We start from the raw sequence: 57,671 nt of genomic DNA on the forward strand, positions 1-57,671 counted from the left end.
TCCAACCCCAGGAAACCCTGAGGCCGGGGATGTCAACATATCTGGCGTTGACTTTTGGCACGCTGTTGAGTTCTCAAGGAACGGACACTTCCTTCGGGCGGCTTTCACACCGGCCCTCCGGGCGCTTCGTTCTTTCGTGTTTCAAGCTTATCAGATGTTTTCCGCTCCGTTTTCCGGAGTTTCATTCATCGAATCTGCTCTGGCCTTTCGGCGCTCCCGAACTCTATCAGAGTTTCTCGGGCCGTTTTCCCGCTCCGTTCTCGAATTTCATTTCGAGGACTTCGACTGGGGGCCGTCCCGTGGGGCAACCCGGAGAACATTACGCACCGGGTTGCCCCACGTCAAATCACGCCCGGACTCACACCTCGACGACGACCGGCAGGATCATCGGGCGGCGGCGGTAGTTGTCCGCGACCCACTTGCCGAGGGTCCGGCGCACCAGCTGCTGGACCTGACGGATCTCCAGCACGCCGTCGCCCGCCGAGCGGTCGAGCGCCTCCTGGAGCTTGGCCGCCACCGGCACGAATGCGGCGTCGTCGATGCCGGAACCCCGCGCCTGGATGCTCGGGCCACCGACGATCTTGCCGTTGGTGGAGTCCACCACGACGAAGCAGGAGATGAAGCCCTCCTCGCCGAGGATCCGGCGGTCCTTGAGCGAGGCCTCGGTGATGTCGCCGACCGAGGAGCCGTCCACGTAGACGTAGCCGGCCTGCACCTTGCCGACGATGCGGGCGACACCCTTCTCCAGGTCGACGCAGACGCCGTCCTCGGCGATGACCACGCGGTTGCGCGGAACGCCGGTGGCGATGCCGAGATCGGCCGCCGCCCGCAGGTGGCGCCACTCACCGTGGACGGGCATGAGGTTGCGCGGCCTGCAGATGTTGAAGAAGTACAGCAGCTCGCCGGCCGAGGCGTGGCCCGAGACGTGCACCTTGGCGTTGCCCTTGTGGACGACCTTGGCGCCCCAGCGGGTCAGGCCGTTGATCACCCGGTAGATGGCGGTCTCGTTGCCGGGGATCAGCGAGGAGGCGAGGACGACGGTGTCGCCCTCGACGATGCGGATCTGGTGGTCACGGTTGGCCATCCGGGACAGCGCGGCCATCGGCTCGCCCTGCGAACCGGTACAGATCAGCACGACGTCCTTGTCCGGCAGGTCGTCCAGCTGCTTGACGTCGACGATCATGTTGCCGGGGACCTTCAGGTACCCGAGGTCGCGCGCGATGCCCATGTTGCGGACCATCGAGCGGCCGACGAAGGCGACCTTGCGCTTGTGCTCGTGCGCGGCGTCCAGCACCTGCTGGATGCGGTGCACGTGGCTCGCGAAGGAGGCCACGATGATGCGCTTCTCGGCGCTCGCGAAGACATTGCGCAGCGCGGCCGAGATGTCCCGCTCGGACGGGATGAAGCCGGGGACCTCGGCGTTGGTGGAGTCCACCAGCAGCAGGTCCATGCCCTCCTCCGCCAGCTTGGCGAAGGCCGGCAGGTCGGTCAGCCGGCCGTCGAGCGGCAGCTGGTCCATCTTGAAGTCACCGGTGGCGACGACCATGCCGGCGGGCGTGCGCACGGCGACGGCCAGCGCGTCCGGGATGGAGTGGTTGACCGCGATGAACTGGCAGTCGAAGGGGCCGATCCGCTCGCGGTCGCCCTCGGCGACCTCCAGCACGTACGGACGGATGCGGTGCTCGGCGAGCTTGGCCTCGATGAGCGCCAGGGTGAGCTTCGACCCGATCAGCGGGATGTCCGGGTTCTCCCGGAGCAGGAACGGGACGGCGCCGATGTGGTCCTCGTGGCCGTGCGTGAGGACGATGCCGTCGATCTTGTCCAGGCGGTCCCGGATGTAGGTGAAGTCCGGGAGGATCAGGTCGACGCCGGGCTGCTCGTCCTCGGGGAAGAGGACACCGCAGTCGACGATGAGAATGCGGTCCCCGTATTCGAAGACCGTCATGTTGCGGCCGATCTCACCGAGACCGCCGAGCGGGGTGATGCGCAGGGCGCCCGCCTTGAGGGCCGGCGGCGTGCCGAGTTCGGGATGCGGGTGGCTCAAAAGACTCTCCTCACGACGCACGCCATATGTCCGGGGTCCTCCCCCGTGAGACATATGGCGTGCGTTCTCCGTGTCGGTTTTTCCTACCAGGTCTGTGCTCTCGCGCCTTCGGTCCGGTCCAGCGGCGGGCCCGTGAGGGTCCGGCGAGCCGGGGCGCGCACGTCTTCGTCTGTTACAGGTCTACCCCGCCGTCGGCGAGATCCTTCTTCAGTTGCGCGATCTCCTCCGGAGTCGCGCCGATCAGGGGCAGCCGCAGCGGCCCGGCCGGCAGACCCCGGAGGTCCAGCGCGGCCTTGGTGAGAATGACACCCTGGGTGCGGAAGATACCGGTGAACACCGGCAGCAGGCGCTGGTGGACCGCCGTGGCCTTGGCCACATCGCCGGCCAGGTGGGCCTCGACCATGGTCCGCAGCTCTCCGGCGACCACGTGCCCGACCACGCTCACCACACCCACCGCCCCGACCGACAGCAGCGGCAGGTTGAGGATGTCGTCGCCGGAGTACCAGGCGAGGCCGGAGCGGGCGATCGCCCAGGACGCGGCACCCAGGTCGCCCTTGGCGTCCTTGTTGGCCACGATCCGCGGGTGCTCGCCCAGCCGGACCAGCGTCTCGTGGCTCAGCGCGACGCCGCTGCGGCCCGGGATGTCGTACAGCATGACAGGGAGTTCGGTGGCGTCGGCGATCCGCACCGTGTGCCGGTACAGACCCTCCTGCGGGGGCTTGCTGTAGTACGGCGTCACCGACAGCAGGCCGTGCGCGCCGGCGGCCGCGGCCTGCCGGGCCAGCTCGACGCTGTGGTGCGTGTCGTTGGTGCCGACGCCGGCCACCACGTGGGCCCGGTCGCCGACCGCCTCCACCACGGCGCGGACGAGCTGGGCCTTCTCGGCGTCAGTGGTGGTCGGGGACTCGCCGGTGGTGCCGTTGACGACGAGGCCGTCGTTGCCGGAGTCGACGAGGTGCGCGGCGAGGCGCTGGGCGCCGTCGAGGTCGAGGCCGCCGTCGGCGGTGAACGGTGTCACCATCGCGGTCAGGACCCGGCCGAAGGGCGTCTGGGGGGTGGAGGTCGGAGCCATGTGTCCAAAACTACTCGTAGGCGGTGGGGCGACACCCAGGCCGGTCCACGGTTCGGACGGCCGTGCCTGCGGAACGGTCCGGGATCGTCCCGGTACGGCCCCCGCGGAACCGGTTCCAGCAGCGGAAACATGGGATTCCGGTGCTGCGTGCTCGGGGGTTCAAGCAGCACCGGAATCCGTGTTCACGAGCCTAGGGAGAGGTCAGAAATGCCGCAATCCAGACATGCCCGGCACTCCCCCCGGATGCTCGTCGTCGCAGGTCAGGGTGCGACACGGCGGTGCTTCCCGAAGGCCGCACGGGTGAGCGGCACGAGCTCCGCCCACCGCCCGGGGGCCGCCGCGGCGGCGCTCAAGCGTTGCTGCTCGCGGGCTCGTCGGCGGCGGCACCGGTACCGCGGTGCAGCCGGATCGCGTGCTGCATGGTCCTGCGGGCGCGCGGCACGTCGCCGGCGTCGGCGTAGGCCACCGCGAGTCGGAAGAAGACCCGCCAGTCGCCCGGGGCGGCCTCGGCCTCGGCCTTGCGGCGGGCGAACACCGCGTCGGCCGAGCCGCGGTCGATCCGCCCGCCGTCGGTGCGCTCCAGCTCGTCGACCGGCAGACCGCCCTCGGCCTCCAGCTCGCGGGCGAGCCGCTCGCTGTCCCGTCCGAAGCGGACCGTCTGGCGCAGGAACCAGAGGCCGACGACCGGGATGACGAAGGCGCACAGGCCCAGCCCGATGCCCAGCGGCTTGCCGGTGGCGATCAGTTGCACACCCTCGCCGACGCAGATCAGCGCGACCAGGGCCAGGACTCCGGAGAGGACGAAGAAGCCGGTACGGGAGGTCATTCCGGGCTCACAGGTCCAGGAAGTGCTCGAGGCCCAGGGTGAGCCCGGGCGTCTCCACGACCTTGCGCACACCGAGCAGGATGCCCGGCATGAAGCTGCTGTGGTGCAGCGAGTCGTGCCGGATGGTGAGGGTCTCGCCGTCGTCGCCGAACATCACCTGCTGGTGGGCGAGCAGACCGCGCAGCCGCACCGAGTGCACCGGCACCCCGTCGACGTCGGCGCCCCGGGCGCCGGGCAGACCGTGCGTGGTCGGGTCCTGCTGCGGCGCCCGGCCGGCCTCGGCCCGGGCGGCGGCGATCAGCTGGGCGGTGCGGGTGGCGGTGCCGCTGGGGGCGTCCGCCTTGTGGTCGTGGTGCAGCTCGACGACCTCGACCGACTCGAAGTACCTGGCCGCGGCCTGCGCGAACTTCATGCCGAGCACGGCGCCGATGGAGAAGTTCGGCGCGATCAGCAGACCCAGCTCCGGCGCGGCGGCGAGCTGCCCCCGGACGGTGGCGAGGCGCTCCTCGGTCCAGCCGGTGGTGCCGGTGACCACGTGGATGCCGTGCGACAGGCAGTAGTCGAGGTTGCCCATCACCGAGTCGGGGTGGGTCAGTTCGACCGCGACCTGCACCCCGGCGTCGGTCAGCTCGGAGAGTTCCGAGCCCCGGCCGAGGGTGGCCACCAGTTCCAGGTCCGGCGCGGCCCCGACGGCCTTGACGGCCTCGGCGCCGATCCGGCCCCGGGCGCCGATCACAGCGACTCGCAGCGTCATGGTGAGTAGTCCCTTCAGGCCAGCAGGTCGGCCAGCTTGGCGGCCCGCTTGTCGCTGATCGGGCCGATCAGCGCGAGCGAGGGCCGGTACGCCCCCAGCACATCACGGGCGACCTCGTGCACGTCGTCCAGGGTCACCGCGGCTATCCGCGCCAGCATGTCGTCCACCGAGAGGTGGTGGCCGTAGCTCAGCTCGGCCTTGCCGATCCGGTTCATCAGCGAGCCGGTGTCCTCCATGCCGAGCACGGTGGAGCCGGAGATCTGGCCGATCGCCCGCCGCAGCTCCTCCTCGGTGATGCCCTCGGCGACCACCTTGGCGAGCTCCTCGCGGCAGATCCGCAGCACCTCCTCGACCCGCTTGGGCTGGCAGCCGGCGTAGATGCCGAACAGGCCGCTGTCGGCGTACGAGGAGGAGTAGGAGTACACCGAGTACGCCAGGCCGCGCTTCTCCCGCACCTCCTGGAACAGCCGCGAGCTCATCCCGCCGCCGAGGGCCGCGTTGAGCACGCCCATCGCCCAGCGGCGCTCGTCGTGCCGCGGCACCCCGGGCACGCCCAGCACCAGGTGGGCCTGCTCGGTGGAGCGGTTGAGCACCTCGACCCGGCCGGCGGTGCGCACCGCCTTGACGCCGCGGCGGGCCTCGGCGGGGGCGGCCTCGGACTTGGCGAGCAGCGGTGCGAAGGCCCGCTCGACCTGGCGGACGACCTTGCGGTGGTCCAGGTTGCCGGCCGCCGCGATCACGAGGTGCTCGGGCCGGTAGCGGCGGTGGAAGAAGTTCGCGATCTGGTCGCGGGTGAGCGCCCGGACGGTCTCCTGGGTGCCGAGGATCGGGCGGCCGAGCGGGCCGCTGCCGAAGATCACCTTGGCGAAGAGGTCGTGCACGACGTCGCCCGGGTCGTCCTCGGCCATCGCCATCTCCTCGAGGATGACGCCGCGTTCGGCCTCGACGTCCTCGGGGCGGATCAGCGAGCCGGTGAGCATGTCGCAGACCACGTCGATGGCCAGCGGCAGGTCGGTGTCGAGCACCCGCGCGTAGTAGCAGGTGTTCTCCTTGGCGGTGAAGGCGTTCATCTCACCGCCGACCGCGTCCAGGGCGGCCGAGATGTCCAGCGCGCTGCGCCGCTCGGTGCCCTTGAAGAGCAGGTGCTCCAGGTAGTGCGTGGCGCCGTTGAGCTGGGGGGTCTCGTCCCGGGAACCGACTCCGACCCAGATGCCGAAGGTCGCGGAGCGCACCGTCGGCAGGGTCTCGGTGACGACGCGCAGGCCGCCGGGAAGGACGGTGCGGCGCACGGTTCCGGCACCGTCCGCGCCCTTCAGCAGGGTTCGGGTCGTGCCGGGGCGCTGCGTCGCCGCCGAGGCCAGAGCCACGGGGGTACCTCCGTAGAAAGCAATCCGTCGAAGCATGGGGGGACAACAGGGTGCGGCCCGCACGCCGCTGGGGGCGTGCGGGCCGCGGGATCAGCTAGCGGCGCTTCACTCGGAAGCGGCCTCGCCGTTCTCCTCGCCCTCGACGACCGGGATCAGCGAGAGCTTGCCGCGCGGGTCGATCTCGGCGATCTCGACCTGCACCTTGGCGCCGACGCCGAGGATGTCCTCGACGTTCTCCACGCGCTTGCCACCGGCGAGCTTGCGGATCTGCGAGATGTGCAGCAGACCGTCCTTGCCCGGCATGAGCGAGACGAAGGCACCGAAGGTCGTGGTCTTGACCACGGTGCCCAGGTAGCGCTCGCCGACCTCCGGCATGGTCGGGTTGGCGATCTGGTTGATCGTGGTGCGGGCGGCCTCGGCGGCCGGGCCGTCGGCGGCACCGATGTAGATGGTGCCGTCGTCCTCGATCGTGATCTCGGCGCCGGTGTCCTCCTGGATCTGGTTGATCATCTTGCCCTTGGGGCCGATGACCTCACCGATCTTGTCCACCGGGATCTTGATGGTGATGATGCGCGGCGCGTTCGGCGACATCTCGTCCGGGGAGTCGATGGCCTCGTTCATCACGTCGAGGATGTGCAGGCGGGCGTCGCGGGCCTGCTTCAGCGCGGCGGCCAGCACCGACGCCGGGATGCCGTTGAGCTTGGTGTCCAGCTGCAGCGCGGTGATGAAGTTGCGGGTACCGGCGACCTTGAAGTCCATGTCGCCGTACGCGTCCTCGGCACCGAGGATGTCGGTGAGGGTCACGTAGTGGGTCTCGCCGTCGATCTCCTGCGAGATCAGACCCATGGCGATACCGGCGACGGCGGCCTTCAGCGGCACACCGGCGTTCAGCAGCGACATGGTCGAGGCGCAGACCGAGCCCATCGAGGTGGAGCCGTTGGAGCCGAGCGCCTCGGAGACCTGGCGGATGGCGTACGGGAAGTCCTCGCGGGAGGGCAGCACCGGCAGGATCGCCCGCTCGGCGAGCGCGCCGTGGCCGATCTCGCGGCGCTTCGGCGAACCGACGCGGCCGGTCTCGCCGACCGAGTACGGCGGGAAGTTGTAGTTGTGCATGTAGCGGCGACGCGTCTCCGGGGAGAGCGTGTCGAGCTGCTGCTCCATGCGGAGCATGTTCAGCGTGGTGACACCCAGGATCTGGGTCTCGCCGCGCTCGAACAGGGCCGAACCGTGCACCCGCGGGATGGCCTCGACCTCGGCGGCCAGGGTGCGGATGTCGGTGACACCGCGGCCGTCGATGCGGACCTTGTCCTTGATGACGCGCTCGCGGACGGTCTTCTTGGTCAGCGCGTTGTAGGCGGCGCTGATCTCCTTCTCGCGGCCCTCGAACTCGGGCAGCAGCTTCTCGGCGGCCAGCGCCTTGACGCGGTCCAGCTCGTTGTTGCGCTCCTGCTTGCCCGCGATGGTGAGGGCCTGCGCCAGCTCGTCCTTGACGGCGGCGGTCAGCGCGGCGAGCACGTCGTCCTGGTAGTCCAGGAAGACCGGGAACTCGCCGGTCGGCTTCGCGGCCTGGGCGGCCAGCTGGGCCTGGGCGGCGCAGAGGACCTTGATGAACGGCTTGGCGGCGTCCAGACCGGCGGCGACGATCTCCTCGGTCGGCGCGTCGGCGCCGCCCTCGACCAGCTTGATGGTCTTGTCAGTGGCCTCGGCCTCGACCATCATGATCGCGACGTCGCCGTCCGGCAGGACGCGACCGGCGACGACCATGTCGAAGACGGCCGACTCCAGCTCGCTGTGGGTCGGGAAGGCCACCCACTGGCCGTTGATCAGCGCGACGCGGACGCCACCGATCGGGCCGGAGAACGGCAGGCCCGCCAGCTGGGTGGAGGCGGAGGCGGCGTTGATGGCCACCACGTCGTACAGGTGGTCCGGGTTGAGCGCCATCACGGTGACGACGACCTGGATCTCGTTGCGCAGGCCCTTGACGAAGGACGGGCGCAGCGGGCGGTCGATCAGGCGGCAGGTGAGGATCGCGTCCTCGGAGGGCCGGCCCTCGCGACGGAAGAACGAGCCGGGGATCCGGCCCGCGGCGTACATCCGCTCCTCGACGTCCACGGTCAGCGGGAAGAAGTCGAAGTGCTCCTTCGGCTGCTTGGACGCGCTGGTGGCCGACAGCACCATGGTGTCGTCGTCCAGGTAGGCCACGGCGGAGCCGGCGGCCTGACGGGCCAGACGGCCGGTCTCGAAGCGGATGGTACGGGTGCCGAAGGAACCGTTGTCGATCACGGCCTCGGCGTAGAACACGTTCTCTTCCACCTGGAAGATCTCCTCTTTCGTACGTCTCCGGGAGAGCGTCCCCGCGTATTCGCCTGCGTGCTGACCCTGGACGGTCCGGGCCGGTCTTCGATCGAAGCCTCCGGCGGTCCCCGCTTCGGTCTGCGGGGCCTCCGGCGGCCACTACCGAGGACCGGCGCCTCTCGGCCGGCCGGATTCGGACGGGCGGTCCGCGTCTGGACGCTCTCTCGGATGCGGGCGGCTTCCGTTTGAAGCCTTCGTCCCGCGGGGGGTTCGGGTCCTGCTGCCCGGTGGCGCGCTTTCGGCGCCATCACCGGCATGCCCACAACCCTACGGTGCAATCCTCGGCCACCTGGGGAGGTGCGCGCGAGTTGTTATCCCCGGCCGGGGGGCGCGGGCGCCGTGGTGGACGCCCGGCTCACCGGTCGCGGCATACGCGCGAGGGGCGGCTCCCCGGTGTGGGGAGCCGCCCCGAGCGGCGTTCTCAGCGGGCGCCGCCGGCGGCACCGCGGCGGATGCCCAGGCGGTCGACGAGCGTACGGAAACGCTCGATGTCCTTCTTGGCCAGGTACTGCAGCAGACGGCGACGCTGGCCGACCAGGATCAGCAGGCCACGACGCGAGTGGTGGTCGTGCTTGTGGGCCTTGAGGTGCTCGGTCAGGTCCGAGATGCGGCGGGAGAGCATGGCGACCTGGACCTCGGGGGAGCCGGTGTCGCCCTCCTTCTGGCCGAACTCGGCGATGATCTGCTTCTTGATGTCAGAGGCGAGAGCCACTGCAACTCCTTCGAGGTGATACCGAGCGTTCCTGGTCTACGGCACAGGACTCTGCGAGAACTCGGTGTCGTGTACGGGCGCTGCCGACGGGCGTCGTCCCACCCGGGAACGGACACACGGCTGCGCTCGGAGGCCAAGCGTACCAGTGCCGCCGACGCCGACGGCCGGCGGCCCCGGTGCGCGGATCAGCCGGTGGCGCCGCGGACCAGCCGGTAGACGTCGAGCACGGCCAGCACCAGCGGGACCAGCGACATCAGGGTGAGGCTGTCGACCAGGTCCAGGACGCGCCCCCAGAAGGGGGAGACGCCGAGCCGCGGCACCACCAGGGCGATCGCGGTGAGCACGGCGGCGCCGAAGGCGATCGAGGCGGTCAGCCAGACGGTGCGCAGATCGGCGTCGGTGGAGCCGAGGCCGACCCGCAGCACGAACTGCGGGGTGTGCAGGGAGAGTCCGACGATCAGCAGGGACAGGCCGAGCAGGCCGGCGACGGTGAGGGCGAGGACCTGGGCGCTGTAACGGAACAGCCGGGCCCGGAGCATGGCGGCCAGTCCGAGGACGAGGGCCAGCAGCTCGGGGAAGGTCCGGTCGGTGAAGCCGAGCACCGCGCAGGAACCGACGACCACCGCGGCGCAGCCGCCGACCAGGCCGACCAGCACCTCGTGGCCGCGGCGGGCCTGGTGGGCGATCCGCTCGTACTGGACCAGCTCGGCGCGGGCGGCGTCCTCGTCGTGGTCGCGGCCCCGGGCGCGGGTCTGGCCGGGGGCGCTGTAGCCGACCGGCAGCCGGGCGAAGCGGGCGGACAGGCCGGGCAGGAAGCCGATCACGGCGACGGCTGCGACGCCGGTGACGGCGGCGATGTGGTGGGCCGGGGTGCCCGGCAGCAGGACGGCGGCGAAGGTGGCGAGCGCGCCGGCCGCGGCCAGGAAGGCGGCGGCCACGAAGAGGGAGTCCTTCTCCGGGAGCAGGCCGACCAGCAGGACGGCGACGACCAGGACGGTGACGCAGCCGGTCAGGAACTGGAGCCGGCCGGGGCCGTCCAGCGGGCCGCCGGTCGGCGCGAGGATGCCGCTGCCGGCGATCAGGGCGTGCGGCAGGGCGCCGAGGCCGAGCGCGAGGCCGGCCCAGGCGTCCCGGTAGACCCGGGCGCGGACGCCGGCGAGGGCGGTGAGCACCACCGCGACGACGCCGGAGAGCACGCCGGGCAGGCCGTGCATGTCGTGGCGCAGGTCGGCGAACCAGAGCGCGAAGCCGAGCAGGGTGAGCAGCACACCGGCGCCGACGAGGCCGAAGGCGCGCATCAGCTCGGGGCCCCAGAACCGGCGGTCGGTCTCGCCGGCGGTGGCGATCGCGTCGGCGACGTCGTCGTAGACGGCGGGCGGCAGTGATTCGGCGAACGGGCGCAGGTTGAGCAGGTCGCCGTCGCGCACCTGCTGGGCGGCGAGCGAGCGTCCGCCGTCGAGCACGGTGCCGTCGCGGCGGACCAGGTGGAAGCCGGTGGGAACGCCGTCGGGCTGGGTCTGGCCGGACAGTCGCAGCACCTCGGGGTACACGTCCGCGAGCGGGACGTCCTCGGGCAGGGCGACGTCGATCCGGCTGTCCGGCGCGACGACGGTGACCCGGCAGAAGCCGGTGGTCGCGGGCGTCGTCATGCCCGCACCTCGTTCGCTCGACGCACTGGGCGCTCCCCCTTGATGACGGTGTTCGGTGACAGGTGCTCGGCACCGGTGCGCGGTGCCGCCGTCCCACGGTGCCGGCGCGGCACCGGCGGCCGGCCGGTCCGGCCCTCGCGCGGGCGCCCGCCGGGCGGAACCGGCCGGGCGCGGCCACGAGTTGGCGCGGCGTTACCCTACCCGCTCGGTTCGTGCCCGGCCCCGCGGAGGGCGGGCGGGGCCGTGGGAGCGGGCCCCAGTAGGATCGGCCCCTGCGCAGGGCGGCGGGGGCGGCGCGCTCCTCCCCGGATGCCTGCGGTCGGCGGAGCGGGGGCGGCGTCATACGGGGCGTCCTCACCCGTACGGATCCTGTTGCGTGAGGGCTGATGCCGTAGTGATCTTGCGAAGCGTTCGTGGTCGGGGGGTGGGACGCGCATGGGCGTGATCATGGTCAAGCGGCCGCCCCGGGCCTATCCGCCCGCGGTGCCGGACGAGCCGGTGGAGCTGGTGCCCCCGCCCGAACTGCCCCGCTCGGGCGGCGAGGACTGGGTGATGAGCATCCTGCCGATGCTCGGCATGGGCGGTTCGGCGGTGTTCTTCTTCGCCCCCGGAGCCCAGGCCCCGATGAAGATCATGGGCGGTCTGATGATCGTCTCGACGGTCGGCATGGCGCTCGCCCAGATCGTCCGGGCCCGCAAGGGCGGCTCCACGGCCACCGCGGACGAGCGGCGCGACTACCTCAAGTACCTCCAGCAGATGCGCCGCCAGGTCCGCCGGACCGCCGAGCGCCAGCGCGGCGCGCAGCTGTTCCTGAATCCCGAGCCGGACCAGCTCTGGTCGATCGTCGCCGACGGCCGGCGCCTGTGGGAGCGGCGGGCCGGTGACGCCGACTTCGCGCAGATCAGGGTCGGCCGCGGGCCGGTGCAGCTGTCCACCCCGCTGGTCGCACCGCAGACCGCGCCGATGGACGAGCTGGAGCCGCTCTCGGCGGCCGCGATGCGGACCTTCCTGAACGCCCACGGCACCCTGCAGGACCTGCCGCTGGCGATCTCGCTGCGCGCCTTCTACCACATCACGGTCTGCGGCGACCCGGACACCGTGTACGGGAACGTCCGGGCGATGATCGCCCAGCTGACCACCCTGCACTCGCCGGACGACCTGCTGATCACGGTCGCCGCGGCGCCCGGCGCGGTGGACGAGTGGGAGTGGACCAAGTGGCTCCCGCACAACCAGCACCGCAAGGAGAACGACGGCGCCGGCTCCCGCCGGCTGATCGCCACCGGGCTCGGCGACCTGGAGCTGCTGCTCCAGGACGAGCTGGCCGGCCGGCAGCGGTTCGTCCGGGACGCCGCCCCGGCCGCCGACCAGCCGCACATCGTGGTCGTCATGGACGGTGCCTCGGTGCCGCACGACTCGCTGCTGGCCGGCGCCGAGGGCGTGCACGGGGTGACCATCGTCGAGGTGGTCCCGGGTGACCTGGACGAGCCGAGCGGGCACCTGATCGTCACCGTCTCGCCGGACGCGCTGGTGCTGCGCTCCGCCTCGGGTGCCACGTACACCGGCAAGCCGGACAGCCTCGGCGCCTGGCAGTCCGAGGCGCTGGCCCGGCAGCTGGCGCCGTACCGGGCCTCGGCCGGCGGCGACGACGAGCCCCTGCTGTCCAACCTGGACTTCACCGATCTGATGAACTCCGGCGACCCGGGCTCCTTCGACGTGACCCGCAGCTGGCGGCAGCGGGCGCAGCACGAGCGGCTGCGGGTGCCGATCGGCGTCGGAGCCGGCGGCGAGCACGTGTACCTGGACCTCAAGGAGGCCGCACTGGAGGGCATGGGCCCGCACGGCCTGTGCGTCGGCGCGACCGGCTCCGGCAAGTCCGAGCTGCTGCGCACCCTGGTCCTGGCGCTGGCGATGACGCACTCCTCGGAGACGCTGAACTTCGTGCTCGCCGACTTCAAGGGCGGCGCCACCTTCGCGGGCATGGCGGACATGCCGCACACCTCGGCGGTGATCACCAACCTGGAGGGCCAGCTCACCCTGGTCGACCGGATGCGGGACGCCATCGAGGGCGAGCTCAACCGGCGCCAGGAGCTGCTGCACCGGGCGGGCAACTACGCGAACATCCACGAGTACGAGCGGGCCCGGGCGGCCGGCGCGGCGCTGGACCCGCTGCCCTCGCTGGTGCTGATCATCGACGAGTTCTCCGAACTCCTCACCGCCAAGCCCGACTTCATCGACATGTTCATCCAGATCGGCCGGATCGGCCGGTCCCTCGGGGTGCATCTGCTGCTGGCCTCGCAGCGTCTCGAGGAGGGCAAGCTGCGCGGCCTGGACACCTATCTCTCCTACCGGATCGGTCTGCGCACCTTCTCGGCGGCCGAGTCGCGGGCGGCGATCGGTGTCCCGGACGCCTACCACCTGCCGCCGGTACCGGGTGTCGGCTACCTGAAGTTCGGCACCGACGTGATGGAGCGGTTCAAGGCCGCCTACGTCTCCGGCGCCTACCGGGCACCGGGGCAGCAGCGGTCGACCGGCGGCCGGCTGGTGTCCGCGCGGCCGGTGCGGTTCACCGCGGCCGAGGTGCCGGTGACCGAGCCGCTGGTGCAGGAGGAGGTCGAGCCGCTGGTCGAGGAGCAGGACGACGCCCTGGCGGACACCGTGCTGGACGTGTTCGTGCAGCGGATGGCGGGCCAGGGCCCGGCCGCGCACCAGGTGTGGCTGCCGCCGCTGGACGCGCCGCCGAGCGTGGACCAGCTGCTGCCGCCGCTGCAGGCGACCGGCGAGCGCGGGCTGACCGCACCGCAGTCGGGCACGCTGGGCCGGCTGCGGGTGCCGGTCGGGATCGTCGACAAGCCGCGCGACCAGAAGCGCGACATCCTCGACCAGGACTACGCGGGCGCGGCCGGCCACGGACTGGTGGTCGGCGGCCCGCGCTCCGGCAAGTCGACCATGATCCGCACCACGGTGGCCTCGTTCGCGCTCACCCACACGCCGCTGGAGGTGCAGTTCTACCTGCTGGACTTCGGCGGTGGCGGCTTCCAGTCGCTCCAGGACCTGCCGCACGTCGGCGGGGTGGCCGGGCGGCTGGACGCGGAGAAGGTCCGCCGCACGGTCTCCGAGGTGCACGGGGTGCTCAACCGGCGCGAGGAGCTCTTCCGCAGCACCGGGATCGACTCCATCGGCACCTACCGGGCCCGTCGGGCCGCCGGCGCGCTGCCCGACGAGCGGTTCGGCGACGTCTTCCTGGTGGTCGACGGCTGGAACACCTTCAAGCAGGAGTTCGAGGCGCTGGAGCCGGTCATCGGCGACATCGCCCAGCGGGGCCTCGGCTACGGCGTCCACCTGATCGTCACCGCGACCCGGTACGCCGAGGTCCGCCCGGCACTCAAGGACCTGCTGCAGAACCGGAGCGAGCTGAAGCTCGGCGACGCGATGGAGTCCGAGGTGGACCGCCGGGTGGCCCAGGCCGTACCGGCCGTACCGGGCCGGGGCGTCACCGCGGACCGGCTGCACTTCCTCACCGGTCTGCCCCGGCTGGACGGCTCCGGTTCGGTGGAGGACCTGCAGGACGGTGTGGCCGGGCTGGTCCGGGCGGTCGCCGGGGCCTGGACCGGTCCGCGCGCGCCGCAGGTGCGGATGCTGCCGACGGTGCTGGACGGGCAGTCGCTGCCGAAGGGCTTCGAGCACCCGGAGCGGGGTGTCGCCTTCGGCGTCGACGAGGCGGAACTGGCACCGGCCTTCGTCAACTTCGAGACCGACCCGCTGTTCATCGTGTTCGGCGACACCGAGTCCGGGAAGTCCGCGCTGCTGCGGATGCTGGTCAAGCAGATCACCGAGCGGTACACCCCGGACCAGGCGGGGATCGTGGTCGGCGACTACCGGCGCGCGCTGCTCGGCGTGGTCCCGCCGGAGTACCTGGTCGAGTACGCCGCCGCGCAGCCGGCCATGAGTTCCGTGGTGGAGATGCTGCGCGGGGCCTGCGCGCGCCGGCTGCCCGGTCCCGACGTGACCGCGGAGCAGCTGCGCAACCGCAGCTGGTACAGCGGCAAGGACATGTTCGTGGTGGTGGACGACTACGAGCTGGTGGCGACCTCCTCGGGCAATCCGCTGGCCGCGCTGGCCGAGTTCCTGCCGTTCGCGCGCGACATCGGGCTGCGGGTGGTCGTCGCGCGCAGCGCCGGCGGTGCCGGGCGCTCGCTGTACGAGCCGTTCATGCAGCGGATGCGGGAGCTGGGCGGGCAGGGCGTGCTGCTGTCCGGCAACCGGGACGAGGGCCCGCTGCTGGGCAACGTCAAGCCGCAGGCGCTGCCGCCGGGCCGGGGCGTGTTCGTCTCGCGCCGGGTGACCAGCGGGCAGATGGTGCAGACGGGCTGGCTGCCGGCGCCGTAGCGGCTGGGGACGGTGGTCACGGAGCGTGTCGGAAGGGGTCGGATCCTCGGGGGTCCGACCCCTTCCGACGTCCAGGTTCCGAAACGTTACCTAGATCTTTCCGCCGGAGGGCTGCGGTTCCCGTACCCGGCCGGCGGTGGGCCCGGCGACCCGGCGGCTTCCGGTCGACCTGCCTCCGCATCTGGTCAAGACCTTTGATTGGGGCGCGCAACACCACGTTCACCTTGGATTCAAGTGTGTTGTGGCGAAAGTAACAAGTCGGACATGCATAGTGATGACGATAAGTGATCATCAGATCGCATGTTTATGCGCACAGTGACAACGGATTCCGAAGCGATTCCGGCATTGACGCGATCGATACGGCCAAGGTTCCATGGCGGCCCGGGAGCGACAGGACCAGAACCGAGCAGACCAGCCAGCGGAGGCGATACCGCTCCCTCCCCAGGACCGCACAGAGCCGATCGGATGCCCCGATGACCGACACGCTTCGCCCACCGACCGCCGCGGCCACCGCCCCGGCCGGCACGGGCACCCCCGCCGCCCCGCAGACGCTCAAGCGTTCGATCGGCGTCGTGGGCGGCACACTGCTCACGCTGTCCTGCGTCACCCCGGCCTCCACCCTCTTCGTGATCGTCCCGGAGCTGTTCTCCAGCATCGGCAGCGCCACCGCGCTGGCCATCGCGATCGGCTCGGTGCTCTGCATCGCGGTCGCCTTCTGCTACTCCGAGCTCGGCACCCTGATCCCCAGCGCCGGCGGCGAGTACGCCATGGTCGGCACCCTGGCCGGACGGCTGGCCGGCTGGCTGGTGTTCGTGCTCTCGCTGATCGTGGTGATGATCGTCCCCTCGGTCATCGCCCTCGGCACCGCCGACTACCTGGCGCCCGTCCTGCACGTCGACAAGCCGCTGGCCGGTGCCGCGGTGATGCTCGCCGCCACCCTGGCCGGCCTGCTGGACCTGCGCGCCAACGCCTGGATCACCGGCGTCTTCCTGGTGCTGGAGGTCATCGCGGCCGGCGTCGTCTCCGTGCTCGGCTTCGCCCACGCCAACAGCGGCGCCCCCAGCATGCTGCACGGCGTGGTCACCGGCGAGGACGGCGTCACCACCACGGTGAGCATCGGCGCGATCATCGGCGCCCTCGGCATCGCGCTCTTCATCACCCAGGGCTTCTCCACCGCCGTCTACCTCTCCGAGGAGCTGGAGAACCCGCGCCGCAACGTCTCCCGCACCGTGCTGTGGACGCTGGCGATCTCCGCCGCCGTCATCCTGGTCCCGGTCGCCGCCATCACCATGGGCGCCCCCGACCTCGCCACCCTGAGCTCCGGCGACATCTCCGGCATGGTCACCGCCTGGAGCAACTCGGCCGTCGGCACCTTCATCAGCCTCTGCGTCGCGCTGGCCATCATCAACGCCGGCATCGTCATGGTCATCCAGAACTCCCGGGTGCTGTTCGCCTCGGCCCGCGACAAGGCGTGGCCCGGCCCGGTCAACAAGGCCTTCGGCACCCTGGGCCGGTTCGGCTCCCCGTGGGTCGCCACCCTGGCCGTCGGCCTCCCGGGCGCCGCGCTCTGCTTCGTCAAGGGCGAGCTGCTGAGCGAGATCACCGGCGTCGCCGTCACCGGGATGTACCTGCTGGTCGCGATCGCCGCCCTGCTCTCCCGCCGCGACCGGCACAAGCACGCCGCCGCCTGGCGGATGCCGCTGTGGCCGGCCGTCCCGGTGGCGCTGATCGCGGTGCTGGTCTACGTGATCACCCAGCTGGACACCGTGCCGCTGCTGTGGACCGGCGGCATCACCGCCGTCGCCACCCTCTACTGGCTGCTCTACCTGCGCCCGCGGCAGGACACCCGCTGGGTGATCACCGTCCCCGAGGACCAGCAGGCCTGACCCACCGGACCCCCACCCCTCCCCCACACGGCAGTGCCCCGGGCTCCCCCTGGCCCGGGGCACTGCCGCGTCCGCTCGCCGCCCGGCGGTCCGGGCACGGGTCAGGGGCGCCGGCGGTGGTCGCGCAGCACGATGCCGCCGCCGATCAGCAGGGCGACCAGCAGCGCCCCCGCACCCAGGACATAGGTCGCGGTCCGGCCGTCGCGGTCGGCCTGGGTCTCGCCGAGGCCGAGCGGGCGGGGCACGATCGGGGCCGATGCCAGCTGCACCGGCGGGTCCTCGGCCGGCTTGTCCGGCGGCGCCGCGGGCGCGGTGGTGACGGCCTTCACCGGGTCGACCACGCCCCAGCCGATGTACTCGTTCGCCTTGTGGTCGGTGCGCTGCGCGGTCTGCTCGATCCAGGCGCGCACCTGGCTCGGCCGCCAGTCCTTGTGCGCGCCGACCAGCAGCGCCGCCAGCCCGGCCACGTACGGCGCGGCGAAGCTGGTGCCGTTGTCCACGCACTGCCCGCCGCGCGGGACGGTGGAGAGCATGTCGACGCCCGGGGCCGCGACGTCCACGAAATCGCCGTACTGGGAGAAGTAGGTGCGCTCGTTGTTGCGGTCGGAGGCGCCGACGGCGAGCACCGTACGGAAGGCCGCCGGGAAGGTGTCGCCCTTCTTGCCGTCGTTGCCGGAGGAGGCGACCACCACCACGCCCCGGTTCTCCGCGTTGTCGACCGCCGCCTTCAGCTCCTCGTAGCCGACGAAGCGGGTGTCGGCCGCGCCGCGCACGTCCTGCGAGATGTTGATGACCTTGGCCCCCTGGGCGACGGCCGAGTTGACGGCGTCCACCAGCGAGTGCACGTCGCCGTTGCCCTCGGCGTCGTTCTGCCGGATGGACAGCACGGTGGCGCCCGGGGCGATGCCGACGAAACCGGTCCGGTCGCTGCGGGAGGCCGCGATGATGCCGGCCACCTTGGTGCCGTGGCCGACCAGGTCGTCCTTGCCACCGCCCTCGACCCGCTTGCCCTCCTTGTCCTTCAGCAGCGAACCGCCGTCGAGGACCTTGTCGGCCAGCTGCGGGTTCTGGTCGTCCACCCCGGTGTCGATGACCGCGACCAGGACGCCCGCGCCGGTGGTCGCGCCGCCCTGCCAGAGCTCGTCCAGCACCATCCGCTGGAGCGACCAGGGCACGGCCTGCACGTTCTGGGCGTTCTTGCCGCACTCCCCCGACGCCGAGACGCCCGGCCCCTCGGCCGCCGCCGGCACCGCCAGCGGGCCGCCGAGCAGTGCGAGCGCGGCCGCCGCCGCGGCCGCCGTCCGGTACCTGGCCACCGGCACCCTGCCACCCCTCATCTCGTCCACCTGGTCGTGCGGTCGTGCCAAAGGCGGGTGCCCGCGCGGGGCACCCGCCCTTCGGCGCGTGAAACGGGGCCGTGGACCGTCAGCCGGTCCAGAGGGTGGCGTTGCGGTTCTCGGTGTTCTGGTAGCTCTGGGCCGCGCTGTCCAGGGACTTGGCGATCTTCTCCAGGACCTCCTGGAGGTGCTCGGCGCGCTGGTCCCACTTGGTCTGGTGGGCCCGGTAGCCCTGCTGGGCGGCGCCCTCCCAGCTGCCGGAGATCTTGGTGACCCCGGCCTTCAGCTCCTCGAGCTGGGCCTTGATGGTCCCCGCGGTCCGACGGACCTCGGAGCTGGCGTTCTTGATGGTCTCGAAGTTGACCAGAATGTGTTCGGCCACGATGTCTCCTAGTCGAGGCTGCGAGGCACCCCGTCAGCCGAGGGGTGCGCCGCCGGGTGAACGGACAGAGCTGAGGATCAGGACGTGGCCGCGGCGCCGAAGACCGCCTGCTGGTCGGCGTCCGCCTGCGAGTACTTCTGGGTCGTGAGCTCGATCGCGTCCTTGATGGCGCGCAGCGACTTGTTCAGCTCCTGGGCGTCCGTGTTGAACTGACCCTGGAGGTTGGTGTACGCCTGCGCGGCCTGGCCCTGCCAACCACCGGTGATCGAACCCACCAGGTTGTTGAGACCGTTGATCTCGGTGTTGATCTGGTTGATGACCTCGTCCATGTGCTTGGCGAAAGCCAGCATCTCCTGAGCGGTCGTCTTGAACTGACCCATGCTCTACCGTCCCCCATGAGACAGACCTTGAGTCCGAAGGGGTCGTTCCCGGCCCCCCGGGCACCACCGGTGTGATGTCCTGCAGCACTGTAGTCGGCACACGCAGCTCGCCCAACACCGGGCGACGGTCGGTTACCAAGCCATGACATCGTGGCCAATTCCTTTGCGGGCAGCGGGGCGAGGCCCGACCGGGCCGCGCCCCGGTGCTAGGCGTTCTGCTGCTGGGCCGCGCTCCTGGCGTTGAGCGCGGGACCGACCGGCACCAGGTTCGACCACTGCTGCGGCACCGGCGCCGGCTGCAGCCCCTGGTAGCCCAGCCGGGCCTGGTTGCCGCCCAGCTCCTCGGGCTGCGGCGGGCCGGACGGGGTGGCCGACTGGCCGGACGGCGCCTTCGGCGCACCGGGCTGCGCGGGCGCCGGCCCGGACGGCTGGCCGGGCTGGGCCGGCGGCGCGCTCTGGCCGCCCTTGCCACCCTCGCTGCTCGCCGGCACCGCGTACCGCAGACCGGTCTCGGTGATCAGGAAGTCCGTGCCGGAGCCGTCCGCGGCGTTGTCCAGCGCGCGGTAGAAAAGGCCGTGACCCGGCGTCACGTGCGCGGTCGACGTGCCGTTGCCGTACCGCACCGGGTACTCGGTCCCGGCCCAGACGCTGCGCCGCGGCGTCCGGCCGTCCTCCGCGACCCCGTCGAAGGTGCTGCAGACCACCGCCCGGGCGTCCTTCGGCGCCTGCCAGGAGTTGGCCGGCGCACCCGTCCGGGTGGGCCAGTCCGCGGCGCCCTCGGCCATCAGCGGCACACTGCTGTTGACGGTGGCGTGCTCGGCCGGGGTGAGGTCGTCGATCCGCGGGCTCTTGTTGGCGTCCTGGTTGTACAGCGGCTGCAGCAGCGGGTTCTGCCGGATCAGCTCCGCCTGGAACTGGCTGACCAGCAGCAGCTGGCTCTTCCCCACCACGTAGTGCTTCTCGCCGAACCGCACCAGCCGGCCGATCTTGCGGTCCTCCGGGTTCTGCAGCGGCACCGAGGAGTTGGCCGTCCTGGTGTCCGGGACCAGCCCGTCGATCCGGGGGAAGACGATGTCGCTGCCCGGCGCCAGGGTGTCCAGCCAGTCCTTCTTCACCTTCTGAGGGACGGCCATGGACCCGAAGACGGCCCACATCAGCTGCGAGCGGGTGGTGTCGGAGTCCTCCGGTCCGCCGATCGCGTGCCGGCGGCCCTTGCTGTCCACCAGGAAGACCTTCAGCTTCCCCTGGCCCGCGGCCGGACCGGAGGCGGTCACCTGCGGGTCGTCCGCCTGCTGCACCAGCAGCGCCTGGCCGACGTCCAGCATCCGGTCCTTCGCCCCGAGCACGTCCGCGTCGGCGCCGCCCGCCACGAACACCGCCTGGTCGACCGTGCTCCCCTGGTCGTCGCCCGGCCGGTCGCAGACCGACCACTTCATCGGCCGGCTCGCGTTCTCCTTGCTGGGCAGCTTGTCCGGCGCGTACGGGATGCCGATCGTCGGGCCGTGGTTGGGATAGCGGTCCAGCACGCCGTCGTCGACCACCACCACCTTGCTGTCCACCGGCAGCACCAGCCGCGCCGAGGCCATGTTCAGCACCTGGTGCAGCCGCTTGGTCTTCCCGTCCGGGTCGACCAGCACCACGTAGCGGGTGGTGCTCTGCTTGCCCTGGACGATGTACTTGCCCTCGTCCCAGCCGACCGGCGCGCTCGGCTTGAACACCCCCCACAGACCGAAACCGCCGATCACCAGTGCCCCCACCAGGACGCTCGGCAGGATCGCCTTCACCGGGCGCGGCGCGTCCTCGTCGCTCCCCCCGCCGCCGGGCAGCAGGAAGGCTCCGACCGTGCGCTTGCGGGCGAAGGTGTAGGCGTTCAGCTCGTCCCGGCGCGATGCCATGCTCGTCGTCTCCCCTGTCGGACCCTGCTCCCCGTGGCCTGCCACCCACCGGGCGAGAACGGGCTCGAACCCTCTACGATGCGGCAGCAGACGGTGAGTACGGTACGGGTACGGTTCACGCACCGGCCAGCCGGGCCGCGACAACCGACCAGAGAGGGGCACTCGGGGGATGCCGAACCAGACCGCACCGGGGCGCCGGAGCACATCACGGGCCAGTGGTGCGCGCCGCTCCGCCCGGCGCGACGGGACCGACACCGCGGGCTCCCCCGCCCCGGGCCGTGCCGACGGACCCCGGGGGCCGGTCACGGTCCGCGTCCACCCCCGGCCCGGGCTGCTCGGCAGCCGGCTGAGGCTCCAGCAACTCGTGCTGGTCGAGGTCGCGGTGGCCCTGGTCGCGGTCGGCTGGACGATCAGCAGGCCGGTCGCCGCCGGCTTCGGCGCGGTCGCCCTCGCCCTGGTCGCACTGGCACTGGTACCGCTGCGCGGCCGCACCCTGCCCGAAGCGCTGCGGGTGCGCGCCGCGCTCAAGGCCCGCCGCAAGCGGGCCCGCGCCCACCTGCCGCCGCCCGGCACCGACCCGGCGCTCGCGCCCGCCCTGGAACTCGAACCCGCGCTGCGCACCTGCACCCACGCGACCGAGGCCGACCTCGGCGGCCGTCCGGTGCGCCGGGAGACCGGCATGGTCGGCGACGGCACCTTCCTCAGCGCCGTCCTGCTCGTCCAGGCCAAGGACCTGCCGCTGCGTCCGGACCGCACCGCCCGGCCGCTGCCGCTGGACGTGGTCTGCTCGGCGCTGCGGGTCGACGACATCGCCCTGGAGTCGGTCCAGCTCGTCCAGCACACCCAGCCGGCGCCCGCGCCGCACCTGCCCGAGCAGTCGCTGGCCGCCCGCGCCTACCGGGAGCTCGCCGACGGCACCGCCACCCCCGCGCTGCGGCTCACCTGGGTCGCGCTCAAGCTCGACCCGGAGCGGGCCGCCACCGCGGTGCGCGCCCGGGGCGGCGGCGAGGCGGGCGCCCGCAAGGCGCTCCAGCGGGTCACCGACCAGCTGGCCGGGCGGCTGAACAGCGCCGGGTTCGACGTCACCGTGCTCGACGAGCGCGAGCTGATCGCCGCCCTCGCCATCTCCACCTGCGTCAACCCGCTGGCCACGACGGTCCGGCAGGGCACCGGCAGCGGCGGCGGCAGCGGGCGGCGCACCCAGGAGACCAACCGGTTCTGGCGGGTCGACGACCGCTGGCACAGCACCTACTGGATCTCCCGCTGGCCGCAGCTGGGCCGCCCCGGCGGCGCCCCCGGCCGGATCGCCGTCCCTGATCTGGTGAACCTGGTCACCGGCGCGCCCGCACTGGCCAGCACCTTCAGCCTGACCGCCGGTCACGGCACCGGCGGCTCGGTCACCCTCAGCGGCCACGTCCGGGTCACCGAACGCAGCGAGAGCGAGGCCGTCGAACTCGGCCGGCAGCTGGAGGCCCGGGCCCAGAGCGCCGGGCTCGGCCTGGTCCGGCTCGACCTGGAGCAGGCACCCGGCGTGCTCGCCACCCTGCCGCTGGGAGGTGCTTCCTGATGGCGCAGCAGTTCTATCCCGCCCCCGCGCCGAGGGCCGACGCGGAGCCGGCACCCCGGACCGGGCGCCGGCTGCTGCCGGGCTTCGGGCTGCGCGGCCCGCGCCGGGAGAAGCACGTGCTCACCCTCGCCGAGCTCGACGCACTGTCCTTCCCGGTCGGCGACGACGGCGTGCTGATCGGCGAGGACGTGCACCGCTCCCGGCCCGCCGTACTCGGCCTGTTCCGGCCCAGCCCCTACGACCTGGTGCTGGTCGGCGGCCTCTGGACGGCGCAGGTCATCGCGCTGCGGGCGGCCGCCACCGGCGCGCGGATCGCCGTCGAGACGGCCCGCGGCCAGCTCTGGGGGCCGATGGCGCAGGCCGCGGGCGGCGGGCAGCCGTGCGTGACGGTCCACCAACCCGGCCGGCTCGGCCCGCAGGGCGCCTCGGTCACCTCGCCGGTGCTCGTGGTGCGCGACCTCGGCGCCCGCCCGCCGCGCAGCCGGCTCTCCGCCACGCCCTGGCAGACGATCCTCACGGTGGTGCCGCACCTGGGGCCGAACGCCTCCCGGGTGCTCAACGCGGCCGATCTGGTCGGGGTGCAGCGGGTGATGCCGGAGGAGGCCGAGCTGATCGGCCGGGTGCTCTCGCTCGGACCGGCCGAGACCGCCGCCCTGCCGTCGCTCCCGGACGACCTGACGCTGTGGACGACCCGGATGAGCCGTCAGTACGTCCGCGTGGTCACCGGGCCGGCGGAACGGCAGGTCCTGGGCGGCCCGCGCCGCCTCGACTGATCCGCGCGGACCCGGTCGGAGCCTGTGTACGGCCCGTGTGCGGCCCGGTCGGAGATGAGACACCGCCTTCAGCCGGGGGTGGCTCACGGCCTAGGCTGTGGGACGGCAACGGCACCGCGAACTTGCGGCGGCGAACACGAGGGAGCCCTAGGTGAGCAGCGATCGGGACGGCGTCTACGTCGGCGACAACGCGGCGGAGGACGACGACGACTGGTCCGACGCGCCCGATTACACTCCCCCGTCCTGGTACGTGCAGACGGACACCGCGGGCGCTCCGGCGGCCGCGCCGGGCGCCGGGGTGACGCCGGGTCCGGGCGGTGCGGGCGCTCCGGCGGCCGCGCCGGTCCCTGCGGCCGCGCCCGCGGCCGTACCCGTGCCCGCTCCTGCGCCTTCGCCCGCGCCCGTCGGCGTGCCCGCACCGGAGGCCGTGGCGCCGCCGGTCGCGGCCCAGCCGCCGGTGCAGCAGCTCGCGCCGTCGCAGCCCCAGCCTCCGGTGCAGCCTTCGACGTACCCGCAGCCGCAGCCGGGCGAGGCTGCCGCACCGGTGGCGGCTCAGGTGCCGGCACCGGTCGCGGGTGTCCCCGCCGAGCCCTTCGCGGTGCCGCCGACCGCCCCGGCCGCGCCGGCTCCGGCGCCGGCTCCGGCCCCCATGCCCGGTTGGCCGCCGGCCGACCCGTCCGCCGCGCTGTCCGGCCCCGCCCAGCCGCCGGCCGCCCCGGCACCCCAGCCGTACCCGGCCGCACCGCAGCAGCCCTTCGCCGCGGCACCGCCCCAGCCGTTCGCCCAGGAGCCGCAGGCCTTCCCGTCGGCCCCCCAGCCGTTCGTCCAGGACCCCCAGCCCTTCGCACCGAACCCGCAGGCCTTTGCACCGGACCCGCAGGCCGCCGCTTGGGCAGCCGCCCAACAGGCCCAGCAGTCCCAGCCCGGCCAGCCCCAGCAGGCCGTCCCGCCGCAGGCCCAGCCCCAGCAGAGCCAGCCCGAGCAGCCGCAGCCCGGACCGGCCGCGCCGCCCGCCGGGGCCGACCCGCGCGCCGGCGGCTGGCCGCAGCCCGCCGCCTACCAGCAGCCCGGGCAGCCCCAGCCGAACGCCCCGCAGTGGGGCCAGCCGCCGGCCGCGCCCGCCGCGTTCCAGCAGGCCGGCGCCCCGCAGCAGACCGCGCACGGCGCGCCGCTCGGCTACACCGCCGCCGTCGAGCTGTCCTCGGACCGGCTGCTGCGCAGCCAGCCGAAGCAGCAGCGGCAGCAGCCGCGGTTCCAGTTCGGCGGCAAGGCCGCGGCCGCCGAGAAGGCCCGCCGACTGGAGATCATCCGCACACCGGTGCTCAGCTGCTACCGGATCGCGGTGATCAGCCTCAAGGGCGGCGTGGGCAAGACCACGACCACCACCGCCCTGGGGGCCACCCTGGCCAGCGAGCGCCAGGACAAGGTGATCGCGATCGACGCCAACCCGGACGCCGGCACGCTCGGCCGCCGGGTCAAGCGGCAGACCGGCGCGACCATCCGCGACCTGGTGACGGCCATCCCGCACCTGCGCAGCTACATGGACATCCGTCAGTTCACCTCGCAGGACCTCCACTCCGGTCTGGAGATCCTGGCGAACGACGTCGACCCGGCCGTGTCGACCACCTTCAACGACTCGGACTACCGCCAGGTCATCGACGTGCTGGGCCGCCAGTACCCGATCATCCTGACCGACTCCGGGACCGGTCTGCTGTACAGCGCGATGCGCGGGGTGCTGGACCTCGCCGATCAGCTGATCATCGTCTCCACGCCCAGCGTGGACGGCGCCTCGTCCGCCTCCACCACCCTGGACTGGCTCTCCGCGCACGGTTACGCCGATCTGGTGCAGCGGTCGATCACGGTGGTCTCCGGGGTCCGCGAGACCGCGAAGATGATCAAGGTCGAGGACATCGTCGCGCACTTCCAGACCCGCTGCCGCGGCGTGGTCGTGGTGCCGTTCGACGAGAGCCTGGCGGCCGGCGCCGAGGTCAACCTCGACATGATGCGGCCCAAGGTCCGCGAGGCCTACTTCGAGCTGGCCACCCTGGTCGGCGAGGACATCGTCCGCGCCCAGCAGGCCGCCCAGCAGAACGGCTGGCAGCAGCAGGTCCAGCCGCAGCCGCCGGCGCCGGGCTACCCGCAGCCCCAGCCCGGACCCCAGGGCCAGCCCCCGTACGGCCAGCCGTACCCCTACGCCCAGCCGCCGCAGCCCGGCCAGCACGCCCCCCAGCCCGCGCCCGGCACGCCGTGGGCGCCGCAGCCCGGGCAGGTCCCGCCGCCCCCGCCCGGCTACGGCTACCCGCCGCAGCAGAGCGCCCAGCCGCAGCCGCCGGCGCCCGAGTGGCAGCAGCCGCCCGCCCCGCCGGCCGGCGGCGGCTACGGCCACCCCCAGCCCGAGGAGGGCCACCAGCCGCCCCCGCCGCCGCCCGGCTACGGCTACCCGCCGCCGCCCGCACCGCAGCAGTAGCAGTAGCAGCGGCGACGAACGCCGAGAGCCCGCCGACCTCCGTGGTCGGCGGGCTCTCGCGTACGCTCCGCAGGCCGTCCGGCGCGGCGGTACCGGTCACACGTCCGCCGGCCCGAGTCCGTCGGCCGGTGGCCCGTGGCCCGTGGCCCGTGGCCGTCAGCCGGCCTCGGTCAACTCCCGGGCCCGCTTCACGTCGTCGGCCATCCGCTCCAGCAGCGCCTCGACGGAGTCGAACTTCTCCATCCCCCGCAGGTACACCAGGAACTCCACCGCCACGTGCAGCCCGTAGAGGTCCAGGCCGACCCGGTCGATGGCGTACGCCTCCACGGTGCGCGCGGTGTTGTCGAAGGTCGGGTTGGTGCCCACCGAGATCGCGGCCGGCATCCGCCCGCCCTGCCCGCCCTCGGGCAGGAGGGTCCCGTCCTGTCCCGCGATCAGCCAGCCCGCGTACACGCCGTCGGCCGGGATCGCGCTGTGCGGGACGGTGTCCACATTGGCGGTCGGGTAGCCCATCTCACGGCCGCGCTGCGCACCCCGCACCACCTCGCCCTCCACCCGGTGCGGACGGCCCAGCACCTCCGCCGCCCCGGCCACGTCACCGGACGCCACCAGCCGGCGGGTCAGGGTCGACGAGAACGGCTCGCCGTCGCCGACGGTGCCGCGCACCTGGAGGTCGACCACCTCGACGCCGCAGTCCGCCGCCCGGCCCAGTTCGGCCAGCAGGGCGACGTTCCCGGCCGCGCGGTGGCCGAAGCGGAAGTTCGGCCCCTCGACCACCAGGCAGGCGTGCAGCGCGTCCACCAGCACCTGCCGGAAGAACTCCTCCGGCGACTCCTTGGAGAACTCGGTGGTGAACGGCAGCACCAGCACGGCGTCGACGCCCAGCTCCTCGATCAGCTCCGCCCGGCGCGGCTGCGGGGCGAGCAGCGGCGGGTGGGTCCCGGGACGGACCACCTCGCTGGGGTGCGGGTCGAAGGTGACCACCACCGAGCGCACCCCCCGCTCGCGGGCGCGCTCGACCACCCGGTTGATGATCAGCTGGTGTCCGCGGTGCACCCCGTCGAACGAGCCGATGGTGACGACGCTGCGTCCCCAGTCGGCGGGGATCTCCTCCAGGCCACGCCAGCGCTGCACCTGACCGCTCCTTGTTCCCTACGGCGCGTACCTTCTGTACGCTCAAACGCTCAAAACCCGAACCCCTATAGCGTGCCATGCGCCTGTCCGGAGTTCGGCACCGGAAGGCAGGTTGGCCGAACCACCTGGTGCGGGACTCCGCCGCCCGGCGGCCGGGCGGCCCCGGCCCCGCCGGTCCGCTCGGCCTCCGCGGCCGCGTCCCTCGGGTCCCGGCCGGCCGCGACCAGGGCGCGCAACCGGTCCAGCCTCGGCCCCACCGGACGGGCCGGCCGTTCGTCCTCCGGCCAGCGCGCCAGCAGCGCGGCGAACGCCGCCGACCGGCCGGCGCACCGCACCAGCAGCCCGTCCGCGCCCGGCAGCGCCGCCGCCGCCCTGACCACCACCGCCCGGGCCCGGGCCGGCCGCTCCGCCGCGCAGTGCTCGGCCAGCCCCGCCAGGGCGGCGGCCAGCACCTCCGGGTCCCCCTCGGTGGCCAGCAGGGTGTCCAGCAGCTCGCAGCGCAGCGCGTCCGCCACCGGGTCGGGCACCGGACGGGACAGCACCTCGGCGAACGGCCGGCGGACCGCCGCCGCACGGGCCGCCAGGGCCCCGCTCAGCAGCACCCGCAGTTCCAGCCGGGCGACCGCACCCCCGACCGCGCCGCGCGCCAGCCGGCGGCCGAGGTAGTCGACGGCGACCGGCCCGGCCAGCTCCGGCCGTTCCCGCAGCAGCCGGGCGGCGAACTCGGCACCCCGCCGGGCGGCCAGCGGCGCCCGGGCGTCCGCGAGCACCCGCAGCGTTCCGGCCACCGGCGCGTCCGGCCGCGCCGCCGCCCCGGGCCCGCCCAGGCGGTCGGCCAGCGCGGCCAGCACCGGCTCCGGGTCGCTCTCCAGCGCCGGTGCCAGCGCCCGCGGGCCCAGGAAGCGGTCCTCGCCGCCCCGGTACACGGCGAGCGCCGCCGGGAGATGGACGGCCCGGCTCCCCGGCTCCCGCAGCAGCAGGGCCAGCGCGGCACCGTGCAGGGCCGGCTCCTCCTCCCGGGCCAGCAGGGCCAGCGCGGTGAACCGCAGCAGCTCCGGCCCGGCACCGCGGGCGTACGGGGCCGTGTGCAGCGCGTGCACCGCGGCGGCCACATGCCGTTCGGGCCGGGGGTCGTGGCTCCAGCGGTCGACCGCCCGGCAGAGCGCCGAGGGCTCCTCGACGGCCAGGACGGCGAGCAGCGCGTCCGCCCTCGGGTGGGCTGCTCCGGCCAGTACCTCGGTCAACTCGTCCAGGGCCAGGGCCCGGTGCGCGAACAGCAGGTCGTGCACGAGGTCGGCGACGGTGCTCCCGGGGCGGGCCGGCAGACCGCGCGAGTCGTCGAACCACCCGCAGAGCAGCGGCAGCACCCCCTGCGGATCGCCCCGCAGCCGGCCGGTCACCGCGGCCAGGAACGGCCGCTCCGGCCCGTCGGCGGCCACCAATCGCCGGAGCAGACCGAGTTCGAGCTCCGAGGGCAGCCCGAGACCGGCCCAGAAGGACGGCCCGAACCGGCCCAGACCCTCTGCCGGGAGCCGTTCGAACCCACCCGCGGCGGCCGCCCGTTCGACGATCCGTTCGGCCAACTGCTCCAGCAGCGGCCGGTGTTCTGCGAGGTCCGGACCGTCGGCCAGACCGGCGACCAGCAACCGCCCGGCCCACCAGCCGGGTTCGCTGCCCGCCGGGCGCAGATCCACGGCCCGCCAGATCCGGTGCAGCCACGGATCCAGCGCCGGGGCACCCCAGGTGGCGCCGATCCGCCGCAGTGCGGCGACCACCGGGCCGATCCGGTGCCGCGGCACGGTCCGGATCCCGGCGGGCGGGCCCCCACCGGGACCGGGGGGCGTGTCCTCGGCCTCGCCTAGCAGCAGCCGCAGCGCGGCGTCCAGGTCCAGGTGCAGACCCTGCAGCCAGTCGGCGAACTCCCCGTGCGCGAACCGGTAGCCGGGGCCGGCCGGTACGAACAGCCCCTCCGCCAGCACCGCCGTCGCCCAGCCGCCCGCCACCGGGAACAGTTCCTCGAACGCGGCCCTCGGCAGACCGCCCTGCTCGGCGCCCAGCATCCGCCGCGCCGCCTCGTGCACCCGGCCGGCCACCGCCGCCGCCGTCCGGCGCACCCGCCCGGCGGAGACCCCGGCGGGCCGGACGGCGCCCCGGCGGTGGGCTCCCGGCCGCCGGGGGCGACCGTCCTCGGCGAGCCGCTGGGCCACTCGCAGGCAGCGCAGGTCGAGGTGGGCGGCGAACAGCCCGGTGCGGTCCACCGGCTCCCCGCGCAGCCCCTCCGCCCAGAGCTCCCCGGCCAGCCGGACCGCCAGTGGGTGCCCGGCGTCCCCGGCCGCCGGCCAGCCGGGCGGCACCCCGTACCGCCGCCGCACCCGCTCCGCCGCCTCGGCGGGCAGCGGCCCCAGGCGCCGCACCACCACCCGGACGGCGCCCGCACCGGCCCCCCGGCCACCCGCCGGCGCTCCGGCCGGCGGGCCGAGCGGCGCTCCGGCCGGCGGGCCGAGCGGCGCTCCGGCCGGCGGGCCGACAGACGTTCCGGCGAGCGGGCCGACAGACGTTCCGACCGGCACCAGGAACTCGCCCTCGGCCCCGCCCGGTGCCAGTCGCTCCCAGGCCTCCTCCCCGCAGGCGGTCAGCAGCCGGGCCCCGCCCGCCGCCAGCCAGCACGCCGAGGCCCGCAACCAGTCGGCGTCCAGCGGTACCGGCGACTCCTCCGGACCGTCCAGCACCACCAGCAGCGGCCGCCCGGCCGCCGCGCAGAGCGCGGCCACCGCCCCGGGGCCGGCCGGCGCCGGCACCCCCAGCCGCGCCGAGGCCGACCCCAGCGCCCGCTCCACCGCGCCGGCGAGCGAGGCGTCCCCCGGCCGGAGGTCCGCGCCGCGCAGCCACACCGTGGGCCGGGGGCGGTCGCCGTCCCCGCGCCGCACGGCGACGGCCGCCGCCTCGGTGCTGCGGCCGGTACCGGCCGCCCCCACCAGCGCCACCACCCCGACCCCCGGTGCTCCCCCCGGCCCGGAACGGCTGTCGCCGGCGGGAGCGCCGTCCACCAGCAGCTCGGCCCACTCCGCGAGCCCGTCCGGCCGGTCCACCCGGTCGGCCGCCAGCGCCGCGACCCGGTCCGGTCCGGCCCCCGCCGCGGCCAGCTGGGCGGCGGACAGTCGCAGCACCCCGGCCAGGTTGAGCGCGCCCCCGTACGCGGGCACCCGGGCCGCATTGCGCGCCAGCGCCTCGGCGAGTTCCGGCACGTCCACCCGGTCGGCCGTCACCGGAACGGCGGTGGGAGGCCCCGGCCGCCCCGGGGGCCGCAGACCGGGCGCGACCACGGCGACCACCGTGCCGCTCGCGGCGTCCAGCACCGGTGCCCCGGCCGGGACGACCGCCGCGTCGGCCGCCGAGGGCACGTCCAGCAGCAGCACACCGCCGGCCGGACGGACGCGGTCGGCCGGCGGGTGCCCCGCCGCGAGGCCGCAGCGCAGCAGTACCGTCCGCCCGTCCGCGCGCCCCTCGCCCAGGACCGGGACGGGCACCAGCAGCACGGTGCCGTCCCCGGCCGCCGGCGGCGGGGCGACGGGCAGCGGCGGCACCGGCAGCCCACCGACCGTGTCGGTGCGCAGCAGGGCCAGCCCCTGCCCGGGCAGCGGCCGGACGTGGTCCGGGCCGAGGACCCTGGTCTGGCCCCCGAAGAGATGCAGGACGATCCCGTCGAGCCCGGCCACCGTCTCGTGCGCGGTGAGGACGGTGCCCAGCGGGTCGAGCACGAAGCCCAGCCCCCGCGGCCGTCCGTCCCGGTCGTGGATCCGCAGCAGCCGGCGGCCGGGGTCACCCGCCGCCGTGCCGTCGTCCTCCCCCGGCAAGCCCCTGAAGCCCAGTAGTCCCGGCATGCCCGCAGCCCTCCCCGCAGGGCCGGCCGGCCCTGGAGTGGACGCGTCGCGGCGACCTGCGCGCCGCGGGGGAGCCTGCCCGCCGTGGGCGCGGACCGACCGCGCCCACGCCGTTCACGACCGCGGTTCACCTCGCGCGCTCCCCCGCGCGGGTGAACTTCCCCCCGACGACGCCCCCGTGCCGCCCCAGGCCACCCTGATTCAGGCCCGGTTCAGGCCCGGTGCAGGCCCGGTGCCGCGCGGGCACCACGCGGTTCAGCCGACGAAAACGGCGACCGGCCGGGCCTGGCCGGCCTGCTCCTCCACCAGCGCCAGGAAGGTGCCGTCCGGCCCGAACACCGCGATCGGCCCGTCCACGCCCATGCCCGGGGCCTTCAGCCGGGCACCGTGGGACAGCTGCTTCGCCTGGTCGGCGTCGAGGTCCCAGCGCGGGAAGGCGGCCGCCGCCGCGGCGGCGATCGGCAGCACGTCCAGCCCGGTGGCCTCGTCGCCGGTCACCGAGGCCTCCAGCTGTTCCAGGGTGTGCGCCGACTCGACCCCGTACGGCCCGACCCTGGTGCGCCGCAGCGCGGTCAGGTGCCCGCCGACGCCGAGCCCGGCACCGAGGTCCCGGGCCAGCGCCCGGATGTAGGTACCGGAGGAGCACTCCACGGTGACGTCCAGGTCGACCACCGGCGTGCCGTCCTCCGCGACCGCGGCGCGCCGCTCGTGCACGGTGAAGGAGTGGACGGTGGTCGGCCGGGCGGCCAGCTCGAAGTCCTCGCCCTCGCGCACCCGGGCGTAGGAACGCTTGCCGTCGATCTTGATCGCACTGACCTTGGACGGGACCTGCATGATCTCGCCGGTGAGCGCCGCGACGCCGGCGGCGACGGCCTCCTCGGTCACCCCGTCGGCCGGGGTCGAGGCGGTGACCTCGCCCTCCCGGTCGTCGGTGACGGTGGTCTGGCCGAGCCGGACGGTCGCCTCGTAGGTCTTGGCGGTGAGCATCAGATGGCCGAGCAGCCGGGTGGCCCGCTCGACCCCGATCACCAGTACGCCGGTGGCCATCGGGTCGAGGGTGCCGGCGTGGCCGACCTTCCGCGTCCCGGCCAGCCACCGCAGCTTCGCGACCACCCCGTGCGAGGTGATGCCCTCCGGCTTGTCGACGATGACCAGGCCGTCCGGACCGGTGCCTTTGCGCTTCATCGAGTTCTTTCTGTCAAAGCCCTGTACAAAACGATCAACCACAGGCTGCCAACCTACCGACCGCACGCCCCCGCCGACCACGCAGCACGACCGGCGGCCGACGGCGGCCGGCGGGGCGCGGACGGATCAGTCCCGGCGGACCCGCAGCGCGGTGCGGAACCGCCGCACCACCGTGTCCACGTCCTCCCGGGCGGAGAACCCGGCCGCGTAGACGTGACCGCCGCCGCCCAGTTCGGCGCAGGCGGCCGCGACGTCCACCGCCCCCTTGGAACGGGAGGAGCCGCGCAGGGTGCCGTCCGGGTCCTGCTTGAGCACCAGCGCCACCTCGGCCTCGGCCGGGCGGCGCAGGATGTCGATCAGACCCTCGATCTCCTCGACGGTCACGCTGAACAGCACCAGCTCCTGGTACGGCACCCAGGTCCACACCAGGCCGAGGCCCTCCGCCGCGTCCGGCTCGTAGACGGCCCGGTCGAGCGCGCCCGCCAGCACCTTGAGGTAGCCGAAGGAGGAGGTGTCCCACAACTGCCGCGAGATGAGGTCGTGCCGGATGCCGGTGGCCAGCAGCCGCCCGGCCAGCTCGTGGGTCGCGGGCGTGGTCGCCCGGTACCGGAACGAGCCGGTGTCGGTCGCCACACCGGTGTACAGGCAGGTGGCCAGGGACTGGTCCAGCTCGACGCCCAGCCGGCGCAGCAGCTCGTCCACCAGCACGGCGGTGGCCGGGGCCTCCGGGTCGATCAGCTGGTGGGTACCGAACCCGGGATTGGAGGCGTGGTGGTCGAGGACGACCAGCACGGGGGCCGCGAAGGCCTTGTCGTGCAGGAGGCCCAGCCGGCTCTCCGCGGCGACGTCGAAGCAGAGCACCAGCTCGGGGACGTCGGGCACCGCCGAGGCCGGCACGATCAGCTCCTGGCCGGGCAGGAAGGCCAGCGACTCGGGGACGATCTGCGGATCGTCGCCGAACGAGACCCGGACCTCCTTGCCGAGGCCCTTCAGGGCCAGCCCGGCCGCCAGCGCGGAGCCGAGCGCGTCGCCGTCCGGGCAGATGTGGCAGATCAGGTCGATCGAGCGGGCCCGGCCGATCTCGGCGACCACCTGCTGCCACAGCAGCTCGAACCCGCTCTCCTCGGCGCGCGGCCCCGGAAGCACCGCGAGGGCACCCTCCACCGTGTCGGTGGAGGATGCCCCCGTGGTCGAACCGGTACCGGCTGCCGAACCGGCCGCCGCCGGCTCACCCGCCATGACTACTCGTCCTCGTCGTCACGCTCGGACGCCGGAACCTTGTACGGGTCCGCGTCGCCGGCGAAGGTCGCGCCCGCGGCGCTGGTGCGCACCGCGGCGTCGATGGCCCGGGCCCGGTCGAGCAGGTCGTCGATGTTCCTGGCGTTCTCCGGCAGGGCGTCCGCGACGAAGGTCAGCGTCGGGGTGAAGCGAACCCCGGTCTGCTTGCCGACCTCGGAGCGGAGCACGCCCTTGGCGCTCTCCAGCGCGGCGGCCGTGGCCTCGCGCTCGGTGTCGTCGCCGAAGACCGTGTAGAAGACGGTGGCCTCGCGCAGGTCCCCGGTCACCCGGGCGTCCGTGATGGTCACGAACCCGAGTCGCGGGTCCTTGATCCGGCGCTCCAGGGTCTGGGCGACGACCACCTGGATGCGGTCGGCGAGCTTGCGCGCCCTTGCGGTGTCGGTCACGTTGCCTCCTCGTGCAGTGGGCCGGGTACTCGGGCGTTGCTGCTCGCCCATCGGGGCCCCTGCCCCAAAGTACCGGCCCGCGCCCAGCCTTGTGGGCGCTCTCGGTCCTGATCTGTGTGAGAACGGCGACTCGCGCCGTCCGCTTCCACAGTTCTCATTCGTCGTCGTCGTTGTGGTAGCGCCTCCTGGCGGAGAGCAGCTGAACCTCGGGGCGGCCGGCGACCAACCGCTCACAGCTGTCCAGGATCTCGGTGACGTACCCGGCTTCGCCGGACACCACCGCGAGACCGATCTCGGCCCGGCGGTGCAGATCCTGGTTCCCGGTCTCGGCAGCGCACACGCTGTACTTGCGCTGCAGTTCGGCCACGATGGGCCGCACGATCGACCGCTTCTCCTTGAGCGAGTGGACGTCGCCCAGCAGCAGGTCGAAGGTGAGTGTTCCCACGAACATGTGTGACAGGTCAGAGCCGACCTGGAAGGCCTCGGGGAGCGGTTCCCGAACGGGACCGCTCCCCGGACCCTACACAGCAGGACCGGGGCCGGTCGACGGAAATACCACCCGTCGACCGGCCCCGGCAGCCACTCGCTTACGCGCGCGGCTTCTCGCGCATCTCGTAGGTCTCGATGATGTCGTCGACCTTGATGTCGTTGAACGACCCCAGGGTCACACCGGCCTCGAAGCCCTCGCGGACCTCGGTCGCGTCGTCCTTGAAGCGACGCAGACCCTCGATGGTGAGGCTCTCCGCCACGACCTTGCCGTCGCGCAGCAGGCGGGCCTTGGTGTTGCGGCGGATGATGCCGTCGCGGACCAGGACACCGGCGATGTTGCCGAACTTGGAGGAGCGGAAGACCTCGCGGATCTCCGCGGCGCCGAGGCGCACCTCCTCGTACTCCGGCTTGAGCTTGCCCTTGAGGGCGTTCTCGATCTCCTCGATCGCCTGGTAGATGACCGAGTAGTACCGGACGTCCACGCCTTCCTTGTCGGCGGCAGCGCGCGCACGGCCTTCGGCACGCACGTTGAAGCCGATGATGATGGCGTCCGAGCCCATCGCCAGGTCCACGTCGGACTCGGTGATGGCACCCACACCGCGGTGCAGGACCCGGAGCTCGACCTCCTCGCCCACGTCCAGCTTGACGAGGGCGTCCTCGAGGGCTTCCACCGAACCGGAGACGTCACCCTTGATGATGAGGTTGAGCTGCTCGATGGAGCCGGCGGCGATGGCCTTGTCCAGGTCCTCCAGGGACACCCGGACCCGACGCTGCGCGAAGGCGGCGTTGCGGTCGCGGGCCGAGCGCTTCTCGGCGATCTGGCGGGCGGTGCGGTCCTCGTCGACGACGATGAAGCTGTCGCCGGCGCGGGGCACCGAGGTCAGACCGAGCAGCAGCACCGGGCGGGACGGGCCGGCCTCGGCGAGGCTGTTGCCGTTCTCGTCCAGCATCGCGCGGACGCGGCCGTAGGCGTCGCCGACCACGATCGAGTCGCCGACGCGGAGGGTACCGCGCTGCACGAGGACGGTCGCCATGGCACCGCGGCCCTTGTCGAGGTGGGCCTCGATGGCGATACCCTGCGCGTCCTGCTCGGGGTTGGCCCGCAGGTCGAGCGAGGCGTCCGCGGTCAGGACCACGGCCTCCAGCAGCTGCTCGATGTTGAGGCCCTGGCGCGCGGAGATGTCGACGAACATGGTGTCGCCGCCGTACTCCTCGGCCACCAGACCGAACTCGGTCAGCTGACCGCGGACCTTCGTCGGGTCGGCGCCCTCGACGTCGATCTTGTTGACGGCGACCACGATCGGCACACCCGCGGCCTTGGCGTGGTTGAGCGCCTCGACCGTCTGCGGCATGACACCGTCGTTGGCCGCGACCACCAGGATCGCGATGTCGGTGGACTTGGCACCACGGGCACGCATGGCGGAGAACGCCTCGTGACCCGGGGTGTCGAGGAAGGTGATCGGGCGGGACTCGCCGTTCACCTCGGTGACCACCTGGTACGCACCGATGTGCTGGGTGATGCCACCGGCCTCGCCGGCCACCACGTTGGACTTGCGGATGGCGTCCAGCAGGCGGGTCTTACCGTGGTCGACGTGACCCATGACGGTGACGACCGGCGGGCGCGGGGCCAGCTGGTCCTCGTCGCCCTCGTTGGCACCGAAGTCGATGTCGAACGACTCCAGCAGCTCGCGGTCCTCGTCGTCCCGGCTGACGATCTCGAGCTGGAAGCCCATCTCGTCGGCCAGCAGCTGCAGCGTCGCGTCGGAGACCGACTGCGTCGCGGTGACCATCTCACCGAGGTTGAACATCACGGAGACGAGCGCGGCCGGGTTGGCGTTGATCTTCTCCGCGAAGTCCATCAGCGAGGCGCCGCTCGACAGGCGAACGGTCTGGCCGTTGCCGCGAGGCAGCATCACACCGCCGACGGACGGGGCCTGCATGGCCTCGTACTCCTGGCGCTTCGCCCGCTTCGACTTGCGACCACGGGCCGGACGGCCACCGGGGCCGCGGCCGAAGGCACCCTGCGTGCCACCACGGGCACCCGGGCCACCGGGACGGCCGCCGAAGCCACCCGGACGCGGACCGAAGCCACCGCCGCCGCCGGGGGCACCGCCACCGGGACGGGGGCCGCCGAAGCCGCCACCGGCCGGACGCGAGCCCGGACCGGCCGGACGGCCCTGGAAGCCCGGACGGGCGCCACCGGCACCCGGACCACCCGGACGGCCACCGGGGCCACCCGGACCACGGCCACCCGGGCCGGGACGCGGGCCCGGACCGGCCGGACGCTGCGGCATCATGCCCGGGTTCGGACGCGGCATGCCCGACGGGGTCGGACGCGGGCCGGCCGGACGGGGCATGCCGTCGGGACGCGGAGCACCGGCACCGGGGCCACCGGCGCCCGGGGCGCCCTGGCCGCCGGGACGGGGACGGTCGCCACCCGGACGGGGAGCACCGGCACCCGGAGCACCCTGGCCACCCGGACGCGGACGGTCGCCACCGGGACGGGGACGGTCGCCACCCGGACGGGGAGCACCGGCACCCGGAGCACCCTGGCCACCCGGACGCGGACGGTCGCCGCCCGGACGGGGACGGTCGCCACCCTGGCCGGCCGGAGCACCCGGACGCGCGCCCGGCGCGCCGGGACGACGGTCGCCGGGGCGGGCCATGCCGGTGGCGCTGCCCGAGGTGAACGGGTTGTTGCCCGGACGCGGACCGGCCGGACGCGGGCCCGGACGGGCCCCGCTGCCGGCGGCCGGAGCACCGGCGGCGGGGCCGGCGGAACGCGGGGCCTGGGCGGCCGGACGCGCGGCCTCGGCGTCACCGGAGACCGGGGCCGGGGAGGAGAACTCGGCCGCCGGAGCGGCCGGGGCCGCAGCCGCGGGACGCGGCGCCGGGCGCGGGCCCGGTGCCGGAGCACCGGCCGGCCGGGGCGCGGCAGCGGCGGCGGGCGCGGCCGGAGCCGCGGGGGCCGCGGCCGCAGGGGTCGGACGGGGACCGGGGGTCGCGCTGGGGCGCGGACCCGGGGTCGGAGCACCCGGCTTGGGTGCGCCCGCGGCCGGACCGGCCGAGGGCTGGGGCGCCGCGGGCTTCCGCGGGCCCGGCTTGGCAGCAGAGCCACCACCGGTGGGGGCAACGCCAAGCGCGTCAGTCAACTTGCGCACGACCGGCGCCTCGATCGTCGAGGACGCCGAACGGACGAACTCACCCAGCTCGGTGAGCTTGGCCATCACGGCCTTGCTCTCCAAACCGAGCTCCTTGGCGAGCTCGTAAACCCGGACCTTAGCCACTTCACTCCTGTCTATGAGTCCGGGGGTCTCGTCCGCCGGACTGTCGCTACTTCATGGGCGTACCCATCGCGTACTCATCGCGTACTCATCGAGTGCTCATCGCAATCTCGACCTACTTCCACATCGCGAGGTACCTGACTGGTGGCACGACGTACGGCTGCCCGTGCGCCGTGCTTGTTGCGGTGGTTCTCCGCCGCGCTAGCGGCGCGCTGTCACGGGGAGCTGTCGCTCACCCGCTCCTCGATGAACCCGCGGAGCCGCTCGGTGTCGAGCGCGCCCTGGAGCCGGAAGGCCCGGGGGAACGCCCGTCGGCGGACCGCGAGGTCGAGACAGGCCGGTTCGGGGTGCAGATGCGCTCCCCGGCCCGGCAGTGCGCCACGTGGATCGGGGACGCAGACGCCCTCGACCGCCGTGACACGCAACAGCTGGTGCTTGGCCGCGCGCTTGCGGCAGCCCACGCAGGTGCGTTCCGGGCGTGCTCGGACATGCGTCCGGCCAGACGAAGGCAAGTCTACCCCTCCGGAGGGACATGGCGCCGCCCCGCCGATTCCGGGGGGAACGGCGGGGGGCTCCGACGACAACGACTACTCGGCCGGGGCCTGCGGCTCGGCGCCCTCGGTGTCCGGCCGGATGTCGATCCGCCAGCCCGTGAGGCGGGCGGCCAGACGGGCGTTCTGCCCCTCCTTGCCGATCGCCAGCGACAGCTGGTAGTCCGGCACGATCACCCGTGCGGAGCGCTGCGCCAGGTCGACGATCTCCACACTCGTCACCCGGGCGGGGGACAGCGCGGCGGCGACCATCTCACGCGGGTCCTCCGACCAGTCGACGATGTCGATCTTCTCGCCGTGCAGCTCGCCCATCACCGCGCGCACCCGGGCGCCCATCGGGCCGATGCAGGCGCCCTTGGCGTTCAGCCCCTGGCGGCGCGACCAGACCGCGATCTTCGTCCGGTGGCCGGCCTCACGGGCGATCGCGGCGATCTCGACGCTGCCGTCCGCGATCTCCGGGACCTCCAGCGCGAACAGCTTGCGGACCAGGTTGGGGTGGGTGCGCGACAGCGTCACCGACGCCCCGCGGACACCCCGGCGCACGGCCACCACGTAGCACTTCAGCCGGGTGCCGTGCCGGTAGTCCTCGCCCGGGACCTGCTCCTGCGGCGGCAGGATGGCCTCGAGCTTGCCGATGTCGACCAGCACGTTCTTCGGGTCGTTGCCCTGCTGGACGACACCGGTGACGATGTCGCCCTCCTTGCCCGCGTACTCGCCGAAGGTCTGGTCGTCGGCGGCGTCGCGCAGCCGCTGCATCATGACCTGCATGCCGATGCTGGAGGCGATCCGGCCGAAGCCGCTCGGGGTGTCGTCGAACTCCTTCGGCTCGACGCCCTCGTCCAGCTCCGACGCGTCCTCGGTGGCCCAGACCGTCACATGGCCGGACTTGCGGTCCAGCTCGACCCGGGCGCGGCGGCGCGAGCCCTCGGTGCGGTGGTACGCGGTGAGGAGGGCCGACTCGATCGACTCGACCACGAGGCCGAAGGGGATGTTCTTCTCGCTGACCAGCGTGCGCAGGGCACTCATGTCGATGTCCACGGCTACGCCTCCTCGTCTTTCGTCACGTTCTTCACGGTGCGGTCGGTGCGCAGGTCGTCACTCCGCACCGTCGTCACCGTCTTCGAGCAGCTCGTCGAGCTGCTCGTCGTCCTTGCGGTTGAATTCGACCTGGACCCGGGCCCGGGCGACCTCGGCGTACTCCAGCCGGCGCTCCTTGGCCCGGCCGCGGCCCTTGACCGGCTGCACCTCGACCAGTGCGCCGTCCTCGTCGGCCGCGAGCACCCGGGCGACGATCTCCCCGCCGTCGACCAGGTGGACGGCGGCCAGCCGGCCCTCGGCCCGGATCCAGTGCCGGGGCAGCTCCAGCGGACGCTCCGCGCCCGGCGAACCGACCTCCAGCACGTAGGCGCCGGAACCCATCACGTCCGACGCGTCCAGGGCCTCGCCGACCACCCGGCTGAACTCGGCGACGGTGTCCAGGTCCACGCCGCCGTCGGCGTCCACGTCGATCTGCACCTGGCGGCGGCTGCCCGCCTGGGTGACCTTGACGTCCTCCAGGTCCAGGCCCGACTGCGCGGCCAGCGGCTCCAGCAACGCACGCAGCCGGTCGATGTGGGTGGTGCTCATCCGGGTGGACTCCTCGGCCGCGTCTGCTGTTGTCGGAAGGTCGCACCGCACCCACCGGCGCCGTTCCGGCGCGCGGCCGGGTCGCGGCAGCTCGGCCCAAAGCCTAGCCGGTGAACCGCCCAACCACCGATTCCGCCCCCGGCGGCGCCGGGGGCGCCCGGCCCGGTGCGAGCAAGCTCACACGGGCCGCCCGCGCCCGCCGGGAGGGCAATCCGGACCCACGCAGGTGAGGATTCTGTAATCATTCACGCCAGCGAGGGCAGGCCGTCCTCCCGTACCCGCCCCCGGAGTGACACCCATGCAGCCGACCGGCCGACGGACCTTCCTGGCCCTCGGGCTGCTCCTCACCGGCGCAGCGCTGACCGCGTGCACCGACGCACCCCACCGGGACCCCGGCCGCCCGGCGGGCGACCACAGCCGCCCCGACCCCGACGAGCCGGTCCGCCGACGCGCCCTGGACGCCACCGACACCCTGCTGGCGGCCTACGACGCCCTGCTCCCGCAGGCCCCCCAGCTCCAGCCGCTGCGCGAGGACGTCGCCCGCCACCGCGCGGCCCTGGACACCGCCACCACGACGCCGACGTCCTCCACCGGCACCGGCACCCCCGGTGCCGGGACGTCGGGCACCGGGACGTCGGGCACCGGGACGTCGGGCACCGCCGCGCCCGGTGCCACCCCGGCCACGACGGCCGCCACCGTGCCCACCACCGCCGCGCTGGCCTCGCTCGAACGCCAGACCGCCCAGGCCCGGCTGGCCGACCTGGGCGCCGCCTCCCCGGCGCTCGCCCGCCTGCTGGCCTCGGTCTCCGCGGCCGGGGTCCTGCACGCCGTGGCCCTCGGCGACGCCGCCCCGGCCGCCGCCCCGGCGCCGTCCGCCTCCGTCCCGCCGTCCGCGTCCACCACCGCCTCCGCGTCGGCCGACGCCACGGCCGCCCCCTTCCAGGCCGCCCTCGGCGCCGAGCACGCCGCCGTCTACGGCTACGGCGTGGTCGGCGCCCGCCTCACCGACGACGGGCAGCGCACCGCGGCCCGCACCTCCCTGGCCGCCCACCAGGCCCGCCGTGACGCCTGGCAGCGCCTGCTCACCGGCGCCGGTGCCGCTCCCGACCCGGCGGCCGCCGGCTACCAGCTGCCCTTCCCGGTCGCCGACGCGGCCTCCGCCGGCCGCCTCGCAGCCCATCTGGAAACCCGCCTGACCACGGTCTACGCCGATCTGGTCGCCGCCGTTCCCACCCCCCAGCGGCCGCTGGCCGCCGACGCCCTGCGCGAATCCGCGCTCCGCGCCCACCAGTGGGGCGCCGCCGCCACCGCCTTCCCCGGCATCACCGACACCCCCGCCGGAACGAGTACCCCCACCGCCGCCGGAACGGGTACCCCCACCCCGTAGCCGGGGCCCGGCCCGCGCTCCGCCCCAGCGGCCCCCGGCCCTCCCATCACCGACAATGGAGGCGTACCACCACGGGGGAACCGCTACCGAAAGGCCGGCATGTCGGCAGCACCAGGGCAGATCACCGTCCCCGACCGGCTCGCGCGGGGCGTGGCCGCCGTCCGCCCCGGGGAGGCGGACCGCTGGCTGGCCGCCCTCCCGGCCCTGGTCACCGCCGAACTCGCCCGGCTGCGCCTGACCCTGGACCGCGTCCTGGACCCCGGCGGCTCGCTCGCCCTGGTCGCCCTTGTGCACCGCGACGACGACCTCGCTCCGGCCGTCCTCAAGGTCTCCCTCCGCACCCCCGCCACCGCCCACGAGGCCGAGGCCCTCACCGTCTGGGCCGGCCGCGGCGCCGTCCTGCTCCTCGGCACGGCGGCCCCCGACCCCGGGACGACCGTCCTCCTCCTGGAGCGCCTGCACGGCGGGATCCCGCTGCGCTCCCTCGCCGAGCCCAAGGCCATGCTGGAGGCCACCAGCCTGCTCCACCGGCTCTGGACCCCCGTCCCCCCGGAGCACGCCTTCCCCGGCCTCCCCGCCCCGGCGCCCGCCGGCACCGTCCCGGAGCTCCCGGCCGAGGCCGGACCGCTGCTCGCCGAGGCGCAGGAGACGGCCGCCGACCTCGCCGTCTCCGCCGCCGAGGAGTTCCTGCTGCACGGCGACTTCCACCACGGCAACGTGCTCGCCGCCGACCGCGCGCCCTGGCTCGCGATCGACCCCCGGCCGCTGGTCGGCGAACGCGCCTACGACCTGGCCCGCCTCGCCCTGGACCGCGCCGACACCCTGGTCGGCTCCCCCGGCCTGCCGGCCGCCGTCCGGCGTCGGCTGCACCAGCTCGCCGAGGCCCTGGAGGTGGACCGGGACCGGCTCCGCGGCTGGACCCTGGTCCGCGCCGTCGACCTCGCCGGCGCCGCCCTCGCCGAGGGCCGCCGCCCCGACGCCGAGCTCTACCTGGAGTTCGCCGGCGCGCTCTGAACCGCGTCCGCGCCGCCCGTGCCGCGCAACGGCAGCGGAGCCCCCATCACCGCGTAGCGCCGCTCGGTGTTCGGGAAGTGCACGGCCCGCGCGAGGTCCCGGTAGCCCAGCGAGCGGTAGAGCCGCCGGGCCGGTGTCTCGGCGTCGATCGCGGAGAGGATGCTGCGGTCCGCCCCCGAGCGCGCGGTCAGCGTGCGGATCAGCGCCGAGCCGACGCCGCGCCCCTGGAACTCCGGCAGCACGTGCAGTTCGGTGACGGCGAAGACGCCGTCCAGCCAGGCCCCGTGCCCGCGGGCGACGAGGTAGGGCTCGATCACCGTGCTCCACCAGTGGTCGCGCCGGTTCGGCATCCCGTACCCGAAGCCGACCAGCCGGCCGCCGCTCACCGCCCCGAGCGCGATCACCCCGGGCTGCTGGGCGTGCCGTCCGACGATGTGGAGCCGGACCATGACCTCCTCGGGGGTGAGCCCGAAGGCCACCGCCTGGACGTCGAGCGCCTGCGGGGCCCATGCCGCGAGGTCGATCGCCTCGATCCGCACCCCGGCCGGCCCGGTCACTCCGGCCGGCCCAGTCAGCCCGGTCACCCCGCCATCACCCCAGTCACCCGTTCCATGCCCCGGACGTTACCCCCCGCCCACCCGCCACGCGGCCCGCACCGGCAACCCGGCGCCCGGCTGCCGGTCCGGCGTCAGAACAGCACGCTCATGAACGCCCCGACCTCCCGGAACCCCACCCGCCGGTAGGAGGCCCGCGCCCGCAGGTTGTAGTCGTTGACGTACAGCGAGACCACCGGCGCGACCTCGCGCAGCGCGACCTCCAGCACCGCGGCCATCCCGGTCTCGGAGATGCCCTGCCCCCGGTGCCCGGGCGCGACCCAGACCCCCTGGATCTGGCAGGCGCCCTCGGTGACGGCCCCGATCTCGGCCTTGAACACGACCTCGCCGTCCTCGCCGAAGCGGGCGAACGACCTTCCGGTGGTGACGAGTTCGGCGACCCGGGCCTGGTACAGCAGCCCGCCGTCACCGGCCAGCGGGGAGACCCCGACCTCCTCGGTGAACATCGCCACGCAGGCCGGCATCAGGATGTCGACCTCGTCCCGCCGCACCCGCCGCACCCCGGGGTCCGGGGCGATCTCGGCGGACGGCACCGTGGTGGCGAGCAGCGGCTGGTGCGCCCTGACCTCGCGGGCGGGCCCCCAGCTGCGCTCCAGCAGCGCCCACAGGGCCGACGTGGGCCCGGCCGGGCCCACGATGGAGGAGCAGCGGCGCCCCTGTCGGCGGGCGCGTTCGGCGAAGGCCTGGACGGCCTGCGGACCGGCGTCCACCAGGACGAGGTTGGCGCCGGCGTAGCAGAGCGCGTCGAGTTCGCCGTGCTCGTCGTACCAGCCCCACATCTCGCCGCCGAGCCGCCAGGGGTCGAGGCCGACGGCCTCCACCCGGGTGGCCACGAAGGCGTTCGCGACGGGGTCGCGGTGGAGCACGGCGAGGGCGTCGGCGAGGTCCGGCGGTTCCAGCACGCGGGTGGTCGCCAGGGCACGGGCGGCCTGGAACGAGCTGGGGAGCATCACACCTCGATCGAGCATCGAGACAGCACCTTACTGAGACGACGGTGGCCGCACCCTACTCCCTGCCCCCACCCGGGCACGGCCGCGGGGCCGTCCGCGCACGGACGGCCCCGCTTCCGGAAGAACAGCGCGGACCTACCCGACACCGGGGTGGGTCACTCGCCGGCGGTGACGGTCGGCGCGCCGGACTCGACGCCCTCCGACTCCATCTGCTCGGCGATCTTGAACGCCTCCTCGATCAGGGTCTCCACGATCTTGGACTCGGGGACGGTCTTGATGACCTCGCCCTTGACGAAGATCTGACCCTTGCCGTTGCCGGAGGCGACCCCGAGGTCGGCCTCGCGGGCCTCGCCCGGGCCGTTGACGACGCAGCCCATGACCGCGACGCGCAGCGGCACGTTCATGCCCTCCAGGCCGGCCGTGACCTCCTCGGCGAGCTTGTAGACGTCCACCTGGGCGCGGCCGCAGGACGGGCAGGAGACGATCTCCAGACCGCGCTGGCGCAGGCCGAGCGACTCCAGGATCTGGTTGCCGACCTTGATCTCCTCGGCCGGCGGGGCGCTCAGCGAGACCCGGATGGTGTCGCCGATGCCCTCGGCCAGCAGCGCGCCGAAGGCGACCGCGGACTTGATGGTGCCCTGGAAGGCGGGGCCGGCCTCGGTGACGCCGAGGTGCAGCGGGTAGTCGCAGGCGGCGGCGAGCTGGCGGTAGGCGTTGATCATCACGACCGGGTCGTTGTGCTTGACCGAGATCTTGATGTCGCGGAAGTCGTGCTCCTCGAACAGCGAGCACTCCCACAGCGCGGACTCCACCAGCGCCTCGGGGGTGGCCCGGCCGTACTTCTCCAGCAGTCGCTTGTCGAGCGAACCGGCGTTGACGCCGATCCGGATCGGCACCCCGGCGCCCTTGGCGGCCTTGGCGATCTCGCCGACCTTGTCGTCGAACGCCTTGATGTTGCCCGGGTTGACCCGGACCGCGGCGCAGCCGGCGTCGATCGCGGCGAAGACGTACTTCGGCTGGAAGTGGATGTCGGCGATCACCGGGATCTGCGACTTCTTCGCGATGATCGGCAGCGCGTCCGCGTCGTCCTGGGAGGGGACGGCGACCCGCACGATCTGGCAGCCGGAGGCGGTGAGTTCCGCGATCTGCTGCAGGGTGGCGTTGATGTCCGAGGTCAGCGTGGTGGTCATGGACTGCACCGAGACGGGGGCGTCGCCGCCGACCGGCACGTTGCCGACCATGATCTGACGGGAGACCCGGCGCTTGGCGAGCGGCTTGAGCGGCAGGGACGGAATACCGAGCGAGATCGCGGTCATGTGCGCAGGGTTCCCCGGGGTCGATGTGTGGTCGGCCCGGCCGCTGGGACGACCGAACCCGGGCGCGCCGACGATCGCGCGCCCGGGTTCCAACGGTACGGCACGGGAACGGGCGCCCGCGCACCCACCGGCCGGTCGCTCTAACTGATCTTGACCGGGTTGACCAGGTCGGCGACCAGCACCAGCAGGGTGAAGCCGATGAAGACGCTGGCCACCACGTACGCGAGCGGCATCAGCCGGGCCACGTCGAACGGACCGGGGTCGGGGCGGCGGAACAGGCGTGCGAACCGGCGGCGGACCGACTCCCAGACCGCGCCCGCGATGTGGCCGCCGTCCAGCGGCAGCAGCGGCAGCATGTTGAACAGGAACAGCGAGAGGTTGATCCCGGCGAGCAGGTTCACGAAGTAGGCGACCCGCTGGCTGCCGGGGATGTCCAGCGAGAACACCTCGCCGCTCACCCTGGCCGCGCCGACCATGCCGATCGGGGAGTCCATCTCGCGCGGGGTGCCGTCGACCACCGAGTGCCACAGTCCGGGGATCTTGCCGGGCAACGCGGCCAGCGACTCCACGCCGTTCTCCGCCATGTCGTACATCCGGTCGACGGACTGGCCGAGGCCGAGCCGGACCACGCCCGTGGTCGGGGTGAAGCCGAGGAAGCCGGCCCGCACCGTCTCGCCCTTGACCGGCAGGCCCTCGGCGTCGTACTTCTGCACGTCGTTGACGGCGATCGTCGGCTCGAGGGTCACCCGCTGCCCGTCGCGCTCGACCACCAGCTCGACCCGCTTGCCGGCCGACTTCCGGATGTCGCCCTGGAGCTGCTCGTAGCTGCCGATCCGGTCGCCGTCGAAGGACACCACCCGGTCGCCCGGCTTCAGCCCGGCCTGGAAGGCGGGCGCCGCCGGGGCGTCCGCCGGGCAGGTGTCGGTCGCCTGTCCGGCCTTGACCACGCACTCCGAGACGGTGCCGATGGTCGGCACCGCCATCGAGACGCCGAAGCCCATCATCACGGTCAGGAAGAGCCCGAACGAGAGCAGCAGGTTCATGAACGGCCCGGCGAACATGACGATCACGCGCTTCCACGGCTTGCGCGTGTAGAACAGCCGGGACTCGTCGCCCTCCTTCACCTCCTCGTAGGAGGCCTCCCGGGCGTCCTCGATCATGGACCGCCAGGGCGAGGTCGAGCGCTGGGTGATCCGCCCGTCCGCACCGGGCGGGAACATCCCGATCATCCGGATGTACCCGCCCAGGGGGACCGCCTTGAGGCCGTACTCGGTCTCGCCCTTCTTCCGCGACCAGACCGTCGGCCCGAAGCCGACCATGTACTGCGGCACCCGAATGCCGAACAGCTTGGCCGTGGAGAGGTGGCCGAGCTCGTGCCAGGCGATCGAGAAGAGCAGTCCCAGTACGAAGACCAGGATGCCGACCACCGTCATCACCGTTGCCACCGCTGCGCCTCCGTCATTCCGCTCCGATCGTCCTGTCGTCGTACCGGTCCTCCGGGCGGGGCCGTCCGGACGGCCCCGCCCCGGTGGTACCGCCCGTGCGGGCGGACCGTCAGCCCGCCGCCAGCTCGCGGGCCCGGGCGCGCGCCCAGTCCTCCGCGTGCAGGACGTCCTCCACCGTCAGCGAAGTTCCCCCGGCCGGCGCACCGTGCTCGGCGACGACCTTCGCCACAGTGTCCACGATCCCGGTGAAGGCGAGGCGGCCCTTCAGGAAGGCCTCCACGCACTCCTCGTTCGCGGCGTTGAACACGGCCGGGCAGGTTCCGCCCAGGGTGCCGACCTCGCGGGCCAGCTCGACTGCCGGGAAGGCCTCGTCGTCCAGCGGGAAGAACTCCCAGGTCGCGGCCTTCGTCCAGTCGCAGCCCGGAGCCGCGTCCGGGACCCGGTCCGGCCAGCCCAGGCCGAGCGCGATCGGCATCCGCATGTCCGGCGGACTCGCCTGCGCCAGCGTCGAACCGTCCGTGAACTCCACCATCGAGTGCACGACCGACTGCGGATGGACCACGACCTCGATCCGGTCGAACGGCACGTCGTAGAGCAGGTGCGCCTCGATCACCTCCAGGCCCTTGTTCACCAGGGTGGCCGAGTTGATCGTGACGACCGGTCCCATCGCCCAGGTCGGGTGCGCCAGCGCGTCGGCGGGGGTCACCCCGGCCAGCTCCGCCCGGCCGCGGCCGCGGAACGGGCCGCCGCTGGCGGTCACCACCAGCTTGCGGACCTCGGCCCGGGTGCCACCGGCCAGCGCCTGGAACAGCGCGGCGTGCTCGGAGTCCACCGGGACGATCTGCCCCGGCCGCGCCACCGCCTTCACCAGCGGGCCGCCGACGATCAGCGACTCCTTGTTGGCCAGCACCAGCACCCGGCCCGCCCGCAGCGCCGCCAGCGTCGGGCCCAGCCCGATCGACCCGGTGATGCCGTTCAGCACCGAGTGGCACTCCGTCGCCGCCAGCTCGGTCGCCGCGTCCGGACCCGCCAGCACGGTCGGCAGCGGACCGCCCGCGGCCTTCGCCGCCAGCGCCTCGCGCAGCGCCGGCTCGGCCGCCGGATCGGCCACCGCCACGGCGCGCACGCCCAGCCGGACCGCCTGCTCGGCGAGCAGCTCGACCCGGCCGCCGGCGGCCGACAGGGCCACCACCCGGAACCGGTCGGGATTGCGGAGCACCACGTCGACGGCCTGGGTGCCGATCGAACCGGTGGAGCCGAGGATCACCAGCTCCCGGGGGCCGGAGGGGTCGGTCACCTCGGGGGTGAACCGCAGCTGCGGGTGGGCGAGCGAAGTCATGCGCCCATTGTGGCCTGCCCGGCCCCCTCCCCCGCACCACGGGTTCCCCCGATCCACCGCGCCGCTTCCCCGGACCCACCGCACCGCTTCCCCAGGACGGCGCCCCCGCCCCGGGCTACCGTCGGAGCCATGCGCATCGTCATCGCCGGGGGCCACGGACAGATCGCCCTCCGACTGGAACGGCTGCTCGCCGACCGGGGCGACCGGCCCGCCGGAATCGTCCGCCGCCCCGAACACGCCGAGGACCTCGTCGCCGCCGGCGCCGAACCGCTGCTGCTCGACCTGGAGGCCGCCACCGCGCCGGAACTCGCCCGGCTGCTCGCCGGCGCCGACGCCGTGGTGTTCGCCGCCGGCGCCGGACCGGGCAGCGGCGCCGCCCGCAAGCTCACCGTCGACCGGGACGCCGCCGTCCTGCTCGCCGACGCCGCCGAACTCGCCGGTGTCCGCCGCTACCTGATCGTCTCCTCGATGGGCGCCGACGCCCGGGCCGAGTACCCCGCCGACGAGGGCTTCCAGACCTATCTGCGGGCCAAGGGCGCCGCCGACGACGCCGTCCGGGCCCGCCCCGGCCTGGACTGGACGGTGCTGCGCCCCGGCCGCCTCACCGACGGACCCGGCACCGGGCTGGTCCGGCTCGCACCCGGCCTCCCGCGCGGCGCCGTGGACCGGCAGGACGTCGCCGCCGTGCTGGCCGCGCTGCTGCACGAACCCGGCACCGCCGGGAAGACCCTGGACCTGGTCACCGGCGACGCCACCGTCGCCGAGGCCGTCGCGGCCGTCGCCGGGCGCGACTGAGCGCCCCCCGGCACCCCGGGTACGCCGAAGGGCCCGACCGCGCGGCGGCCGGGCCCTTCGTCAGCAGGTGTCTCAGAGGTCCAGGCCGCTGAGGACCATGACCTTCTCGACGGTGTAGTCGTCCATCGCGTACTTGACGCCCTCACGGCCGACGCCGGAGTCCTTGACGCCGCCGTACGGCATCTGGTCGGCGCGGTAGGACGGCGCGTCGCCGATGATCACGCCGCCGACCTCCAGCTCCCGGTGGGCCCGGAAGGCAGTCTGCAGGTCGTGCGTGAACACGCCCGCCTGCAGGCCGAACGGCGAGTCGTTGACGGCGGCGAAGGCCTCGTCCACACCGTCCACCCGGTGCAGCGACAGCACCGGGCCGAACACCTCGCAGGTGGCCAGGATCGCGTCCGCCGGCAGCTCGGCCAGCACGGTCGGGGCGTAGGTCGCGCCCTCGCGGGTGCCGCCGGCGAGCAGCTTCGCGCCCTTGGCGACCGCGTCGTCCACCCAGGCCTCGACCCGCTTCGCCGCGTTCTCGTCGACCAGCGGGCCGACGTCCGTGGCGTCGTCGTTCGGGTCACCGGTGACCTGGTCGCCCACCTTGGCGACGACCTTCTCCAGCAGCGCGTCGTAGACCGAGGCGTCGGCGATCACCCGCTGCACCGAGATGCAGGACTGGCCGCCCTGGTAGTTGGCGAACATCGCGATCCGGGTGGCCGCCCAGTCCAGGTCCGCCTCGGAGGACCAGTCGGCGAGCACCACGGCCGCGGCGTTGCCGCCCAACTCCAGGGTGGTGTGCTTGCGCGGCACCGAGTCCATGATCTGGTAGCCGACCTTGTCCGAACCGGTGAAGGAGATCACCGGCAGCCGCGGGTCCTGCACCAGGGCCGGCATCCGGTCGTTCGGGACCGGCAGGACGCTCCAGGAACCGGCAGGCAGGTCGGTCTCGGCCAGGATCTCGCCCAGCACCATGGCCGACAGCGGGGTCGCCGGAGCCGGCTTGAGGATGATCGGCGCGCCGACCGCGATCGCCGGGGCGACCTTGTGGGCGACCAGGTTCAGCGGGAAGTTGAACGGGGCGATGCCCAGCACCACGCCGCGCGGGAAGCGGCGCACCAGCGCGAAACGGCCCACGCCGCCCGGGTCGGTGTCCAGCCGCATGGTCTCGCCGTTGGTCCGGCGGGCCTCCTCGGCGGCCCAGCGGAACACCGAGACGGCACGGCCGACCTCGCCGCGGGCCCACTTGATCGGCTTGCCGTTCTCCGCGGTGATCAGTCGGGCGATCTCCTCGGTGCGCTCGGCCAGCCGCCGGGCCACGTGGTCCAGGGCGGCGGAACGCACGTGCGCCGGGGTCGCGGCGAACACCGGCAGCGCGGCGACGGCGGCCTCCAGGGCCTCCTCGACCTGCGCCTCGGTGGGGATGCTCACCTTGCCGACCAGGCGGCCGTCCCAGCTGTTGTGCACCTCGAAGTCGGCATCGCCGCTCGCCCGGCGGCCGGCCAGCCAGAAATCGTACGTGGTGGTCACCGTGGTACCGGCCTCTCCTCGTCGTCGTCAGGACCCCACGGAGGTGGAGCCGCAATCGAGGGTAGGGCGGGCGGCGCACCGACCGGGTTGGACACGGAGTAGCGTTCGCCCGCGCGGCCACTCCACCGCGTCCAGCCGGACGAAGGGGCGAAAGGGCGGGACGGAGGGAGAGCGGCAGAGCAGTTGGGCCGAGGGCGGCAGGACGGGAGAGCCGCAGGACGGCAGGGCGGCAGGGCGGCAGGGCGGCAGGGCCGGGCCTACTCCTCGCCCGAGCGCAGCGCGAGCCAGAGCTCCATCCGGACGTCCGTGTCGTCCAGCGACCGCCCCAGCAGCTCCTCGACCCGCCGCATCCGGTACCGCAGGGTATGCCGGTGCACCCCGAGATCGGCCGCCGCCGCGTCCCACTGCCCGTGCCGCGACAGCCACGCCCGCAGCGAGGCCACCAGATCCCCGCGCGCCGTCCGGTCGTGCTCCCGCAACGGTCGCAGCAGCCCCTCGGCGAAGGCCGTCACGGCGTCCTCCCCGAGCAGCGGCAGCAACGAGCCCGCACCGACCTCCTCGTGGTCCACCGAGCGGCGCCCACCGCGCAGCGCCACCGCCAGCGCCCGCTCCGCCTGCGCGTGCGCCGTCCCGGCGTCCTCCAGCGCGGCCGGCGCCGAGATGCCCAGCGAGAGGCCCTCGTGCTCCTCCACCACGCCCAGGCACGCCCGGTGCACCGCGCCGTTGTCCAGCGCCAGCACCATCAGCCGCGGCCCGTGCGTGCCTTCCTCCCGCGCCACCAGCAGCTTCTCGCCGACCCGGGAACCCGCCTGCTCGGCCCGGTCGCCCAGCTCGCCCAGCGACTCCCCGGCGTCCACCCCCTGGCCCGCCCCGGCCACCAGCACCCGGACCGTGCCCTCCGGCAGCCCGCCGAACAGGCCCGCCGCCACCTGCCGCGCCGTCGCCACCTCACCGGCCAGCACCATCCGCAGCAGCGCCGCGCCCATCCGCTCCTCGGCCTGCCGCAGCTCCCGCGACCGCTCCAGGGTCAGCGTCAGCAGCGCCACCGCCGCGTTCAGCACATAGCGCTCGGTCGGCGTGATCCGGTCCTCGGTGCCCACCGCCAGGAACCCGCGCGCCCGCCGGTCCGCCCCCAGCGACTGGACCACCACGTAGTCCTCGTCCGCCGTGTCTATCCCCGGCGCCCGGCCCTGCAGCGCGGCACTCGACGGCGCCGGACGCCGCCGCAGCCGGTCCACCTCCGCCGCCAGCCGCCCCGCCCGCCGCGCCGCCCAGTCCGGCGCCACCACCGAGAGCGCGCCCGAACCGTCGTACAGCGCCGCCCAACCACCCAGCCGGGCCGCCAGCCGGCGCACCACCGCCGTCGTGCCGTCCTTGCCCAGCGCGGCCCGGGTCAGCTCCTCCTGCGCCTCGAAGCTGGTCGTCACCGCCTCGTACTGTTCGGCCGCCAGCGCCGCCGACACCACCTTGCTGATCGCGATGAACGGTGTGGGCTCCGGCACCCGCAGCAACGGCAGCCCGCGCTGCGCCGCCGCGTCCACCAGCGGCTGCGGCACCTCCGTGTGCGACAGCCCCACCCCGAGCCCCAGCCCGACCACCCCCGCGTCGGCCAACCGGTGCACGTAGGCCTGCAGCCGGGCGGCCGTGCGGCCCAGCTTGATACCGGTGGTGAGCAGCAGCTCGCCACCTTCGAGGAAGGGCGTCGGGTCGTCCAGCTCACTGGTGTGCACCCAGCGGACCGGCCGCTCCAAATGGTCCGCACCGGCGAGGACCGTCAGATGGAGCGAGGTGTTGCGGACGACGGAGGCAAGTGTGGGGGGCATGGCACCTTCGGGGGAGCGACGCGACCGCGCCATTGCGGCCGGGCGGGGAGAGAGCCGGGAGTCCAGGGGGAACCCCTACCTCTCATTATGGACGCTCCGGACAACCGGCACTGCCGAATCCACCTCGAAGGCGAGCTTCGGCGGCCCGTCTCAGCCCCGGAGGTCCACCAGCAGCGGCGGCACCTGCTCCCCCGACACCGCCGTCAGCGAGACCACCGCATGCCCCGCCGGCAGGGCGTGCGCCAGGTCCGACGGCGACCAGCGCAGCCGCTCCACCTCCCGGGTGGTCACCGACTCCGTCTGCGCCGTCGTCCCCGACAGCGCCTTGCGCCCCAGCCGCCCGGCCCGCCGCACGATCCCGCCCGAGGTGTCCGGGGCCAGCGTGACCGCCGTCTCCCGGACCAGGTGGGTGCCCCAGGCCTCCGAGAACAGCCGCCCGTCCCACGGCGCGATGCCCGGGAACGCCGCCCGGCAGCCCACCGCCCCGAACAGCGGCGCCCGCAGCGCCTCCGGCAGGTCCACCAGGGTGCGCAGCAGCAGCACCACCCCGGCGTTCGCCCCGCGCAGCCGCTGCAGACCGCGCACGATCCCGGCGTCCAGCGCCGCCGAGGCGTCGTCCACCACCAGGCCCGCGAACAGCGAGCGGTCCCCGCGCGACCCGGCGGCCTGCACGAACTGCCCCACCAGCAGGCGCGAGAGCATCCGCGCCGCCTCCGGGTGACTGCGCTCCGGCAGCTTCACCCGCACCCGCAGCGGATGGTCCAGCACCCGCATCGCGAACGGCGGCCGGCCGGTGCCGTCGGTCGTGAACGCCCCCTCGAAGGCCGGCCGGTCCAGCAGCGCCAGCCGGTCCGCCAGCAGCGCCCCCGGGTCGTCCGCCCGGCCGCGCTGGTGCTCCCGGTGCGCGAGGTCGCGCTCGAAGGAGCCCAGCCGCTCCGCCGCCCGCAGCCCCTTCACCAGGGCCTCCAACGACTCCGGCTCACCGGCGAGCAGCGCCCGCAGCTCGCGCACGCCCGGGTAGCGGCCGAACGCGGCGTGGAACGGGCCGACCATCTGCTGCAGGGCCGTCCGGGCGGTCTCGGCGCGTGCCGTCAGCTCGTCCGGCAGGAGCGCCTCGGCCAGCCGGGCCGCCGCCTCGTCCGGGTCCTGGGCCGCGCCGTACAGGTCGAGCCCGTAGCGGGACGCGGGGTCGCCCGGGGCGATCACCACGTCGTACCAGGCGTCCGGCCCCAGGTCTGCGTCGGCCGCCCCGATCACCACCGCGCACGCCGTCCCGGCCAGCGCCTGCAGGCACAGCGCCTCGGCCACCGGGCGGGCCAGCCGCGCCGTCTTGCCGGTCCCGGCCGGGCCCACCGCCAGCAGCGAGGTGCCCAGCACCACCGGGTCCAGCGCGAAGCCGGCCGCCCGGTGGGACAGCGGGTTCTTGGGCACGTCCTGCGCGGTGCCGAGCCGCACCTGGCCCAGCAGCAGGTCGTGCCGCTCCGCCCGGCCCGGCAGCTCGCGCGCCTCCGAGGGGTGCGCGAACGCGGCGGCGCCGCGCAGCGACACCTGCTGGACGAAGGCCGGCAGGAAGGCCGGATCGGCCTGGGCCGACTCCCAGGCCCGCCGGATCCGCACGTAGTCGACGTCCCCGACCGCCTCGCCGTCCAGCCGCCCGGCCGCGGCGGCGGCCCCGCCCTGCCGGAGCACCGACCACGGATCCCGCTGCCGGGCCGCCTCCGACTGCTCCTCCTCGGTGGCCGGCGCCTCCTCCGTGACCGTCCGCGACAGCAGCGGCAGGGCGTACCTCCGCCACACCTCCGGCCAGCGGCCCATCCGGCCGAAGACCTTGATGACGATGCCGGCGACCAGCACATTGAGGGTCAGGACGACCGAGATCGCGACGAACGCCGAACGTGTGGGCAGTACGCCGATGAGCGTCGTCCCGTACTTGGCCACCTCGACGCCGTAGACGTACGCCAGCCACCCCACCACCGCGTTCAGCCCCGCCCGCAGCAGCAGCGGCCAGGTGGGGACCTTGGCGGCCTCGGCCCGGTCGGGGTCGAGCTGCCGGTGCTCCTGGCGGAACACACCCGGATCCGCCTCGGGACGCGGGGCCGAGGCCCAGGCGGCGAGGTCGAAGGGCACCCGGGCCGGGGGGCGCGGGTTCGGCATCGGAGTGCGGGGGGTGGCGGTGGTCCGCTCGTCGTGGCTGCGTGCCCCGTCCAGTCCCATCTACGGCCCCGTTCCCTCGCCCGCCGGCCCGACCGCCGTCGGTGCCGCCCATACCCATGCCACCGCCCCGGCGACACGCCCGCGCTCAATGTAGTGGAGCGGGGCCTCCCGGTAACGGCTCCGCCCGGGCTGGCCGCCCCGGACAAGTCGGACGGCCCAGTGCTACCGAGTGGCGCATGCCTGCCCGGGGAACGCCCCCGTAGCCTGCGAACTACCGAGCCGAGAAGTCTGGAGAAACCCATGAGCGCCGCAACGCCGCTCCCGCAGGAGCGCCGCCTGGTCACCGCGATCCCCGGTCCGAAGTCGCAGGAGCTGCAGGCCCGCAAGCTGGGTGCGGTGGCGGCCGGCGTCGGCACCACCCTGCCGGTGTACGTGTCCCGCGCCAACGGCGGCGTGCTGGAGGACGTGGACGGCAACTCGCTGATCGACTTCGGCTCCGGCATCGCCGTGACCAACGTCGGCAACAGCGCCGAGGCCGTGGTCTCCAAGGCCTCCGAGCAGCTTGCCGCCTTCACGCACACCTGTTTCATGGTGACCCCGTACGAGGGCTACGTCGCCGTCGCCGAGCAGCTCAACGAGCTGACCCCGGGCGACCACGACAAGCGCACCGCGCTGTTCAACTCGGGCGCCGAGGCGGTCGAGAACGCGGTGAAGATCGCCCGCGCGTACACCAAGCGCACCGCCGTCGTGGTGTTCGACCACGGCTACCACGGCCGCACCAACCTCACCATGGGCATGACGGCGAAGAACATGCCGTACAAGCAGGGCTTCGGTCCGTTCGCCCCCGAGGTCCACCGGGTGCCGGTGGCCTACCCCTACCGCTGGCTGACCGGTGCCGAGAACTGCGCCGCCGAGGCCGCCGCGCAGGCGATCGACAACATCAACAAGCAGATCGGCGCCGAGAACGTCGCCGCGATCGTCATCGAGCCGATCCAGGGCGAGGGCGGCTTCATCGAGCCGGCCAAGGGCTTCCTGCCGGCCATCGTCGAGTACGCGAAGGCCAACGGCATCGTCTTCGTCGCGGACGAGATCCAGACCGGCTTCTGCCGCACCGGCCAGTGGTTCGCCTGTGACGACGAGGGCATCGTCCCGGACCTCATCACCACCGCCAAGGGCATCGCCGGCGGTCTGCCGCTGGCCGCGGTGACCGGCCGCGCCGAGATCATGGACGCCGCGCACGCCGGTGGCCTGGGCGGTACCTACGGCGGCAACCCGGTGGCCTGCGCGGCCGCGCTGGGTTCCATCGAGACCATGAAGGAGCTGGACCTCAACGGCAAGGCGCAGCGGATCGGCGAGATCATGCTGGGCCGCCTGCGGGCGATCCAGGAGAAGTTCGCCGACTCCGACCGGGTCCGCGTCGGCGAGGTCCGCGGCCGCGGCGCGATGATCGCCGTCGAGCTGGTGAAGCCGGGCGGCAAGGAGCCGAACCCGGAGGCCACCGCGGCCATCGCCAAGGCCTGCCACGCCGAGGGCCTGGTCGTGCTGACCGCCGGCACCTACGGCAACGTGCTGCGCTTCCTGCCGCCGCTGGTCATGCCGGAGCACCTGCTGAACGAGGGCCTGGACATCATCGAGGGCGCCTTCGCCACCGTCTGATCCGGCCCGCGGCCCCGGGGCCGCGCCCGAAGACCCGCCGGAGGGATGTCCGGACAGCGCCGAACGGCCCGCGGGGACCTCCGTCCCCGCGGGCCGTTGGGTTTCGAACCCGGTGTGACACCTCCGGCGCGGACGGTGAAGATGGTGTGCGGAATCGCTGAAGCTCCTCGGCCGTGCAAGGACCTTGACGTAGTGTCATCACAGATGGACAGCGAGCCCCAGCCATGGGCGGAGCCGTCCGCGAGGTCGCCCCAGGGGGCGGCCGCGCGCGAGGGCCGCGAGGACAACCAGGCCGTCCCCCCGGGGGCGGTACACACCGAAAGCCGATCGACCGACCGTCCGGCCCACACCCCCCGGGACGCACGGAACGGCGATCATCAGAGCCGCCCCGGAGCTCTCCCCCCTGCTCCGGGGCGGCTGCCTCGCGTCCTGGCCCGGCCGGTGGTGCCGGCGCTCCTGGTCCTGGTGCTCCTGCTGGTGTCCTGGCAGGTCGCCGTGGACGGACCGCTGCTGGAGCTGGACCACTGGGCCCGGCACGCGGTCCGGGAGACCCGGCATGCACTGCACAGCACTCTGCTCAACCACCTCGGCAAGGCGTTCTCCGACCTGGGCGGCGGTTCGGTGGCGGTACCGGTGCTGCTGCTGGGCGGGGCGGTCGCGGCCGGACGGGAGTTCCGGGCGGGATTCGCGCGCTGGTGGCTGCCGGTACCGGTGGCGGTGCTGACGGCCGGGCTGATTCCGCTGCTGGTGGTGCCGGCGAAGGCCTGGTTCGCCCGGCCGGGCCCGTTCGGGCTGCCGCTGGCGGCGGACCAGTGGGGCTGGTACCCGTCCGGCCACACCGCGACCGCCACGCTCGGGTACGGGGTGGCGGCCCTGCTGCTGACGCGGACGGCCGCGCCGCGCGGGCGGCGGGCGCTCGCCGCCGCGGCGACGCTGCTGGCCGTGGGCGTCGGGCTGGGGCTGGTGTGGAGCGACTACCACTGGCTGCTGGACGTGGTGGCCAGCTGGTGCCTGGGCGGCCTGGTCCTGTGGACGCTGGCCCGGTGGCCGCTCACCGGCCGCCCGTCGGCGCGGCAGAGGCGCCCGGAGCACTGAGGCTCCGGGCCCCGGGCCCCGGGCCGTGGACGCCGGGCCGCGCCGCCCGGGGATCAGCCCTCGGCCGGCTCCTCGTCGTTGCGGTGGACGTGGCCGGCCTCGCCGTTGTCGCGGCGCCACTCGACGACCAGTTCGTCGCGGGCGCCGAAGCGGACCAGGTGGCGGCCGACGACGTCCTCCAGTCCGGGCAGGTTCTCGGTCTCGCCCTCGACGGCGAGCAGCAGCGCGTCGGGGGTGGCCTCCAGCGTGGCGGTGCCGGCACCGAAGACGAGGGTGCCGTGGCCGGTCTCCTCGGACCAGTCGGCCTTGATCTTGCGGCCCATGTGGGCGGCGAGCTGCTTGGCGTAGCGGGCGGAACGGTCGGTGGCGACGCGGGCTTCGGAGCGGGGCACGGGCCCTCCAGGATCAGGGGAGGGAACTTAGGGTGCCCTCACTCGTCGCCTACGCTAACCCAGATACTGAGTCTTACTCAACATTTTTCCGGGCGCCCCCGGAGCGGCCGATACCCTTGGTCGAACACCTGCCGAGGAGAGCCGCCCATGACCACCACGCCGACCGACGACGCGGCGGGCTCCTCCCCCGGCAGCGGCACGCCCGGCACCCCCGGCAGCGCCGAACAGGGCAGCGCGGCACCGGCCACCCCCGCACCGGGCGGCACCGAACCCGGCGGCACCGCACCGGGCGGCACCGAACTCGGCGGCACCGAACCGGGCAGCACCGAACAGGACACCGCCGCCGAACTGGCCGACGCGATGACCCGGGCGATCAAACGGATCCGCCGGCTCACCAGCGAGCGGCTGGAGCCCTACGGCATCACCCCCGGCCAGGGCCGCGCCCTGCGCACCCTCGCGCACGCCCCGGGCTGCGAGCTCCCCGACCGC

Annotated in this window: 41 protein-coding genes and 1 pseudogene (1 of these 42 running past the window's edge); 11 read left to right on the forward strand and 31 right to left on the reverse strand. The window is 73.9% G+C overall.

What is annotated here, in order from left to right:
* Positions 1-358 precede the first annotated feature (358 nt).
* The 8 genes from ACIPYS_RS36370 to eccD all read right to left on the reverse strand — a co-directional run bounded on the left by ACIPYS_RS36370 (position 359) and on the right by eccD (position 10,779).
* On the reverse strand, positions 359-2,044 hold the full coding sequence (locus tag ACIPYS_RS36370; RefSeq protein ID WP_400754367.1) for a ribonuclease J: 1,686 nt from the start codon (positions 2,042-2,044) through the stop codon (positions 359-361).
* 172 nt (positions 2,045-2,216) lie between these two features.
* Positions 2,217-3,116, reverse strand: coding sequence for a 4-hydroxy-tetrahydrodipicolinate synthase (gene dapA / locus ACIPYS_RS36375; RefSeq protein ID WP_093860313.1), 900 nt, complete (start codon positions 3,114-3,116; stop codon positions 2,217-2,219).
* A gap of 349 nt (positions 3,117-3,465) precedes the next feature.
* Complete coding sequence (locus tag ACIPYS_RS36380) at positions 3,466-3,942, reverse strand: hypothetical protein (protein ID WP_093860314.1); 477 nt, start codon at positions 3,940-3,942, stop codon at positions 3,466-3,468.
* A gap of 7 nt (positions 3,943-3,949) precedes the next feature.
* Positions 3,950-4,696, reverse strand: coding sequence for a 4-hydroxy-tetrahydrodipicolinate reductase (dapB, locus tag ACIPYS_RS36385; protein ID WP_400754372.1), 747 nt, complete (start codon positions 4,694-4,696; stop codon positions 3,950-3,952).
* A 14-nt stretch (positions 4,697-4,710) separates the two neighbouring features.
* Positions 4,711-6,099: a M16 family metallopeptidase gene (locus tag ACIPYS_RS36390; RefSeq protein ID WP_400754375.1), complete on the reverse strand. Its 1,389-nt coding sequence runs from the start codon at positions 6,097-6,099 to the stop codon at positions 4,711-4,713.
* A 69-nt stretch (positions 6,100-6,168) separates the two neighbouring features.
* Positions 6,169-8,376 carry a polyribonucleotide nucleotidyltransferase gene (locus ACIPYS_RS36395; RefSeq protein WP_093860317.1) on the reverse strand — a complete coding sequence of 736 codons (2,208 nt, stop codon included), beginning with the start codon at positions 8,374-8,376 and terminating at the stop codon, positions 6,169-6,171.
* 463 nt (positions 8,377-8,839) lie between these two features.
* A complete protein-coding gene (gene rpsO / locus ACIPYS_RS36400) occupies positions 8,840-9,130 on the reverse strand; it encodes a 30S ribosomal protein S15 (RefSeq protein ID WP_093860318.1) in 291 nt (96 codons plus the stop codon).
* Between the two features lie 185 nt (positions 9,131-9,315).
* Entirely contained in the window at positions 9,316-10,779 is a 1,464-nt protein-coding gene (eccD, locus tag ACIPYS_RS36405; protein WP_093860319.1) for a type VII secretion integral membrane protein EccD, read from the reverse strand.
* A gap of 435 nt (positions 10,780-11,214) precedes the next feature.
* On the opposite strand from eccD, the gene eccCa reads away from it, so the two are divergent.
* Positions 11,215-15,165, forward strand: coding sequence for a type VII secretion protein EccCa (eccCa, locus tag ACIPYS_RS36410; RefSeq protein WP_400754379.1), 3,951 nt, complete (start codon positions 11,215-11,217; stop codon positions 15,163-15,165).
* Between the two features lie 473 nt (positions 15,166-15,638).
* Complete coding sequence (locus ACIPYS_RS36415; protein ID WP_400754381.1) at positions 15,639-17,051, forward strand: APC family permease; 1,413 nt, start codon at positions 15,639-15,641, stop codon at positions 17,049-17,051.
* Between the two features lie 101 nt (positions 17,052-17,152).
* Here ACIPYS_RS36415 and mycP read toward each other — a convergent pair whose 3' ends face one another.
* The 4 genes from mycP to ACIPYS_RS36435 form a co-directional block, all read right to left on the reverse strand.
* Complete coding sequence (mycP, locus tag ACIPYS_RS36420; protein WP_093860322.1) at positions 17,153-18,388, reverse strand: type VII secretion-associated serine protease mycosin; 1,236 nt, start codon at positions 18,386-18,388, stop codon at positions 17,153-17,155.
* An 88-nt stretch (positions 18,389-18,476) separates the two neighbouring features.
* Positions 18,477-18,770: a WXG100 family type VII secretion target gene (locus tag ACIPYS_RS36425; RefSeq protein ID WP_093860323.1), complete on the reverse strand. Its 294-nt coding sequence runs from the start codon at positions 18,768-18,770 to the stop codon at positions 18,477-18,479.
* A 77-nt stretch (positions 18,771-18,847) separates the two neighbouring features.
* Positions 18,848-19,150: a WXG100 family type VII secretion target gene (locus tag ACIPYS_RS36430; RefSeq protein WP_093860324.1), complete on the reverse strand. Its 303-nt coding sequence runs from the start codon at positions 19,148-19,150 to the stop codon at positions 18,848-18,850.
* 206 nt (positions 19,151-19,356) lie between these two features.
* Positions 19,357-21,045 (reverse strand): type VII secretion protein EccB, encoded by a 1,689-nt coding sequence (locus ACIPYS_RS36435; RefSeq protein WP_093860325.1) that lies wholly within the window; start codon positions 21,043-21,045, stop codon positions 19,357-19,359.
* A 169-nt stretch (positions 21,046-21,214) separates the two neighbouring features.
* Here ACIPYS_RS36435 and eccE point away from each other — a divergent pair, with 169 nt between their 5' ends.
* The 3 genes from eccE to ACIPYS_RS36450 all read left to right on the forward strand — a co-directional run bounded on the left by eccE (position 21,215) and on the right by ACIPYS_RS36450 (position 25,852).
* Entirely contained in the window at positions 21,215-22,612 is a 1,398-nt protein-coding gene (gene eccE / locus ACIPYS_RS36440) for a type VII secretion protein EccE (protein WP_093860326.1), read from the forward strand.
* The gene (locus ACIPYS_RS36445) at positions 22,612-23,385 is read left to right on the forward strand and encodes a hypothetical protein (RefSeq protein ID WP_400754387.1); all 774 of its coding nucleotides are present in this window, start codon (positions 22,612-22,614) and stop codon (positions 23,383-23,385) included. Before eccE ends, ACIPYS_RS36445 begins: the two co-directional genes overlap by 1 nt.
* A gap of 151 nt (positions 23,386-23,536) precedes the next feature.
* The gene (locus ACIPYS_RS36450; protein WP_400754389.1) at positions 23,537-25,852 is read left to right on the forward strand and encodes a MinD/ParA family protein; all 2,316 of its coding nucleotides are present in this window, start codon (positions 23,537-23,539) and stop codon (positions 25,850-25,852) included.
* Between the two features lie 156 nt (positions 25,853-26,008).
* On the opposite strand, the gene ACIPYS_RS36455 is transcribed toward ACIPYS_RS36450, so the two are convergent.
* The 10 genes from ACIPYS_RS36455 to rimP form a co-directional block, all read right to left on the reverse strand.
* Positions 26,009-26,986 (reverse strand): bifunctional riboflavin kinase/FAD synthetase, encoded by a 978-nt coding sequence (locus ACIPYS_RS36455; protein WP_093860328.1) that lies wholly within the window; start codon positions 26,984-26,986, stop codon positions 26,009-26,011.
* 65 nt (positions 26,987-27,051) lie between these two features.
* Entirely contained in the window at positions 27,052-30,867 is a 3,816-nt protein-coding gene (locus tag ACIPYS_RS36460; protein WP_400754392.1) for a serine protease, read from the reverse strand.
* A gap of 255 nt (positions 30,868-31,122) precedes the next feature.
* The gene (gene truB / locus ACIPYS_RS36465) at positions 31,123-32,052 is read right to left on the reverse strand and encodes a tRNA pseudouridine(55) synthase TruB (RefSeq protein ID WP_400754395.1); all 930 of its coding nucleotides are present in this window, start codon (positions 32,050-32,052) and stop codon (positions 31,123-31,125) included.
* Positions 32,053-32,178: 126 nt separating this feature from the next.
* Positions 32,179-33,291 carry a bifunctional oligoribonuclease/PAP phosphatase NrnA gene (locus ACIPYS_RS36470; RefSeq protein ID WP_093860330.1) on the reverse strand — a complete coding sequence of 371 codons (1,113 nt, stop codon included), beginning with the start codon at positions 33,289-33,291 and terminating at the stop codon, positions 32,179-32,181.
* A 2-nt stretch (positions 33,292-33,293) separates the two neighbouring features.
* On the reverse strand, positions 33,294-33,737 hold the full coding sequence (gene rbfA, locus ACIPYS_RS36475) for a 30S ribosome-binding factor RbfA (RefSeq protein ID WP_093860331.1): 444 nt from the start codon (positions 33,735-33,737) through the stop codon (positions 33,294-33,296).
* A 154-nt stretch (positions 33,738-33,891) separates the two neighbouring features.
* Positions 33,892-34,188, reverse strand: coding sequence for a DUF503 domain-containing protein (locus tag ACIPYS_RS36480; RefSeq protein WP_030397729.1), 297 nt, complete (start codon positions 34,186-34,188; stop codon positions 33,892-33,894).
* A gap of 136 nt (positions 34,189-34,324) precedes the next feature.
* On the reverse strand, positions 34,325-37,513 hold the full coding sequence (infB, locus tag ACIPYS_RS36485) for a translation initiation factor IF-2 (protein WP_093860332.1): 3,189 nt from the start codon (positions 37,511-37,513) through the stop codon (positions 34,325-34,327).
* A gap of 212 nt (positions 37,514-37,725) precedes the next feature.
* The gene (locus ACIPYS_RS36490) at positions 37,726-37,971 is read right to left on the reverse strand and encodes a YlxR family protein (protein WP_043471274.1); all 246 of its coding nucleotides are present in this window, start codon (positions 37,969-37,971) and stop codon (positions 37,726-37,728) included.
* Between the two features lie 126 nt (positions 37,972-38,097).
* On the reverse strand, positions 38,098-39,099 hold the full coding sequence (gene nusA / locus ACIPYS_RS36495; RefSeq protein ID WP_093860333.1) for a transcription termination factor NusA: 1,002 nt from the start codon (positions 39,097-39,099) through the stop codon (positions 38,098-38,100).
* A gap of 57 nt (positions 39,100-39,156) precedes the next feature.
* Positions 39,157-39,687 carry a ribosome maturation factor RimP gene (gene rimP / locus ACIPYS_RS36500; protein ID WP_093860334.1) on the reverse strand — a complete coding sequence of 177 codons (531 nt, stop codon included), beginning with the start codon at positions 39,685-39,687 and terminating at the stop codon, positions 39,157-39,159.
* 298 nt (positions 39,688-39,985) lie between these two features.
* Here rimP and ACIPYS_RS36505 point away from each other — a divergent pair, with 298 nt between their 5' ends.
* Both ACIPYS_RS36505 and ACIPYS_RS36510 read left to right on the forward strand, forming a co-directional pair.
* On the forward strand, positions 39,986-41,074 hold the full coding sequence (locus ACIPYS_RS36505) for a ferritin-like domain-containing protein (RefSeq protein WP_400754402.1): 1,089 nt from the start codon (positions 39,986-39,988) through the stop codon (positions 41,072-41,074).
* A gap of 99 nt (positions 41,075-41,173) precedes the next feature.
* Positions 41,174-42,088, forward strand: a complete 915-nt coding sequence (locus tag ACIPYS_RS36510) for an aminoglycoside phosphotransferase family protein (RefSeq protein WP_400754405.1) — start codon at positions 41,174-41,176, stop codon at positions 42,086-42,088.
* Here ACIPYS_RS36510 and ACIPYS_RS36515 read toward each other — a convergent pair.
* The 5 genes from ACIPYS_RS36515 to dxr all read right to left on the reverse strand — a co-directional run bounded on the left by ACIPYS_RS36515 (position 42,061) and on the right by dxr (position 47,752).
* Positions 42,061-42,663 carry a GNAT family N-acetyltransferase gene (locus tag ACIPYS_RS36515; protein ID WP_400754440.1) on the reverse strand — a complete coding sequence of 201 codons (603 nt, stop codon included), beginning with the start codon at positions 42,661-42,663 and terminating at the stop codon, positions 42,061-42,063. The genes ACIPYS_RS36510 and ACIPYS_RS36515 overlap by 28 nt on opposite strands.
* A 113-nt stretch (positions 42,664-42,776) precedes the next feature.
* Positions 42,777-43,652 (reverse strand): GNAT family N-acetyltransferase, encoded by an 876-nt coding sequence (locus ACIPYS_RS36520; RefSeq protein WP_400754443.1) that lies wholly within the window; start codon positions 43,650-43,652, stop codon positions 42,777-42,779.
* Between the two features lie 155 nt (positions 43,653-43,807).
* The gene (ispG, locus tag ACIPYS_RS36525; protein ID WP_030397739.1) at positions 43,808-44,968 is read right to left on the reverse strand and encodes a flavodoxin-dependent (E)-4-hydroxy-3-methylbut-2-enyl-diphosphate synthase; all 1,161 of its coding nucleotides are present in this window, start codon (positions 44,966-44,968) and stop codon (positions 43,808-43,810) included.
* A gap of 140 nt (positions 44,969-45,108) precedes the next feature.
* Positions 45,109-46,413: an RIP metalloprotease gene (locus ACIPYS_RS36530; RefSeq protein WP_093860338.1), complete on the reverse strand. Its 1,305-nt coding sequence runs from the start codon at positions 46,411-46,413 to the stop codon at positions 45,109-45,111.
* A gap of 109 nt (positions 46,414-46,522) precedes the next feature.
* Positions 46,523-47,752, reverse strand: coding sequence for a 1-deoxy-D-xylulose-5-phosphate reductoisomerase (dxr, locus tag ACIPYS_RS36535; protein ID WP_400754409.1), 1,230 nt, complete (start codon positions 47,750-47,752; stop codon positions 46,523-46,525).
* Between the two features lie 129 nt (positions 47,753-47,881).
* Between dxr and ACIPYS_RS36540 the strand changes: the two genes are divergently transcribed.
* A complete protein-coding gene (locus ACIPYS_RS36540) occupies positions 47,882-48,547 on the forward strand; it encodes an NAD(P)H-binding protein (RefSeq protein WP_400754412.1) in 666 nt (221 codons plus the stop codon).
* Positions 48,548-48,619: 72 nt separating this feature from the next.
* Here the strand turns inward: ACIPYS_RS36540 and ACIPYS_RS36545 are convergent, their stop codons facing one another.
* From ACIPYS_RS36545 to ACIPYS_RS36555, 3 genes are all read right to left on the reverse strand, one after another.
* Positions 48,620-50,062: an aldehyde dehydrogenase family protein gene (locus ACIPYS_RS36545; protein WP_093860341.1), complete on the reverse strand. Its 1,443-nt coding sequence runs from the start codon at positions 50,060-50,062 to the stop codon at positions 48,620-48,622.
* A 257-nt stretch (positions 50,063-50,319) separates the two neighbouring features.
* The gene (locus ACIPYS_RS36550) at positions 50,320-51,885 is read right to left on the reverse strand and encodes a PucR family transcriptional regulator (protein WP_400754416.1); all 1,566 of its coding nucleotides are present in this window, start codon (positions 51,883-51,885) and stop codon (positions 50,320-50,322) included.
* Between the two features lie 150 nt (positions 51,886-52,035).
* Positions 52,036-54,099 (reverse strand): ATP-binding protein, encoded by a 2,064-nt coding sequence (locus ACIPYS_RS36555; RefSeq protein ID WP_400754418.1) that lies wholly within the window; start codon positions 54,097-54,099, stop codon positions 52,036-52,038.
* A gap of 240 nt (positions 54,100-54,339) precedes the next feature.
* Between ACIPYS_RS36555 and gabT the strand changes: the two genes are divergently transcribed.
* Together gabT and ACIPYS_RS36565 are read left to right on the forward strand one after the other, a co-directional pair.
* On the forward strand, positions 54,340-55,695 hold the full coding sequence (gabT, locus tag ACIPYS_RS36560) for a 4-aminobutyrate--2-oxoglutarate transaminase (RefSeq protein WP_093860344.1): 1,356 nt from the start codon (positions 54,340-54,342) through the stop codon (positions 55,693-55,695).
* Between the two features lie 441 nt (positions 55,696-56,136).
* Positions 56,137-56,790, forward strand: a complete 654-nt coding sequence (locus tag ACIPYS_RS36565) for a phosphatase PAP2 family protein (protein WP_400754422.1) — start codon at positions 56,137-56,139, stop codon at positions 56,788-56,790.
* Positions 56,791-56,843: 53 nt separating this feature from the next.
* Here ACIPYS_RS36565 and ACIPYS_RS36570 read toward each other — a convergent pair whose 3' ends face one another.
* The gene (locus ACIPYS_RS36570; RefSeq protein ID WP_093860346.1) at positions 56,844-57,182 is read right to left on the reverse strand and encodes a DUF2218 domain-containing protein; all 339 of its coding nucleotides are present in this window, start codon (positions 57,180-57,182) and stop codon (positions 56,844-56,846) included.
* A 360-nt stretch (positions 57,183-57,542) separates the two neighbouring features.
* On the opposite strand from ACIPYS_RS36570, the pseudogene ACIPYS_RS36575 reads away from it, so the two are divergent.
* Positions 57,543-57,671, forward strand: a pseudogene (locus ACIPYS_RS36575) (MarR family winged helix-turn-helix transcriptional regulator); its annotated part runs 141 nt beyond the window's last position; the annotation flags it as partial.

This window comes from Kitasatospora sp. NPDC089913, from assembly GCF_044748625.1.
In the GTDB taxonomy this organism is placed as follows: domain Bacteria; phylum Actinomycetota; class Actinomycetes; order Streptomycetales; family Streptomycetaceae; genus Kitasatospora.

Excerpts from the sequence above, each read along its gene's own strand:
- truB (WP_400754395.1), bottom strand. The coding sequence starts at position 32,052 with ATGAAGCGCAAAGGCACCGGTCCGGACGGCCTGGTCATCGTCGACAAG.
- mycP (WP_093860322.1), bottom strand. The coding sequence starts at position 18,388 with ATGAGGGGTGGCAGGGTGCCGGTGGCCAGGTACCGGACGGCGGCCGCG.
- eccE (WP_093860326.1), top strand. The coding sequence starts at position 21,215 with ATGCCGAACCAGACCGCACCGGGGCGCCGGAGCACATCACGGGCCAGT.
- ACIPYS_RS36510 (WP_400754405.1), top strand. The coding sequence starts at position 41,174 with ATGTCGGCAGCACCAGGGCAGATCACCGTCCCCGACCGGCTCGCGCGG.
- ACIPYS_RS36555 (WP_400754418.1), bottom strand. The coding sequence starts at position 54,099 with ATGGGACTGGACGGGGCACGCAGCCACGACGAGCGGACCACCGCCACC.
- ACIPYS_RS36445 (WP_400754387.1), top strand. The coding sequence starts at position 22,612 with ATGGCGCAGCAGTTCTATCCCGCCCCCGCGCCGAGGGCCGACGCGGAG.
- dxr (WP_400754409.1), bottom strand. The coding sequence starts at position 47,752 with ATGACTTCGCTCGCCCACCCGCAGCTGCGGTTCACCCCCGAGGTGACC.
- ACIPYS_RS36460 (WP_400754392.1), bottom strand. The coding sequence starts at position 30,867 with ATGCCGGGACTACTGGGCTTCAGGGGCTTGCCGGGGGAGGACGACGGC.
- ACIPYS_RS36505 (WP_400754402.1), top strand. The coding sequence starts at position 39,986 with ATGCAGCCGACCGGCCGACGGACCTTCCTGGCCCTCGGGCTGCTCCTC.
- eccD (WP_093860319.1), bottom strand. The coding sequence starts at position 10,779 with ATGACGACGCCCGCGACCACCGGCTTCTGCCGGGTCACCGTCGTCGCG.
- ACIPYS_RS36380 (WP_093860314.1), bottom strand. The coding sequence starts at position 3,942 with ATGACCTCCCGTACCGGCTTCTTCGTCCTCTCCGGAGTCCTGGCCCTG.
- ispG (WP_030397739.1), bottom strand. The coding sequence starts at position 44,968 with ATGACCGCGATCTCGCTCGGTATTCCGTCCCTGCCGCTCAAGCCGCTC.
- ACIPYS_RS36520 (WP_400754443.1), bottom strand. The coding sequence starts at position 43,652 with ATGCTCCCCAGCTCGTTCCAGGCCGCCCGTGCCCTGGCGACCACCCGC.
- dapB (WP_400754372.1), bottom strand. The coding sequence starts at position 4,696 with ATGACGCTGCGAGTCGCTGTGATCGGCGCCCGGGGCCGGATCGGCGCC.
- ACIPYS_RS36435 (WP_093860325.1), bottom strand. The coding sequence starts at position 21,045 with ATGGCATCGCGCCGGGACGAGCTGAACGCCTACACCTTCGCCCGCAAG.
- gabT (WP_093860344.1), top strand. The coding sequence starts at position 54,340 with ATGAGCGCCGCAACGCCGCTCCCGCAGGAGCGCCGCCTGGTCACCGCG.
- ACIPYS_RS36550 (WP_400754416.1), bottom strand. The coding sequence starts at position 51,885 with ATGCCCCCCACACTTGCCTCCGTCGTCCGCAACACCTCGCTCCATCTG.
- ACIPYS_RS36430 (WP_093860324.1), bottom strand. The coding sequence starts at position 19,150 with ATGGGTCAGTTCAAGACGACCGCTCAGGAGATGCTGGCTTTCGCCAAG.
- ACIPYS_RS36415 (WP_400754381.1), top strand. The coding sequence starts at position 15,639 with ATGACCGACACGCTTCGCCCACCGACCGCCGCGGCCACCGCCCCGGCC.
- ACIPYS_RS36390 (WP_400754375.1), bottom strand. The coding sequence starts at position 6,099 with ATGCTTCGACGGATTGCTTTCTACGGAGGTACCCCCGTGGCTCTGGCC.
- dapA (WP_093860313.1), bottom strand. The coding sequence starts at position 3,116 with ATGGCTCCGACCTCCACCCCCCAGACGCCCTTCGGCCGGGTCCTGACC.
- eccCa (WP_400754379.1), top strand. The coding sequence starts at position 11,215 with ATGGGCGTGATCATGGTCAAGCGGCCGCCCCGGGCCTATCCGCCCGCG.
- ACIPYS_RS36540 (WP_400754412.1), top strand. The coding sequence starts at position 47,882 with ATGCGCATCGTCATCGCCGGGGGCCACGGACAGATCGCCCTCCGACTG.
- ACIPYS_RS36480 (WP_030397729.1), bottom strand. The coding sequence starts at position 34,188 with ATGTTCGTGGGAACACTCACCTTCGACCTGCTGCTGGGCGACGTCCAC.
- rimP (WP_093860334.1), bottom strand. The coding sequence starts at position 39,687 with ATGAGCACCACCCACATCGACCGGCTGCGTGCGTTGCTGGAGCCGCTG.
- ACIPYS_RS36470 (WP_093860330.1), bottom strand. The coding sequence starts at position 33,291 with ATGGCGGGTGAGCCGGCGGCGGCCGGTTCGGCAGCCGGTACCGGTTCG.